General features: G+C 52.7%; 50 protein-coding genes and 2 tRNA genes (2 of these 52 running past the window's edge). 36 read left to right on the forward strand and 16 right to left on the reverse strand.

Annotated features, from left to right (window positions below):
- The 16 genes from secA to glmM form a co-directional block, all read left to right on the forward strand.
- On the forward strand, nucleotides 1-2428 hold the 3' portion of the coding sequence (secA, locus tag FCN51_RS19380; protein WP_160256630.1) for a preprotein translocase subunit SecA. 299 nt of this gene lie to the left of the window's left edge; the window shows 2428 of its 2727 coding nt (coding positions 300-2727); the start codon falls outside the window, past its left edge; its stop codon occupies nucleotides 2426-2428.
- Nucleotides 2429-2467: 39 nt separating this feature from the next.
- On the forward strand, nucleotides 2468-3217 hold the full coding sequence (locus FCN51_RS19385) for a YebC/PmpR family DNA-binding transcriptional regulator (protein ID WP_160256631.1): 750 nt from the start codon (nucleotides 2468-2470) through the stop codon (nucleotides 3215-3217).
- A gap of 6 nt (nucleotides 3218-3223) precedes the next feature.
- A complete protein-coding gene (ruvC, locus tag FCN51_RS19390) occupies nucleotides 3224-3730 on the forward strand; it encodes a crossover junction endodeoxyribonuclease RuvC (RefSeq protein WP_003623340.1) in 507 nt (168 codons plus the stop codon).
- Nucleotides 3727-4335: a Holliday junction branch migration protein RuvA gene (gene ruvA, locus FCN51_RS19395; protein WP_003623341.1), complete on the forward strand. Its 609-nt coding sequence runs from the start codon at nucleotides 3727-3729 to the stop codon at nucleotides 4333-4335. The genes ruvC and ruvA overlap by 4 nt, the downstream gene beginning before the upstream one ends.
- Nucleotides 4332-5408, forward strand: a complete 1077-nt coding sequence (gene ruvB / locus FCN51_RS19400; protein WP_014457605.1) for a Holliday junction branch migration DNA helicase RuvB — start codon at nucleotides 4332-4334, stop codon at nucleotides 5406-5408. The genes ruvA and ruvB overlap by 4 nt, the downstream gene beginning before the upstream one ends.
- A complete protein-coding gene (gene ybgC / locus FCN51_RS19405) occupies nucleotides 5405-5818 on the forward strand; it encodes a tol-pal system-associated acyl-CoA thioesterase (protein WP_003623343.1) in 414 nt (137 codons plus the stop codon). Before ruvB ends, ybgC begins: the two co-directional genes overlap by 4 nt.
- A 98-nt stretch (nucleotides 5819-5916) precedes the next feature.
- Complete coding sequence (tolQ, locus tag FCN51_RS19410) at nucleotides 5917-6657, forward strand: protein TolQ (protein ID WP_003623344.1); 741 nt, start codon at nucleotides 5917-5919, stop codon at nucleotides 6655-6657.
- Nucleotides 6658-6660: 3 nt separating this feature from the next.
- Nucleotides 6661-7092, forward strand: coding sequence for a protein TolR (gene tolR, locus FCN51_RS19415; RefSeq protein WP_006115643.1), 432 nt, complete (start codon nucleotides 6661-6663; stop codon nucleotides 7090-7092).
- Nucleotides 7093-7122: 30 nt separating this feature from the next.
- Nucleotides 7123-8130, forward strand: coding sequence for an energy transducer TonB (locus FCN51_RS19420; RefSeq protein WP_160256632.1), 1008 nt, complete (start codon nucleotides 7123-7125; stop codon nucleotides 8128-8130).
- 23 nt (nucleotides 8131-8153) lie between these two features.
- The gene (gene tolB / locus FCN51_RS19425; RefSeq protein WP_160256633.1) at nucleotides 8154-9518 is read left to right on the forward strand and encodes a Tol-Pal system beta propeller repeat protein TolB; all 1365 of its coding nucleotides are present in this window, start codon (nucleotides 8154-8156) and stop codon (nucleotides 9516-9518) included.
- 323 nt (nucleotides 9519-9841) lie between these two features.
- Entirely contained in the window at nucleotides 9842-10324 is a 483-nt protein-coding gene (pal, locus tag FCN51_RS19430) for a peptidoglycan-associated lipoprotein Pal (protein ID WP_014457603.1), read from the forward strand.
- Between the two features lie 117 nt (nucleotides 10325-10441).
- Nucleotides 10442-11206, forward strand: a complete 765-nt coding sequence (locus tag FCN51_RS19435) for a tol-pal system YbgF family protein (protein ID WP_003629655.1) — start codon at nucleotides 10442-10444, stop codon at nucleotides 11204-11206.
- Between the two features lie 8 nt (nucleotides 11207-11214).
- Nucleotides 11215-12522 carry a tRNA lysidine(34) synthetase TilS gene (gene tilS / locus FCN51_RS19440; RefSeq protein WP_160256634.1) on the forward strand — a complete coding sequence of 436 codons (1308 nt, stop codon included), beginning with the start codon at nucleotides 11215-11217 and terminating at the stop codon, nucleotides 12520-12522.
- A gap of 137 nt (nucleotides 12523-12659) precedes the next feature.
- Entirely contained in the window at nucleotides 12660-14597 is a 1938-nt protein-coding gene (gene ftsH, locus FCN51_RS19445) for an ATP-dependent zinc metalloprotease FtsH (protein WP_003623352.1), read from the forward strand.
- A gap of 74 nt (nucleotides 14598-14671) precedes the next feature.
- Nucleotides 14672-15706: a dihydropteroate synthase gene (gene folP, locus FCN51_RS19450; RefSeq protein WP_456304874.1), complete on the forward strand. Its 1035-nt coding sequence runs from the start codon at nucleotides 14672-14674 to the stop codon at nucleotides 15704-15706.
- Nucleotides 15707-15839: 133 nt separating this feature from the next.
- A complete protein-coding gene (glmM, locus tag FCN51_RS19455) occupies nucleotides 15840-17198 on the forward strand; it encodes a phosphoglucosamine mutase (RefSeq protein WP_160256636.1) in 1359 nt (452 codons plus the stop codon).
- 93 nt (nucleotides 17199-17291) lie between these two features.
- Here glmM and FCN51_RS19460 read toward each other — a convergent pair whose 3' ends face one another.
- Nucleotides 17292-18077, reverse strand: coding sequence for a response regulator transcription factor (locus tag FCN51_RS19460; RefSeq protein WP_014457597.1), 786 nt, complete (start codon nucleotides 18075-18077; stop codon nucleotides 17292-17294).
- 348 nt (nucleotides 18078-18425) lie between these two features.
- Between FCN51_RS19460 and tsaE the strand changes: the two genes are divergently transcribed.
- The 6 genes from tsaE to FCN51_RS19490 all read left to right on the forward strand — a co-directional run bounded on the left by tsaE (nucleotide 18426) and on the right by FCN51_RS19490 (nucleotide 28470).
- Nucleotides 18426-18926, forward strand: coding sequence for a tRNA (adenosine(37)-N6)-threonylcarbamoyltransferase complex ATPase subunit type 1 TsaE (tsaE, locus tag FCN51_RS19465; RefSeq protein ID WP_160256637.1), 501 nt, complete (start codon nucleotides 18426-18428; stop codon nucleotides 18924-18926).
- The gene (gene addB, locus FCN51_RS19470) at nucleotides 18923-22012 is read left to right on the forward strand and encodes a double-strand break repair protein AddB (RefSeq protein ID WP_160256638.1); all 3090 of its coding nucleotides are present in this window, start codon (nucleotides 18923-18925) and stop codon (nucleotides 22010-22012) included. Before tsaE ends, addB begins: the two co-directional genes overlap by 4 nt.
- The gene (gene addA, locus FCN51_RS19475; RefSeq protein WP_160256639.1) at nucleotides 22009-25581 is read left to right on the forward strand and encodes a double-strand break repair helicase AddA; all 3573 of its coding nucleotides are present in this window, start codon (nucleotides 22009-22011) and stop codon (nucleotides 25579-25581) included. The genes addB and addA overlap by 4 nt, the downstream gene beginning before the upstream one ends.
- Before the next feature lie 127 nt (nucleotides 25582-25708).
- Nucleotides 25709-26035: a thioredoxin TrxA gene (gene trxA, locus FCN51_RS19480; protein WP_003623364.1), complete on the forward strand. Its 327-nt coding sequence runs from the start codon at nucleotides 25709-25711 to the stop codon at nucleotides 26033-26035.
- A 184-nt stretch (nucleotides 26036-26219) separates the two neighbouring features.
- A complete protein-coding gene (accD, locus tag FCN51_RS19485; RefSeq protein WP_003623367.1) occupies nucleotides 26220-27125 on the forward strand; it encodes an acetyl-CoA carboxylase, carboxyltransferase subunit beta in 906 nt (301 codons plus the stop codon).
- Between the two features lie 7 nt (nucleotides 27126-27132).
- Complete coding sequence (locus FCN51_RS19490) at nucleotides 27133-28470, forward strand: bifunctional folylpolyglutamate synthase/dihydrofolate synthase (RefSeq protein ID WP_160256640.1); 1338 nt, start codon at nucleotides 27133-27135, stop codon at nucleotides 28468-28470.
- 45 nt (nucleotides 28471-28515) lie between these two features.
- Here the strand turns inward: FCN51_RS19490 and FCN51_RS19495 are convergent.
- A tRNA-Thr gene (locus FCN51_RS19495) sits at nucleotides 28516-28590 on the reverse strand.
- A gap of 72 nt (nucleotides 28591-28662) precedes the next feature.
- Between FCN51_RS19495 and cysS the strand changes: the two genes are divergently transcribed.
- Together cysS and FCN51_RS19505 are read left to right on the forward strand one after the other, a co-directional pair.
- The gene (gene cysS / locus FCN51_RS19500) at nucleotides 28663-30096 is read left to right on the forward strand and encodes a cysteine--tRNA ligase (RefSeq protein WP_160256641.1); all 1434 of its coding nucleotides are present in this window, start codon (nucleotides 28663-28665) and stop codon (nucleotides 30094-30096) included.
- Nucleotides 30093-30863 carry an RNA methyltransferase gene (locus FCN51_RS19505; protein WP_003623373.1) on the forward strand — a complete coding sequence of 257 codons (771 nt, stop codon included), beginning with the start codon at nucleotides 30093-30095 and terminating at the stop codon, nucleotides 30861-30863. The genes cysS and FCN51_RS19505 overlap by 4 nt, the downstream gene beginning before the upstream one ends.
- A 67-nt stretch (nucleotides 30864-30930) precedes the next feature.
- On the opposite strand, the gene FCN51_RS19510 is transcribed toward FCN51_RS19505, so the two are convergent.
- A complete protein-coding gene (locus tag FCN51_RS19510; protein WP_003623374.1) occupies nucleotides 30931-31596 on the reverse strand; it encodes an alpha/beta hydrolase in 666 nt (221 codons plus the stop codon).
- 447 nt (nucleotides 31597-32043) lie between these two features.
- Here FCN51_RS19510 and FCN51_RS19515 point away from each other — a divergent pair, with 447 nt between their 5' ends.
- From FCN51_RS19515 to FCN51_RS19540, 6 genes are all read left to right on the forward strand, one after another.
- The gene (locus FCN51_RS19515; protein WP_160256642.1) at nucleotides 32044-33228 is read left to right on the forward strand and encodes a cysteine desulfurase family protein; all 1185 of its coding nucleotides are present in this window, start codon (nucleotides 32044-32046) and stop codon (nucleotides 33226-33228) included.
- A gap of 8 nt (nucleotides 33229-33236) precedes the next feature.
- A complete protein-coding gene (locus FCN51_RS19520) occupies nucleotides 33237-34400 on the forward strand; it encodes a cysteine desulfurase family protein (RefSeq protein WP_160256643.1) in 1164 nt (387 codons plus the stop codon).
- 77 nt (nucleotides 34401-34477) lie between these two features.
- Nucleotides 34478-34792 (forward strand): ferredoxin family 2Fe-2S iron-sulfur cluster binding protein, encoded by a 315-nt coding sequence (locus FCN51_RS19525; RefSeq protein WP_006115619.1) that lies wholly within the window; start codon nucleotides 34478-34480, stop codon nucleotides 34790-34792.
- Between the two features lie 27 nt (nucleotides 34793-34819).
- Entirely contained in the window at nucleotides 34820-35902 is a 1083-nt protein-coding gene (mnmA, locus tag FCN51_RS19530) for a tRNA 2-thiouridine(34) synthase MnmA (protein ID WP_003623382.1), read from the forward strand.
- 24 nt (nucleotides 35903-35926) lie between these two features.
- Entirely contained in the window at nucleotides 35927-36598 is a 672-nt protein-coding gene (locus FCN51_RS19535) for a glutathione S-transferase (protein ID WP_201762624.1), read from the forward strand.
- A 58-nt stretch (nucleotides 36599-36656) separates the two neighbouring features.
- Nucleotides 36657-37748 carry a glycosyltransferase family 4 protein gene (locus FCN51_RS19540; RefSeq protein WP_160256645.1) on the forward strand — a complete coding sequence of 364 codons (1092 nt, stop codon included), beginning with the start codon at nucleotides 36657-36659 and terminating at the stop codon, nucleotides 37746-37748.
- An 11-nt stretch (nucleotides 37749-37759) separates the two neighbouring features.
- Here FCN51_RS19540 and FCN51_RS19545 read toward each other — a convergent pair whose 3' ends face one another.
- From FCN51_RS19545 to rfbB, 7 genes are all read right to left on the reverse strand, one after another.
- Nucleotides 37760-38380 (reverse strand): RluA family pseudouridine synthase, encoded by a 621-nt coding sequence (locus tag FCN51_RS19545; protein WP_201762625.1) that lies wholly within the window; start codon nucleotides 38378-38380, stop codon nucleotides 37760-37762.
- A 53-nt stretch (nucleotides 38381-38433) separates the two neighbouring features.
- Nucleotides 38434-41088 (reverse strand): FtsK/SpoIIIE family DNA translocase, encoded by a 2655-nt coding sequence (locus FCN51_RS19550; protein ID WP_201762549.1) that lies wholly within the window; start codon nucleotides 41086-41088, stop codon nucleotides 38434-38436.
- A 236-nt stretch (nucleotides 41089-41324) separates the two neighbouring features.
- Nucleotides 41325-42299: a glycosyltransferase family 2 protein gene (locus tag FCN51_RS19555; protein WP_185332900.1), complete on the reverse strand. Its 975-nt coding sequence runs from the start codon at nucleotides 42297-42299 to the stop codon at nucleotides 41325-41327.
- Between the two features lie 80 nt (nucleotides 42300-42379).
- Nucleotides 42380-43285 (reverse strand): dTDP-4-dehydrorhamnose reductase, encoded by a 906-nt coding sequence (gene rfbD / locus FCN51_RS19560; RefSeq protein WP_160256647.1) that lies wholly within the window; start codon nucleotides 43283-43285, stop codon nucleotides 42380-42382.
- Between the two features lie 2 nt (nucleotides 43286-43287).
- Entirely contained in the window at nucleotides 43288-43860 is a 573-nt protein-coding gene (gene rfbC / locus FCN51_RS19565; RefSeq protein WP_003623397.1) for a dTDP-4-dehydrorhamnose 3,5-epimerase, read from the reverse strand.
- Between the two features lie 48 nt (nucleotides 43861-43908).
- Nucleotides 43909-44820: a glucose-1-phosphate thymidylyltransferase RfbA gene (rfbA, locus tag FCN51_RS19570; protein ID WP_003623399.1), complete on the reverse strand. Its 912-nt coding sequence runs from the start codon at nucleotides 44818-44820 to the stop codon at nucleotides 43909-43911.
- On the reverse strand, nucleotides 44817-45875 hold the full coding sequence (gene rfbB / locus FCN51_RS19575; protein ID WP_124306660.1) for a dTDP-glucose 4,6-dehydratase: 1059 nt from the start codon (nucleotides 45873-45875) through the stop codon (nucleotides 44817-44819). Before rfbB ends, rfbA begins: the two co-directional genes overlap by 4 nt.
- A gap of 201 nt (nucleotides 45876-46076) precedes the next feature.
- Here rfbB and FCN51_RS19580 point away from each other — a divergent pair, with 201 nt between their 5' ends.
- From FCN51_RS19580 to FCN51_RS19605, 6 genes are all read left to right on the forward strand, one after another.
- Entirely contained in the window at nucleotides 46077-48224 is a 2148-nt protein-coding gene (locus tag FCN51_RS19580) for a GMP reductase (RefSeq protein ID WP_160256648.1), read from the forward strand.
- Between the two features lie 54 nt (nucleotides 48225-48278).
- Nucleotides 48279-48974, forward strand: coding sequence for a histidine phosphatase family protein (locus FCN51_RS19585; protein WP_160256649.1), 696 nt, complete (start codon nucleotides 48279-48281; stop codon nucleotides 48972-48974).
- Nucleotides 48975-49099: 125 nt separating this feature from the next.
- Entirely contained in the window at nucleotides 49100-50557 is a 1458-nt protein-coding gene (gene tldD / locus FCN51_RS19590; RefSeq protein WP_160256650.1) for a metalloprotease TldD, read from the forward strand.
- A gap of 119 nt (nucleotides 50558-50676) precedes the next feature.
- Nucleotides 50677-51945 carry a tyrosine--tRNA ligase gene (gene tyrS, locus FCN51_RS19595; RefSeq protein ID WP_160256651.1) on the forward strand — a complete coding sequence of 423 codons (1269 nt, stop codon included), beginning with the start codon at nucleotides 50677-50679 and terminating at the stop codon, nucleotides 51943-51945.
- A 21-nt stretch (nucleotides 51946-51966) separates the two neighbouring features.
- Nucleotides 51967-52347, forward strand: a complete 381-nt coding sequence (locus FCN51_RS19600) for a hypothetical protein (protein WP_160256652.1) — start codon at nucleotides 51967-51969, stop codon at nucleotides 52345-52347.
- A 125-nt stretch (nucleotides 52348-52472) separates the two neighbouring features.
- A complete protein-coding gene (locus tag FCN51_RS19605; RefSeq protein ID WP_201762550.1) occupies nucleotides 52473-53564 on the forward strand; it encodes a glycosyltransferase family 4 protein in 1092 nt (363 codons plus the stop codon).
- 109 nt (nucleotides 53565-53673) lie between these two features.
- Here FCN51_RS19605 and FCN51_RS19610 read toward each other — a convergent pair.
- From FCN51_RS19610 to FCN51_RS19635, 6 genes are all read right to left on the reverse strand, one after another.
- Nucleotides 53674-53748 (reverse strand) — tRNA-Thr (locus tag FCN51_RS19610).
- Nucleotides 53749-53819: 71 nt separating this feature from the next.
- A complete protein-coding gene (dksA, locus tag FCN51_RS19615; RefSeq protein WP_003626519.1) occupies nucleotides 53820-54233 on the reverse strand; it encodes an RNA polymerase-binding protein DksA in 414 nt (137 codons plus the stop codon).
- 215 nt (nucleotides 54234-54448) lie between these two features.
- Nucleotides 54449-55723: an O-antigen ligase family protein gene (locus tag FCN51_RS19620; protein ID WP_160256654.1), complete on the reverse strand. Its 1275-nt coding sequence runs from the start codon at nucleotides 55721-55723 to the stop codon at nucleotides 54449-54451.
- Nucleotides 55724-55784: 61 nt separating this feature from the next.
- Nucleotides 55785-56345, reverse strand: a complete 561-nt coding sequence (gene ssb / locus FCN51_RS19625) for a single-stranded DNA-binding protein (RefSeq protein ID WP_003626515.1) — start codon at nucleotides 56343-56345, stop codon at nucleotides 55785-55787.
- Nucleotides 56346-56424: 79 nt separating this feature from the next.
- Complete coding sequence (gene rsmD / locus FCN51_RS19630; protein ID WP_160256655.1) at nucleotides 56425-57009, reverse strand: 16S rRNA (guanine(966)-N(2))-methyltransferase RsmD; 585 nt, start codon at nucleotides 57007-57009, stop codon at nucleotides 56425-56427.
- Nucleotides 57009-57671, reverse strand: the 3' portion of a protein-coding gene (locus FCN51_RS19635; RefSeq protein ID WP_160256656.1) for a pseudouridine synthase. The gene runs 114 nt beyond the window's last position; the window shows 663 of its 777 coding nt (coding positions 115-777); its start codon lies off the right edge, out of view; its stop codon occupies nucleotides 57009-57011. The genes rsmD and FCN51_RS19635 overlap by 1 nt, the downstream gene beginning before the upstream one ends.

Below are 57671 nucleotides of genomic sequence, written 5' to 3' on the forward strand. Positions count from 1 at the left end.
AGAAATGCGCACCGGGGAAGGTAAAACCCTGGTGGCTACGCTGGCTGTGTATCTCAGCGCGTTGGCAGGCAAGGGCGTGCATGTTGTTACTGTGAATGACTATCTTGCAGCACGTGACGCTGCAGAGATGGGGCGGCTTTACAGTTTTCTGGGCCTGACAACGGGCGTGATTGTGCCCAACATGCCTGATGATGCGCGCCGTCAGGCTTATGCGTCTGATATTACGTACGGCACGAACAACGAATTCGGCTTCGATTATCTGCGTGATAATATGAAGTACCAGTTGGGCGAAATGGTGCAGCGCCCCTTCTACCACGCGATTGTGGATGAAGTGGATTCGATCCTGATTGACGAAGCTCGTACTCCACTGATTATCTCCGGCCCGGCAGAAGATAGCTCAGACCTGTACCGCGCAGTGGATGCCGTGGTTGCTCAGCTTGTGCAGGATCCGACAACCTTTGAAAAAGATGAAAAGTTCCGTACGGTTATTCTGACTGATGCCGGATCTGACCATGTAGAAAACCTGCTGCGTCAGGCAGGTGTGCTGGATGAGGGTGGTCTTTACGATCTGCAGCATGTGGCTGTGGTACACCACGTTCAGCAGTCCTTGCGTGCGCATACGCTGTTCTCGCGGGATGTGGATTACATCGTGCGTGATGGCAAAGTGGTGATTATTGACGAATTCACCGGGCGCATGATGGAAGGCCGCCGGTATTCCGATGGTCTGCATCAGGCGCTGGAAGCCAAAGAGCACGTGGAAGTTCAGCAGGAAAACCAGACGCTAGCTTCCATCACCTTCCAGAACTATTTCCGCCTTTATCCCAAGCTTTCCGGCATGACCGGCACCGCCATGACAGAGGCGGATGAGTTTGCAGAAATCTACAATCTGGATGTGGTGGCCATTCCTACCAACCGTCCGGTTGCCCGTAAGGATGAAGACGACGAGATCTATCTGACAGAGCAGGAAAAGTTTGCTGCTGTTGTCAAACTTATCCGGGATGTGCACGAACGCGGCCAGCCGATTCTGGTGGGCACCACGTCTATTGAAAAAAGTGAAGCGCTTTCAGATCTACTTAAGCGTGAAGCAATTCCACATAACGTGTTGAACGCGCGTTTCCATGAAATGGAAGCAAAGATTGTGGCGCAGGCGGGTGCACCGGGTGCCATCACTATTGCCACCAACATGGCTGGTCGAGGCACGGATATTAAGCTCGGCGGCAACGTGGAAATGCTGATCTCCCAGACCTTGGGGGATATGGAAGAGTCTCCAGAGCGTGACGCGGCAGAAAAAGAAATTCGTGATCGCGTTGCGCGGGATCATGACATCGTGCAGCAAGCAGGTGGCTTGTACGTTGTCGGCACGGAACGGCATGAAAGCCGCCGTATTGATAACCAGCTGCGTGGCCGTGCAGGCCGTCAGGGTGACCCCGGTAATTCCAAATTCTTTATCTCGCTTCAGGATGACCTGATGCGTATTTTCGGGTCAGACCGCATGAGCGGGATGTTCCAGAAAATGGGCATGAAAGAAGGCGAGGCCATTGTTCATCCATGGTTGAGCAAGGCGCTGGAACGGGCGCAGAGAAAAGTCGAAGCCCGCAACTTCGATATGCGCAAGAACACGCTCAAATATGATGACGTGATGAACGACCAGCGTAAGGAAGTGTATGCCCAGCGCCGTGAATTCATGGCGACTGAGGATGTCTCTTCCATTGTGATGGAAGCGCAGGAAGACGTCATTGATGCAATGGTTGCGCGCCGTATCCCGGAAAAATCCTTTGCGGAACAGTGGGATGTGGCCGGGCTGATGGAAGACGTGCAGAAAACTTTTGGCTTGGATCTGCCTATAGCAGCTTGGGCCAAGGAAGATGGTATGGATGCCGAGGCTGTGGCTGACCGGATCAGCCAGGCTGCCACGCAGGCGCAGGCTGCCCGAGCCGCCAATATTGGCCCGGATCTGATGCGCTTTATTGAAAAGCAGATTCTGCTGACAACATATGACGCCGTGTGGAAAGAGCATCTGCATGCGTTGGATCAGTTGCGGCAGGGCATTGGCCTACGTGCTTATGGCCAGAAAGATCCGCTGAACGAATATAAGCACGAAGCCTTCCAGCTCTTTACATTCATGTTGGAAGAAATGCGCCAGCGTGTGGTGGGGCTGATGGCACGGGTGGAAGTGACACCCCCGCCAGCAGCGGCTGATCCGTTTGCCGATACGGCAGAAATTCATGCTGACCCGGAAGTGCAGGGATATGCATCGGAACCGGGGCCGGGCCTTTCACCCGGTGCATCGCCGGAAATGGCCACGCCTATCGGTGGCAGTGCCATTATGCCGGATGATCCTTCAAGCTGGGGTGAAACACCTCGTAACGCGCCCTGCCCATGTGGCTCGGGCCAGAAATACAAGCATTGTCATGGGCGGCTTGTCTAAAGCCTGCCCGGCACTGTTGCAGACGACAAGGTAAGGAAGATGGCTGGTCATTCCCAGTTTAAGAACATTATGCACCGTAAGGGTGCACAGGATGCAAAACGCTCCAAGCAGTTCGGTAAGGTTATTCGTGAACTTACGGTAGCAACGCGTTCGGGCTTGCCTGATCCGGCAGCTAACCCACGCCTGCGTGCAGCCATTTCTGCCGCGCGTGAAGTGAACATGCCCAAAGACACCATTGAGCGCGCCATTAAAAAAGCATCTGGCGCAGCGGGTGGTGATGATTATGTGGAAGTGCGGTACGAGGGTTACGGCCCTGCCGGTGTAGCCGTTATTGTTGAAGGGCTGACCGATAACCGTAACCGTACTGCATCAGACGTGCGTGCAGCATTTTCCAAGCACGGGGGCTCTATGGGGGAAACCAATTCCGTTTCCTTCATGTTCCGCCGCTTGGGTGTGATTACATATCCGGCTTCTGTTGCTTCTGAAGATGAAATGCTGGAAGCCGCTATTAAAGCCGGTGCAGAAAACGTTGTCTCCACCGAAACATCACATGAAGTAACGTGTGAAGTGGAATCCTTTTTTGCAGTGAAGGATGCGCTGGAAGCACGCTTTGGTGAGCCGGAAAGTGCCAAGCTGGACTGGCGCCCCGAAAACACCGTAACGCTGGACGAAGACAAAGCACGCACCCTGTTCAAGCTGCTTGATACGCTTGAAGACCACGATGATGTGCAGAATGTGTACGCCAATTTTGACCTGCCGGATGATCTGGCCGAAAAACTTTCGGCATAAATCATAATGGTACGTCTGCTCGGCATTGATCCCGGCCTGCGATTTACAGGGTGGGGCGTGATTGATGTCGAGGGCAATCGGCTCCGGCATGTTGAAAATGGCGTTATTGCAACCAATAGCGCTGATAGCGTGCCAGACCGCTTAAAGGTGCTGCATGATAACCTGCTGATGCTGATAGACAGGTTGGCGCCACAAGAATCTGCTGTTGAAGAAACTTACGTAAACCGTAATGGTTCGGCCACTCTTAAGCTGGGTTATGCGCGAGGCGTGGCGTTGCTTGTGCCCGCATTGGCTGGGGTGAGTGTGGCGGAATACGGTGCGCTTTCTGTTAAAAAATCGGTTGTTGGCACCGGATCAGCAGATAAAAAACAGGTGGAAATGATGGTGCGGCGGCTTTTGCCCGGAGCAGAAATTATCCGTGCAGATGCGTCGGATGCGCTGGCGGTTGCTATTTGCCACGCGCATCATCGTGCCAGTGCACGCCATATTGCAGCCGGGGTAAGAATGGCATGATTGCGTTTTTATGCGGATTGGTCATTCAGGTTGATCTGGGAAGCTGCGTTATAGACGTAAACGGTGTGGGCTATCTTGTTGCAGCCTCTACACGCACTTTGGCGGCTTTGCCGAACCCACCAGAAAAAGCTCGGCTTCTGATAGAAACCGTTGTGCGCGAAGATGCCATTCTTCTGTACGGTTTTATGGAAAGTGCAGAGCGTGAATGGTTCCGGCTGCTAACAAGCGTGCAGGGGGTAGGGGCAAAGGTTGCTCTTGGTATCCTTTCCACTCTGTCACCGGGAGAATTGGTGGCCGCGCTGATGACATCAGACAAAGCCAGTCTCACACGTGCGCCGGGTGTAGGCGGTAGGTTGGCAGAACGGATTCTGACAGAGCTGCGTGATAAAGCCGGCAAAATGCCCGGTGGTGGTGGCGGTATTACCATTCCGGCCATGGCAACACCTGCTGGCAGTATAGAAGCAGATGCGCTTATGGCGCTGGCTGGTTTGGGTTTCCGCCGGGCAGAAGCAGCGCCTGTGGTGCGCAAAGTCATGGATGCACATGGGGCGGCTGCCACACTGGATTTGGTGATTCGTGACAGCCTGAAAGACCTTGCCCGATGAGTGCGGAGTTTACGCCTGATCGGGAAATTGATGCGGCACGGCGGGAGGAAGATGTTGGTGAATCCACACTTCGCCCGCAAACTCTGCATGATTTTACGGGCCAGAAGGCCAGCCGGGAAAACCTTTCCATCTTTATCAAGGCAGCCAAACAGCGTGGTGATGCCTTGGATCATGTTTTGCTGCATGGGCCACCGGGGTTGGGGAAAACAACCTTGGCCCAGATTGTTGCGCGCGAACTAGGTGTAGGTTTTCGGGCCACATCTGGCCCCGTTATCCAGCGTGCGGGTGATCTGGCAGCTATTCTTACCAATCTACAGCCGCGTGATGTGCTGTTTATTGATGAAATTCACCGCCTTCAGCCCGCCATTGAGGAAATTCTCTATCCTGCGATGGAAGATTTCCAACTTGATCTGATCATTGGTGAAGGTCCTGCTGCACGGTCTGTTCGCATAGATCTGCCGCCGTTTACGCTTGTGGCTGCCACCACGAGGGCAGGGCTTTTGGCCACACCGTTGCGGGACAGGTTTGGTATTCCCCTCCGGCTGGTTTTTTATACACCAGAAGAGCTGTGTAAAATTGTGGCCCGTGGTGCAGAAAAGCTGGATTTTGCCCTAACTCTAGGTGGCGCAATGGAAATTGCCCGCCGTTCCCGCGGCACACCCCGTATTGCCGGGCGGCTGTTGCGTCGGGTGCGGGATTTTGCATCTGTAACCGTGCCTGCCGGAGTGCCGGTAGAAGCAGAAGTGGCAGATGCTGCACTCAAGCGGCTAGAGGTGGATGCGCTTGGGCTGGATGCCATGGATAGGCGTTACCTGCGGCGGATTGCCGAATATCATCATGGCGGCCCGGTTGGGGTGGAAACGCTGGCGGCAGCTCTGGCCGAATCGCGCGATACATTGGAAGATGTGATTGAGCCTTACCTGATTCAGGAAGGTCTGGTTTTGCGTACCACGCGCGGTCGTGTTCTTGGTGAACGTGGCTGGCGGCATTTGGGGCTTACCCCTCCGGCTTCTGCTACCGGGGGCAACCAGCAGATGGATTTCCTTGCAGGCGAGGATGAGGGGGAAGAATGACCACCCACTCCATAGATTTTAGAATCTATTACGAAGATACAGATGCAGGCGGCATTGTGTACCACGCACGGTATCTGGCGTTTGCAGAACGTGCGCGTACCGAGGCGATTCGGAGCTTGGGTATGCCAGCATCAAGTTTGCAGGAAGAATATGGGCTTGTTTTTGTGGTGCGTGATGCCCGCCTTGCCTACAAAATGCCCCTGAAACTGGATGATATTGTAACGGTTACCACCCGTTTGATTGACCTGAGAGCAGCCAGTTGCCGCTTGGATCAGCTATGCACCCGCGGTGATGATATATGCGCTCAGGTTGAGGTTGGTCTGGCCTGCGTGAAAGTATCAGATGGGCGTCCTGCCCGATTTCCGCCGTTATGGCGTGATTTGTTGCAGAAATTGGCACCAAAGGGATGAAAGCGCCTCTTCTGCTTTTTTGAGTAACCAAGTAAGAAGCAGAAGCGTCGGGCAAAGCATGTGTCTCGACCGAGTCGGAGACAGATCGCCCGTAAGGGGTGCAGAGGCAGGAGGCATTATTGGATCGTGCGGTTGATGCGGCAAATCTCGGCGTAAGTGCGGCTGGGGATTTGTCAGTATGGGCGTTGTTCATGCACGCCTCGCTTGTTGTTAAAATTGTCATGCTGGGGCTGCTTATTTGCAGCGTAATGGTATGGGCAATTATTTTAGACAAGTTTGTCACGTTGCGTCGTATCAATCGTGAAGCCACAGGGTTTGAAGATCGCTTCTGGTCAGGTGGCAGCCTTGATGATCTGTATGAAAGCGATGGCGCCAAGCCAACCAACCCGATGTCTGCCGTATTTGGTGCGGCCATGGGGGAATGGCGGCGTTCAGCCCGTATTCCTGGTGTGGATCTGGTGCGTGGCGGCGTTAAGGAACGTGTTGACCGCGCTATTGGCATTACCATCACGCGGGAAATGGATCGCCTGCGCCGCTGGGTGATCTTTCTGGCCACTGTTGCACCTGTTGCACCCTTTGTCGGCCTGTTTGGTACGGTGTGGGGGATCATGCATTCCTTCAGCTCCATTGCTGCTGAACACAACACAAACCTCAGCGTTGTGGCCCCCGGTATTTCCGAAGCTTTGTTTGCAACGGCCATTGGCCTGCTAACGGCTATTCCGGCTTATGTGGCGTATAACGTCATCAGCAACAGCATGGACCTTTTCCAGGATCGTCTGGAAGGTTTTGGCACCGAGTTTGCTGCCATTCTTTCTCGCCAGTCCGAAGAGAGGACCTGAGATATGGCAATGCCGTCGGGAGGAAGCGGACGCCGCCGCAGGCGTCCGATGGCCGAAATTAACGTCACTCCCATGGTGGACGTGATGTTGGTGCTGCTGATCATCTTTATGGTGACATCTCCAATGATGACCAGCGGCGTAAATGTTGATCTGCCCAAAACAGATGCGCGCCCGGTTAATTCAGACAGCAAGCCCATTACCGTTTCCATCAAGTCTGATGGCACGCTGTATCTGGGGGATAACCCCGTTACAGCAGATCAGCTTGTGGCCCAACTGAAGGCTGCCTCCAACAATGATCCTTCCCACCGTATTTTTGTACGGGGTGATGCCCATATTGATTACGGGCAGGTCATGCAGGTTATGGGGCAGATTACGGAAGGCGGCTTTACGCATGTGGCTCTGCTGGCGCAGCAACCTGCCAGCAGTGGGCATTAAGCCATCCGATAGGGTGGAGAGGTACGAACAATGCCCATGGCAAGGCCACGCCGGTCTGATCAGATTATACTCCGGCGATCGCTTTATCTGTCAGGGGGCGCGCATGTCGCGCTTCTGCTGGCACTGCTGATCACTCTTCCGCCGCCCAAGCCGCCGGAAGAGCCCCCACAGCCTACGATTGAAATGCAGTTCGAGCAGTCGGACGCACAAGAGGGCGGTCCTGCCGCCAAGGCAGAAAAGGCTGCGGCTGAACCCAAGCCGCCAGCCCCGGAAGAAAAGGAAGCTCCGCCGACGCCAGAGCCTCCGAAGGATGTGCCGAATGAGGAGGCCCCGCCGCCACCTCCGCCGCCACAGCCTGTTCCGCCGCCACCTGTGCCAGAATCTGAAAAGCTGCCAGATGTGCCTCTGCCCCCCAAGGCGGAAGAGCCTTCTCCTGAGGTTGTGAAAACACCGCCGTCTCCACCATCTCCGGTGCAGCCGACAAATAGTGTTGCGCTGCCTTCACCCATTACGCAGCCCACGGATACGCTGCCGGATGCGGCAGTTCCGTCTCATATCACGCAGCCAAACAAGGCGAAGAAAAGCCAGGCAGAGTCTCATTCCCTGCTGGAAACGTTAGATACGTTCCGGGCGGATCAGAAGCAGACGCATGCTCCCAAGGCACGTGCCAATCCGGTTGCTGGTGGCGCGCCCAAGGGTGGTGGTTCACCCGTGGGCAGTAACATTACGGGCAGCCTGAGCGCTGGCCAGCAAAAAGCTATCGGGGCTGCGGTAAGGCGCTGCTACACAGAAGATACTGCCGCCAAGGATTATGCCAGTTTTGTGGCGCATTTGGTGGTTACGGTAGATGGAACCGGTGAAGCCCGCATTGTGCAGTTTGCGCCAGAAACACAGGCCCGCATGAATGCGGATTCTTCGTATCGAGCGCTGGCTGAAAGAGCACGGGCTGCTGTTCTAAGTCCAACATGTGCCAAGCTGCCAATTCCCAAGGAACTGCTGGGGCAGCCACGGCAACTGAAATTTGTATTCAGGCCTTGAGCAGGCCTTAGGGAGGAAAACACATGGTGATGAGTACCCGCCCCCTTATTTCCGATCAGGAAGCCGATGTGCTGGCTGGCACGCTGCGTCGGCGCAGCCTGCTGGGGGCCAGTGTGGCTGCTGGCGGTATTATGGCCATGCCTGTTGGTGCATTTGCGGCCGCCAGTGCCCCAGAAGCTGAAATTACGGTTGATCAGGCCCGCACGGCGCCTATTCCCATTATCATCCCCAATTTTGGTGGCGGCTTGGGCGAGAAAATTGCCGAAGTGCTGACGAACGACCTGAACAATACAGGCCTGTTCAAGGTTATGCCGGGCAGCACAACATCTGGCACGCCAGATTTTGCAACTTCCAAAAGCATGGGTGCGCACGCGCAGGTAACAGGTTCTGTTTCTGGCGGTGGGTCTTCTGTGCGCGTGGAAATGCGCCTGTGGGATGTGCTGAGCCATCAGCAGATTCAGGGTACGGCCTACACAACTTCAGCAGCAAACTGGCGGCGTATTGCCCATATTGTGGGCGACGTTATTTACGAGCGGATGCTGGGGGAAAAGGGGTATTTTGATACCCGCATTGCCTTTATCTCCCGTTCTGGCCCGCGTGGCCACCAGCGCACACGTCTGGCCGTTATGGATCAGGACGGTGCAAATGCCCGTATGCTGACAACAGGCAAGTGGCTGACCCTGACACCGCGCTTTAGCCCGGTGAAGGATCAGATTGCCTTCATGTCCTACGCCAACAACCGCCCACGCGTTTACCTGTTTGACCTGACCAGTGGCCGCCAGCAGATTTTGGGTGAGTTTGAAGGGATTTCCTTCGCACCGCGCTTCTCCCCAGATGGGCGTTCTGTTGTGCTGTCAGTTACCCGCAATGGTGGATCTGATCTGTATATTGTGGATCTGGCCTCTGGCTCTCGCCGTCAGATCACGTCTTCTGGTGCTATTGATACCAGCCCGTGCTTTAGCCCGGATGGATCTCAGATCGTCTTTAACTCGGATCGTGGTGGTAGCCCGCAAATTTACATCATGCCGGCTTCTGGTGGTGGTGCGCGTCGTATTTCGTACGGTCAGGGCACGTATGGGTCTCCAGTCTGGTCTCCCCGTGGGGATCTGATTGCGTTTACCCGTATCGCTGGCGGTATGTTCTCGCTTGGCGTTATGGCGCCGGACGGCACAGGTGAGCGAATCATGACACAGGGCTTTACGGTGGAAAGCCCGAGCTTCTGCCCTAATGGCCGCGTGTTGGCCTATTGTCGCCAGAGCCGTGCAGGTGCAGGTGGTGCAGGCTTTAACTCTACCATCGGAATGGTAGATATTACGGGCTTTAATGACCGCGTTCTACCCACGCCAGAAGCCGCATCAGACCCGGCATGGTCTCCCTTAAACGGCTAAAAATTGGCTGTTTATGAAGAAAACCCCACATCACAAAAATGTGATGTGGGGTTTTTGCTGTCCATAATTTGGCCGCAATAAAGGCGGATACAGGCAATAAGCAGAACTGTGTCTTTTTCGTCTCACTCAGTGTATGGCAGGTATGAGATACAGAGATGCAACTTGACCCACAGAATAAGCTATGGCTTAGGGCAAGTTGGTCTCCAAAATTCGTCGGCTCTTCGAAGGGTTCGGAGAGGAGCAGAAGAAGACGCGGGGATACAAGGTTAGAACTCTTTTCTCCCGAATAGTTCCGCAAGGAACCAATTCTCAGGATCCGACACATGAGACTAAAAGTAGTTGCCGCGCTTGGTATGGTTGCCCTGCTGTCAGCCTGCGCCCACGACAATGCAAACACTGGTGCCTCCAACAGCGCTGCTTCCACGCAGCCGACCATTAGCGGCCCCGTTCCCGGTAGTGAAGCTGATCTGGTTGCAAACGTGGGTGACCGCGTTTTCTACGACCTGAACAAAAGCGGCCTGCGCGATGATGCCAAAGACACCCTGCAGAAGCAGGCTGACTGGCTGGCAAAATACCCGCAGGTTAACGTTGAAGTTGCAGGTAACTGCGATGACCGCGGCACAGAAGAATACAACATTGCTCTGGGCCAGCGCCGTGCCAATGCAGCGCGTGATTACCTGGTTGCCAAGGGCGTAGCTTCTTCCCGCATTTCCACCATCTCCTACGGTAAGGACCGTCCGACCGCTCTGGGTGATGATGAAGATGCATGGGCTCAGAACCGTAACGCCATTACCTCTGTTAAATAAGATTTCAGATTTTTCTGAAAGCTGACAGAGCAGAAACAGGCCGGGTGTTAAAGCCCGGCCTGTTTTGTATTGTAAACACTTGTCTTTCAGTAAAAGTGGTATGATGTTGCTGCCTATATGTTGTGGAAGGGTAAGAACCTGATGAAAGTCTGCTTCAAAGCATCGCGGCATGTCCGCACAGGGCTTGCGGCGTTGGCAATGGCAACCGCAATAAGCAGTGTGTGCGTGCCAGTTGCATGGGCGCGGGATACTGCAAATTCAGGCACGAATGATCTGATTGCCCAGTTGCTGGACCGTGTGAGCACATTGGAGCAGCAGCAGCGTGATATGCGCGGTGAAATCGATCAGCTGACCAATGAACTGCAACAAAAAACAGCCGCTCTTTCCAAACAGATAGCAGATAACCAGTTTGCGGCTCAGGCAAACGCTGGTGCAGCCGGGGCTTCTACAGCCGCCGCTGCTTCAACAGACACAACGCCTAAGGAAGCAGCAAAACCCACAACACCAGATGGGATGCTTGCCAGCGGCAAAGCGGCTTTGCAGAAGAAAGATTATGCAGAAGCGCAGTCTGATGCGGAATCAGCGCTTAAAAACGCCAAAGGTGCTTTTAAGGTAGATGCACAGTTTCTGCTGGCGCAGTCTTTGGCTGGGCAAAAGCAGTATCGTCAGTCTGCTGTGGCCTATTATGATGCTTACCGTCAGGCTCCTAAAAGCGGGCGTGCGCCAGATGCGCTGTTGGGTGTTTCTGCTTCCCTGCTGGCATTGGGTGATAAAAAGGCATCATGTGAAGCACTTTCCAAGCTGAAAGCAGAATTTCCAACACCTTCCACCCGCGTTGCGCATGCGGCAGAAGTATATGCCAAACGGGGCAGCTGCGAATAACGGTTGGCGTGGTATCGGGAAAGGTGTCTGCTCCTGTATTATTTGGGCGTGATGTTTTTTCCGATCAGCCCGTTTCTCCAGCCTGTTTTGCACAATGTATGGCCCAGTTAGGGCCATTTTTTCCTGATCAATCAGATTATCCTCCTATTGCTATGGCTGTTTCTGGAGGCGGAGATAGCCTGTGCCTTGCGTGGCTGGCGTCTTTCTGGCGGAAAAACCTGCTGGCTTTGGTGGTAGATCACGGCTTGCGTCCAGAATCTGGGCAGGAAGCGCAGCAGACCATTGCGCGTTTGCGGGCAATGAATATTCCGGCGCAATTGCTGGTGCTTACAGACCTTAAAAAAGGTTCGGCCATGGCGCACAGAGCCAGAGAGGCCCGCTATGCACGCCTGATAGCCGCCTGTCAGGAATATGGATGCACGGACCTCTTGCTGGGCCATCAGGCGGATGATCTGGCTGAAACAGTCTGGATGCGCCAAAATTCCAGCAGCGGGTCAGAAGGGCTGGCAGGTATGGGCTGGATAACTGTGCGGCCCGATATCCGGCTTATTCGCCCTTTGCTTGGATTTTCTCGGGCTGCATTGCGGAACACTTTACGGCAAGCGCATCTTGAATGGGTGGATGATCCTTCCAATCAGGACCAGCGGGCGGAGCGTGTGCGTTTGCGTTTTCTGCTGCAAGAAAACGATCAACGTGCGCATTTCTGGAAATTGAGCATGCAATCCGGCCAGCTTCGGATGCGCAAGGAGCGCGAACGTGCCGTACAGCTTGCCCAGCATGTTGTAATGTGCCCGGAAGGTTGGGTAGCCCTTGGACCGGAATTGCCAGATGTTGATGTGCTTGCAGCCCTTATCCGCAGTATTGGTGGGGCTGAATATCCGCCTGCTCAATCTGCTGTGGTGCGCTTGAAAGATATGGCAACAGAAGCCACGTTAGCAGGCACACGGCTGATACGGCATGCACAGAAATGGGTGCTTATGCGCGAAGCAGCAGCAATGGCCCCCGCGCAGCAGGCAGAAAATGGCACCGTGTGGGATAACCGGTTTGTGTTATGCCTTCCTGCCTCGGTTTCAAAAGTAGGGCTGATGGTTGCTGCTGCCGGGTATGGGCTGGCGCGTAAAATTCGTAATGGGCAGCAGGCAAGGTTTTGTGCTGTGCTTCCTGCATTATGGCGCGCAGGTAAGCGTGTTGCTGTGCCGCACTTGGGCTGGGTGGCAGAAGATGAGCTCGATTTACTTGGGGCAGAGTTCATTTTTCGCCCGGCGGTTTCGGTTACCAGCAGCAGCGTGTATGGTGTAGTTGCACAAGATTCTTAAAATATGTGCAGCTCGCAGACTAGGAATACGCAGGTGGCCTCCCATTTAATAAAGGGAGAGGTTGCTTTTTTCTGCGGCAGCCGGTCAGATAAAGACTCTTCCGGCATTCTCGCACTAGGTATGGATATACGGGCAAGATGAACAATTTAGGCCGCAATCTGGCGCTGTGGGTCAGCATTATCCTGCTGCTGCTGTTGCTTGTGAACATGTTCCAGCCGGGGAGCACGCAGCACGCTGCACAGCAGCTGGCATATTCGGACTTTATTGCCGATGTGGATACAGGGCATGTTCGGTCTGTTGTGATGCAAAATCATAACATTTCCGGCACGCTGACTGATGGCACGGCATTTGAAACCTATGCGCCGCTTGATCCTTCCCTTGTCACCCGCATGGTGGGCAAAGGGGTAGAGGTTGTGGCCAAACCGCTGGAGCAGGAAGGCAGCCCGCTGCTGCGTTACTTCCTAAATTCCTTGCCCATTATTCTGCTGGTGGCCGCATGGCTGTTCATGATGCGGCAGATGCAGGGTGCTGGTGGCCGGGCTATGGGCTTTGGCAAATCCCGCGCCAAGATGCTGACAGAAAAGCATGGTCGCGTCACGTTTGATGATGTGGCGGGTATTGATGAAGCCAAAGGGGAACTGCAGGAAATCGTGGATTTTCTGAAGGACCCGCAGAAGTTCACGCGTTTGGGCGGCAAGATCCCCAAAGGCGTGCTGCTTGTTGGTCCTCCGGGCACAGGTAAAACTTTGCTGGCACGTGCCATTGCAGGTGAAGCCAACGTGCCGTTCTTCACCATTTCTGGTTCCGACTTTGTCGAAATGTTTGTAGGTGTTGGCGCATCCCGTGTGCGTGACATGTTCGAGCAGGGCAAAAAAGCAGCGCCTTGCATTATCTTTATTGACGAAATTGATGCCGTTGGTCGCCATCGTGGTGCTGGCATGGGTGGCGGCAATGATGAACGCGAGCAGACCCTGAACCAGATGCTGGTTGAGATGGACGGTTTTGAAAGCAATGAAGGCGTGATCCTGATTGCTGCTACTAACCGTCCAGATGTGCTTGACCCGGCATTGCTGCGCCCTGGTCGGTTTGACCGTCAGGTTGTGGTGCCAAACCCGGATGTGTCTGGCCGCGAAAAAATCCTGCGTGTGCATATGCGCAAGGTGCCGCTGGCATCTGATGTGGACCCACGCATTATTGCCCGTGGCACCCCCGGTTTCTCTGGTGCTGATCTTGCCAATTTGGTGAACGAAGCTGCACTGTCTGCCGCACGTCTGGGGCGCCGCACCGTTTCTATGCGTGAATTTGAAGACGCAAAAGATAAGGTGCTGATGGGTGTTGAACGTCGCTCCCTCATTATGAGCGATGATGAAAAACGGCGCACAGCTTATCATGAAGCAGGGCATGCTATTACCGCCGTTCTGGTTCCTGAAAGTGAACCTATCCATAAGGCAACCATTGTTCCGCGTGGTCGCGCATTGGGTATGGTGATGCGTCTGCCAGAAGATGATCGCCTGTCCATGAGCAAGAAAAACGCATTCGCGCATCTTGTGGTGGCTATGGGTGGCCGTGTTGCAGAAGAGGTTATCTACGGTAAGGATAACGTCTGTAACGGCGCCATGGGTGACATTAAAATGGCAACCCGCGTGGCCCGTAGCATGGTGACTGAATGGGGTATGAGCGACAAGCTGGGCATGATTGCCTACGCGGATGATGACCAGAATGGTGGTTTTTTTGCTGGGGCTTCTCGCAATTTCTCGGAAGAAACAGCGCGTGAGATCGATGAAGAAGTTCGCCGTCTTGTAGACGAAGCCTATGTGCAGGCCCGGAACTATCTGCATGATCACATCGATGAACTACGCCGTCTGGCAGAAGCTCTGCTGGAATACGAAACCCTGAGTGGTGAAGAAATCCGCCAGATCATGCGTGGCCAGCCAATTGAACGTAAGGAAGAGGAAGAAAGCGGCCCGGTTAACCGGCGTTCTTCTGTGCCTCAGGTTGGTGGGCCGGATGTTCAGGGTTCGGATAAACCGGAAAATGGAACCGGCGGACCAGCCCCAGTGCCTCAGCCAAGCTAACTTTCAAATAAAGATGTAAAGTGGAAAGAGGCGGCAGAAATGTCGCCTCTTTTCGTTTGGGAAGAGCTGATGAAATGACGTATGCGCGGCTGATTGAACCCTTGGGGCTTGTTTATGGCAGCATAGCGCAAGCAGCTATCAAGCAGGGTGATGCTTTACCTTTGTGTGGTGGTCCGGCGGCATTTACGTTTGTGCGTTTGATAGAAGGCTATCAAACAGCAGGTTTAATGCCTGTACAGAAAGTGCCGCAGGACTGGGCTCTGGAGCTTGAGCGGATAACGTGCTCTGCACCGCAAGTGGGTTTGCCTACAGGCGCCCAGATCATGGGTATCCTGAATATCACGCCAGATAGTTTTAGTGATGGTGGCGAACTGGCAAGTAGCGATCAGGCCCTTTTAAAAGCACACGAAATGGTGCGGGCTGGCGCAACCGTGCTGGATATTGGGGGAGAAAGCACACGCCCTGGTGCAGCCACAGTAACACCAGAAGAAGAATGGCAACGTGTTGGCCCGGTTCTTGCTGCCCTAAAGGCAGAACTGCCTAATGTGGCTATTTCTGTAGATACGCGAAACAGTTATGTCATGCAGCGTGCTTTGGCTGCTGGAGCGCATATTATCAACGATGTGACAGCCCTTGCGTATGATGCTGCGGCTTTGCCGCTTCTGGCTCCACAAGATTGCGGTGTTGTGCTCATGCATATGCGCGGCACACCCCAAACTATGGCGCAGCATGCTGTGTATGAAGATGTAAGTGTAGACGTGGTGCGTGAACTCGCACAACGGATTGAAGTTGCCGTAAAAGGTGGCATTGCAAGACATCGGATTATGGTTGATCCGGGATTTGGTTTTGCAAAAAACTTTGAGCAGAATAAGGAGCTATTGCGGCATATTCTGCTACTGGCCAACTTGGGCTGTCGGGTTGTATTTGGCGTTTCTCGCAAGCGGATGATTGGTAACCTTACCGGTGAAACCACACCGCATTTGCGGGATGCAGGAACGCAGGCGGCATCCTTTCCTGCTATGGCATTGGGTAACCCGGTTTTGCGCGTGCATAATGTTACGGGCATGATGCAGGCTGTAAACGTGTGGCGGGAAATATATCAGATCTAAAAAAGTAAGTTTCCGGGCTGAACAAGGTTTCTTCCAGCCTAAAACCGTTTTAGGAAATAAAAGAAAACCGCAAGAAGGCAGTTCCGTTCTTTGTGCAGGATGGGCTTTTTCTGTCTGAGGCGGACAGAATGGAATGAGCAGAATGAAGCGTTTTTTCGGAACAGACGGTATTCGTGGCACCGCTAACGTTGCCCCAATGACGGTGGAAGTGGCCCAAAAACTGGGGCAGGCTGCCGGGTTGCATTTTAAGCGGGGGGATCATCGGCATAGCGTTCTGTTAGGAAAAGATACGCGGCTTTCTGGATATATGATCGAAAGCGCTATGGTTTCGGGTTTTCTTTCTGCGGGTATGGATGTCACGTTGGTAGGCCCGTTGCCAACACCTGCCATTGCTATGCTGACACGTTCCCTCAGAGCAGATCTGGGCGTTATGATTTCTGCCTCTCACAACCCTTTTGGGGATAACGGCATCAAGCTGTTTGGCCCAGATGGTTTCAAGCTTTCTGATCAGGATGAAAGCGAAATTGAAGCTCTGATGGAGAAAGATCTTACGGCATATCTTGCAAAGCCAGAACATATCGGTCGGGCATCCCGGCTGAATGATGCTGCAGGTCGATATATAGAAAGTGCTAAAGCCTCATTCCCGCGCAAATTGCGGTTGGATGGCATGAAGATTGTTATAGATTGTGCCAATGGCTCTGCCTATCGGGTTGCACCCACAGCATTGTGGGAATTGGGTGCAGAAGTCATCCGAATAGGGTGCGAGCCTAACGGCGTAAATATTAATGAAAAATGTGGTTCAACACATCCCGAGGCTCTGTGCGCCACTGTTGTAAAACATAAGGCGGATTTGGGCATTGCTCTGGATGGCGATGCAGACCGTGTGTTGATTGCAGATGAAACCGGCCGCTTGATTGATGGTGATCAGATTCTTGCTCTTATTGCGCAGTCTTGGGTGCGTGAAGGGCGCCTGATGGGTAATTCCGTTGTGGCAACCGTTATGTCCAACATGGGATTGGAACGGTTTCTTGAAAATCTAGGCCTCAGCTTAGAACGTACGGCGGTGGGTGATCGCTATGTTGTAGAGCGCATGCTGGAACGGCAGGCTAACATTGGCGGTGAGCAATCCGGGCATATGGTGCTGACAGACTTTGCAACAACAGGGGATGGGCTGATTGCAGCTTTGCAGATCCTGGCAGTTTTGGTGCAGGATGGTCGTCCGGCTAGTGAAGTTTGCCAGCTATTTCAGCCGTTTCCCCAAAAGCTGAAAAATGTTCGATACAAGGGTGCATGTCCGCTTGATATGGCTGAAGTAAAAAGCCGCCAAGCTGAGGTAGAGCGCAAGCTTGCAGGGCGTGGTCGTTTGGTGCTGCGCAAAAGCGGTACAGAACCTTTGGTGCGCGTTATGGCGGAAGCAGAAGACGCAAATCTGGTTGATGAAGTTGTTGACCAGATGTGCGATGTGCTTGAGCAGGTAAAGGTTCCTGCGTAAAACAAATTCTAGGGAAAGGAATTTTTGAAATTCTTTTCCCTAGAATTCTCATTATGAGTTTTAGAGAATGTTAAAATAATCACACTTTATTTTTCAGAGTAAAGATAAAGGATCCTCGTGCTTGCGAGAGGGATGCCTGTTTGAGGTTGATTGCGATTTTTCAAGAGGTTTACTCAGAGCGGACATGGACTCGTATGCTTGAGATGCCTGAGGATCATTTAGAATGTAACCTCTGCCCCATACGGTAGAAATAAGATTTCCTGCCCCTGCAGCCTGAAGTTTTTTACGAAGTTTACAGATAAAAACATCTATAATTTTTATATCCGGTTCATCCCGCCCTCCATAAAGATGGTTGAGGAAGGTTTCCTTGGTTTGAGCAATGCCTTTGCGCAATACAAGGAGTTCAAGAATGGCAAATTCTTTTCCGGTCAGGTGCACAGGCTGGTTATTTACTGTTACGGTATGACTGTTGAAGTTAACTGTAAGATCGCCAATCTGTGCAACAGGGTGGGCATAGCCGTGCACCCGCCGTAAAATAGCTTGTATGCGGGCTGTAAGTTCAGTCGCATCAAATGGATCCAATATATAATCGTCAGCACCCGCGGCAAAAGCTTTGGTTTTTACTTCTGGATTGTTAACGGGTGAGATAACAATAACTGGTGTTGCAAGTTTTAAAGATCGTAATGTGCTAAGAATCTCGTAGCCATGAATATCAGGCTGCTGCAAGTGTAGAATGGCAAGGCCATAATCATAGTTTCTGAGTAATTCTATAGCTTCCTGATCACACTGAGCTATATCCACCGAAAAAGAAGCTTTTGTTAATGCTGAAAATATGGTCCGACTAGAAGTGAAATTATTCTCTAAAAGTAAAATACGCATGGTGGAACCTCATTATGGTTCAGAGAATCAGAAATGCATCCTGTGGTTGCATTTTGTTGATACTTCTAAACCTATACGTGTTTTAAAAAGAAACAAACCATATTTCGTTCAGGGCTTCTCTTTAGCGCGCACCAAGCATGCGTTTTATGCATATCGAAAGAAATATAATAATGAGGAAAGATTAAGAAAATTATAAAAAATGTTAGGTTTTTATTGGTGGGGTTTTGAGAAAGTTATTTATAAATAATGGGATATATGGAATATTTGTTTGTTATGCCTGTAATACACATTTTTGTGATATCGGAGCGGGCGCAACAAAAAATCTCTCATGATTGTGATTTATAATACATGGTTGGGCAATGCATGGAGAAGGCTAAAATGGCCAGAGATATGATTCTGCAAGATGAAGACGCCACAATAAAACTGGCCACAAAACTGGCAGAATATGCGCGAGCAGGCGATGCCATTTTACTTTCTGGGCCGCTTGGGGCTGGGAAGAGCCTTTTTGCACGTGCTTTTTTGCGCGCATTTTGCCATGCGCCCAGTTTGGAGGTGCCAAGCCCTACCTACACCTTAGTGCAATCCTACGAAGCTCCTTCATGCATCGTATCTCATTTTGACTTATGGCGGTTGGGTGGTCCCGATGAACTGGAAGAGCTTGGATGGGATGAAGCCCGAGAGGGCGTGGTGCTTGTTGAATGGCCTCAAAAACTGGAAGATCTGTTGCCAGAAGATGCTTTGAATCTCGAAATACATGTTCTGGCAGATGGGCAGCGCCAAGCCAGGTTATCGGGGTGGGGTGAAAGATTGAAAGGGGCAGATTTGGCAGGCTACGGGGCTGGCATATGAAACTTGCAACAATTCCCGCGCATCTTCCTTTTCTGGACCAGCTTGCCTTACGTTGGATTGAAGCTGCACATCATAATGTAGAAGCTATAGGTGAGGGCATTATTGTATTGCCCGGTAGGCGTGCCGCACGTGCATTAACAGAAGCCTTTTTGCGCCATATGGATGGGCAGAGTGTATTGCTGCCCCGTATTGTACCTATTGGTGCGTTGGATGAAGCGGAACTTGGGTTGTCTGCTGGCATAGGTGGTGAACTGGCATTGGATCTGCCTCCTGCTGTCGCTGGAATGACAAGGCTTGCTGTGTTGGCCCGGCTGGTTTTGCAGGCAGATAAAGCATTTGGCACGCGGCCAACGTTAGATCAGGCATGGCCACTGGCAAAAGCTCTGGCAGATTTAATGGATGAGGCAGAATGGTCTGGCGTTAATCTGGCAGAACGTTTGCCAGAAGCTGTGCAGGAAAATTTTGCTGAACATTGGCAAATTATTTTAAGATTTCTCGAAATTGTAACACAAGCATGGCCTGAATGGCTCAAGGAAAATGGGGTGATGAACCCTGTGGCCAGACAGGTGGCATTGCTTGAGGCACAGGCCGATTTATGGCGTAAACTTGCGCAACAGGGTGAGATTACACCTATATGGGCTGCAGGGTTTACGCACGTTATGCAGCCTACAGTAAAAGTGTTGCAAGCTGTTCTGGAGTGTCCCGCAGGTAAGATTATATTGCCTGGCTTAGATATGATGATGGCAGAAGAAACTTTTCTTTCTTTGCCAGACAGTCACCCTCAGGCTGGACTGAGTTCTTTACTAAAAAATTTAGAAATCACACGATATAAAGTTGAAGTTTGGGAAGGTGAAGGTGCGGGATCTGAGCGTGCAGCTACTCTTGCACGTGTTCTTCTTCCGGCCGAAGCTTTGGGCGATTGGTCTCATTCAGGTGGGGCTGAATTAGAAAATGTTTACAGACTAGATGCCGCTGATCAGCAGGAAGAAGCTGTTGCAATCAGTATGATCATGCGTGAGGCTATTGAAAAACCTGCGCATCGTGTGGCTCTTGTAACACCCGATCGTGTGTTGGCTGCACGTGTCGCCACAGAGCTGGCGAGATGGGGGGTGCTGGCGGATGATAGTGCAGGTTCATCCTTGGTAGATACACCAGCGGCTGTTCTGTTGCGCCTTGTTGCGCAAATGGTAGATAGCAAGTTTTCGCCAGTATCTCTTTTAAGTGTTTTAAAACATCCTTTGGTTGCATCTGGTTTTGCAGCAGGTGTCTGCCGCGCAACAGCGCGCCTTTTGGAACGTGCTATATTACGGGGTCCAGCCCCTCCTCCTGGTTTTGCCGCTTTATGTCAGGTTGTGAAAAGTGCTTTAGAAAACCCGAATGAAAGGGCAAAAGCCAAGTTAGAAGGGGGCGTTACGGCTGATCGCCCTTTTGGTCCAGTTGCATTGTCTGTTTTCATGGAGCGTCTGGAATTTTGTCTGGAGCCGGTTCTTGGATGGGAACTGGATGCGGCAGAAGCAGGTATGCAGATAGCGCAAGATTTAGAACAGCATTGTGCCCCTGTACCAGATTTGCTGGCAGCATTAATCGCCACAGTAGAGCGCTTGGTTGCTACTGATGAAGAAAGTGCATCAGAACGTTTGTGGCGTGGTGAGGAAGGCAATCTGCTTGCCAGCCAATTAACAGAATTAATGTTGGCATCAGAGGTTTTGCCGCCTCAACCTCCTGTTGTTTTAGATGGTTTGTTAACAGCAGTTCTGGCTCCTGAACGCGTTGCTATGCGCCGAGGTGGAGATCCAAAATCTTTACATCCACGTGTTCTTATCTGGGGTTTGTTTGAATCGCGCCTGCAAACGGCAGAAACAGTTATTTTGGGTGGCCTTTCCGAAGGTGTATGGCCGCCCGTAGTGGATGCTGGCCCGTGGATGAGCCGCCCTATGCGACAAAGAATGGGGCTTCCATCTCCAGAGCAAGCTGTCGGACAGGCGGCCCATGATTTTTTTGCAAGCGCAGCTGCCGCAGGTACAGTTATTCTTTCCAGCGCACGACGCAGAGAAGGAGCGCCTGTTGTGCCGGCCAGATGGCTTACACGGCTGGATGCTTTCTTGGCTGGCCGTAAGGGGCATATTCCTAATCATCCAGCTTTGCTTTGGTTGAATAAGTTGGATCAGCCAGTGGGGCCAGCAATACCTGTTGCACCGCCGCAGCCTATGCCACCCGTTGCACTGCGGCCTCGTCGTTTAAGTGTGACAGAAATAGAAACCTGGATAAGAGATCCATACGCTATTTACGCAAAACACATTTTACGCCTTGAAGTTTTGCCTGAGTTGGAAGAAGCCGCAGATGCATCCGATTACGGGATGATTGTGCATAAAGCGTTAGAGCGTTGGGTGAAAGCGTATGGTGTGACATGGCCTGATAATGCAGAAAAGAAATTATGCGATTTATTTTCTGAAAGTTTACAGGAACATGTTTTGCGTCCAGCACTGCGTGCATGGTGGGCCCCTAGGTTAACGCGTATTGCCCAGTGGGTTGTGCAGGCTGAAGAAAAGCGGCGGAACGAACACGGTGTGCCACGCGCTATTCTTACAGAAATTCGTGGGCGTGTAAGCATTATGGATGCCCCGGGCGGTAAGTTTGACATTGTTGGTAGAGCAGACCGTATAGAATTAAATGCTGATGGGCACGTGATTGTGCAGGATTACAAAACTGGCACGTTACCATCTGCCAAAGATGTTTTGGCCGGTTGGAGCCCGCAGCTACCGCTTGAGGCTGCTATGATTATTCGGGGTGGTTTTAAGGAAGTTCCTGAGCATTCAAGAGAAATATCAGATCTTATTTATTGGCGTCTAACTGGTGGTGCAGAGCCGGGAGAAGAGGTTGTTGTCAAAACCCGTGAAGCACTCAGCCTTACAGACCTGGCCGAACAAACTTGGGAAAATTTGCTATTGCGGATAGCAGCATACGATCAACCAGATCAGCCTTACCTTTCTCATCCTCATCCGGGTAGAGAACCACGCTTTGCCGATTATGCACGTCTGGCACGTGTGCCCGAGTGGAATTCGGCCCGCAAGGAGGATGAGGAATGAGCATATCTGCACAGAAGGCTTTACAAAAAGCTATTTCTCAGGCCAATGCGCAACAGGCCCTGGCATCGGATCCTTCAGCATCAGTTTTTGTTTCTGCTTCTGCGGGAAGCGGTAAAACCAAACTGCTTATTGATCGCCTCTTGCGCCTGATGTTGCCGCGTTTGGCAGAAGATGGTTCTATCCTGCCCGGAAGTTCTCCTGCCCGTATTTTGTGTCTGACTTTTACCAAGGCGGCCGCAGCAGAAATGTCTATTCGTCTGCAAAAGCGCCTTGGCCGTTGGGTAACATTATCAGATGAAGAATTAGATAAAGAACTAGCCGAGTTGTACGTTCCCTGCACAGAGGAAACACGGCGGCGTGCACGGGCATTATTTGCAGAAGTGCTTGATCTTCCAGGGGGTATGCGTATTGGAACAATCCATGCATTTTGCCAATCTCTGTTGCGGCGTTTTCCTCTTGAAGCTTCCATGAATCCGCACTTTACGGTTATGGAAGAAACAGATGCCTCCTTGGCTTTGCAGGCGTGTGTAGAAGCTATTTTAGGTCAGCAGAAAGAAGGTGTTATCTCTTCCTTGGCTGGTCAGATATCTTTGGGAGATTTTATTTTTATTTCAGCTGTTTTGAGAAAAGATGAGAGATCATCTTCCTTGTTGAAACTTGTTGTGGAAGATTTTGATAAGGCTGAGGCTGTATTATGCCAGATACTAGGATTGTCGCCCGATATACTACATGGAAGCACTTCTGAATTTCTTGAAAAATCATGCACGAACTTTCCAGAAGAACAAAATTTAAGAGAGGGGTTTCAGATTCTTTCTGAGGAGGGATCCGAAGCAATAAAAAGGAATGCTTTTTCTCTTTTGGATTGGTTGGCCCTGCCTGCATCAGAACGTGCAGCACAATGGTCTGTGTGGCGCAATGGTTTTCTTACAAAAGAGGGAAAACTACGCTCTGTTGGTTTGATTTCTAAAAAACTTTCTGAAAAATACTCTGATATTTCATTATATATTCAAAAAGAATCTGAACGTATTTCCAAGGTGGAGGAACAGCAGCGCGCTCGAAAACTGGCCGAAATGGGAAGCGCATTGCTTAAGATGGCAGCGGCTGTTTCTGGCCTCTATACAACGCAAAAAGCACGTCATGGTCAAATTGAGTATGATGATCTTATTCAACGTGCATTAGGGCTTTTGCGAGAACCCGGTGCTGCATGGGTGATGTATAAGCTGGATGGCGGCATAGACCATTTGTTGCTGGATGAGGTGCAGGATACCTCTCCTGAACAATGGCGTATTGCAGGCGATCTGACAGAAGAATTTTTTGCAGGCCTTGGTGGGCGGAGTGAAGATGAACCGCCTCGGACTATTTTTGCCGTAGGGGATTATAAGCAATCCATTTACGGATTTCAGGGGGCAGATCCTGATTCTTTTCGGGAATGGCGTCAGAAGTTCAAAAAGCGTGTTCAGGATGCACATTTATTATGGCGTGAGCCTGAACTCACGGTTTCTTTCAGATCAACCGCACCAGTTCTTAAACTTGTTGATGCTGTTTTTGCAGATCCAGAGGCAGCTAAAGGGGTTGTGGAAGAACCCGGTCAAATTATGGAACATATTACTGCGCGTCCCGGAGAAGGAGGGCGTGTAGAATTATGGCCGTTGGTTGAGGCCGAAAAGGAAGAAGACGTTATTAGCCCGTGGGAGCCAGCGCAGGGAAATGCAACGCGGCAGAGCCCACGCCAGAAATTGGCAGATGCTGTAGCGGGGTATATTTTCAGGCAGTTAAATCAAAAACCCGTATCTGGACAAAAGTCATTAACACCGGGTGATGTTTTGGTTCTTGTGCCACGTCGTTCACCATTTGTCGGGATGCTCGTGCGTGCCCTGAAAGGCCATAACATTCCTGTAGTTACGCTTGTGCGTACAGGGTTGGCTGAGCATCTGGCTGTGCAGGACATGCTTTCTTTGTGCGCAGCACTCCTGTTGCCACAAGATGATTTAACATTAGCTTGTGTGCTTACTTCTCCGCTAGGTGGTGTGTCGGACAACAGCTTGATGGCTTTGGCCGCTGGGCGTGAAAAAGGAGAACCGTTGTGGTCAGCGCTTCGAGAGCGTCATGCAGAGCAGTCAGATTGGAAACAGGCTTGGAATTTTCTGAATGGTTTGTTCAGGCAGGTAGATTATTTAACGCCCTATGAGTTTCTTTCTGCTGCATTGGGGCCGGGGGGTGCGCGTGCACGGCTTCTTGCCCGATTGGGGCCAGAAGCAGCGGAACCAATTGATGAACTACTTTCTGCAGCAATAAGGTATCAGGATCAGCATCCACCTTCTTTGCAGGGTTTTCTGCATTGGATGCGTCATTCTGAGGAAACCGTGAAGCGGGAAGCTGAAGCTGGCGGAGATTCTGTAAGAATCATGACAGCTCATGGTTCTAAAGGGTTACAGGCCCGTCTGGTCATTTTGCCAGATACAGTTGGTCTCCCACGTTTTGAGGAAAGATTGTTTTGGGCGCATGATAAAAAACAAAATATAGATGTGCCTTTGTATGTGCCGCGCAATGCTTTGTCTGTTGGCTTAACCCGTAGCCTAAAAGACGTGATGCGTAGCAGTGTGGTAGAGGAATATAATCGCCTGTTGTACGTAGCGCTTACACGTGCGGCAGATCGGCTGGTTGTTTGTGGCTGGAAGCCGGGACGCAATGTGCCAGCAGAAAGTTGGTACGAAAGATGCCGAATTGGTTTTGAAAAAGCAGGTGCGGTAGAAATAGACTTTCAGGAAGGTGGATGGTCTGGCTCCATGCTGCTTCTGGAAGAAACGCCACAGGAAGAAGCCAACCCCAAAAAATCTGTCCCGACTTCTGTTGAGAAGAGCGAAGATACAGCCTTGCTACCGCAATGGATGGGAACTGCTCCGTTGTGGAAACCTACTTTGCCAGAAGCTGAAAGCCCACTGGCGCGCCCGTTGGCACCAAGTAAACCAGATGATGCCATGTTGGGGCCGTTACCCCCTGTACGTTCGCCGTTGGACATTGCTGCCGTAACGCCAGCTAAAGCGCGAGAGGCAGCTTTTCGGCGTGGTAATCTGGTACATTCTTTGTTGCAGTTTTTGCCTGCCTGTCCGGCAGAGCAGCAACCTGCCATGGCGCATCAGTGGTTGGCGCGGCCAGCAAGTGGTTTGTCATCACATGAAGCTGCCGAACTTGCACAACAGGTTATTGCAGTTTTGCGTCTGCCTGAACTGGTAGATCTGTTTGATCCGTCTGCACGGGCGGAACAGCGTTTGGCCGGTGTGGCGGGCGGGCAGGTTATTGTGGGGCAGGTTGACCGTTTACGTGTGCTGCCCAACAAAGTGTTGGTGTGTGATTTTAAAACCGGCCGCCATGCCCCCCGTAGGGTAGAGGATACACCTGTTCTATATCTCCGGCAGATGGCAGCTTATCGTGCCCTTCTGCAAGGCATATGGCCCGATCGGCCCGTAGTCTGTGTTTTGGTCTGGACAGAAATGCCACGTGCAGATGTTCTGCCAGATGCGTTGCTGGATAAGTATGCGCCCGGCATTTTGCCTGCGGCTGTATCTTGACCGCAGCAAGCGCAACCTTAAGTGTTAGGAAGAGTTGGGTAGAAAGCCGTTTCAGCTTGTTGCCCTGTATTGGTAAAGGCAGTTCACGGCATGCAGGCGCGTGCCGGAGAGTTTAAGGAACCAGAAAATGAGTGAACACACGCTTGCTGTCAGCGATTCCAGCTTTGATAAAGATGTTCTCAAGGCGTCTGGCCTTGTGCTGGTAGATTTCTGGGCAGAATGGTGCGGCCCCTGCAAGATGATTGGCCCAGCACTGGAAGAAATTGGCAAGGAATTTGCCGGTAAGGTAACCGTTGCCAAAGTGAATATTGATGACAACCCAGAAACTCCCAATGCGTATCAGGTCCGCAGCATTCCTACGCTTATGCTGGTGCGTGATGGCAAGGTTGTAGATAAAAAAGTGGGCGCCCTGCCCAAAAGCCAGTTGAAGGCATGGGTTGAAGGCGCTCTGTAATCAGGGCTTCGATATGGCCTGAAGCTTAAAGGTAAACTGCAAGCTTCAGGCTTATTTTTCGCAGGGGCATCTGGCCTGTAGGTTTTCATAAAACTTGGCAGATAGGCTCAGCCAGCGTAATGCAACGCGTGCTGGGCCATATATTTGTCCCTGCAATTTGTATTGTGCAGTCACAGGGTTCAAAATGAGCTGGATCACCGAATATGTTCGTCCCAAAATTCGCGGCCTGCTGCGTCGGGATGTGCCGGATAATCTGTGGACGACCTGTGACTCATGCAGCCAGATGATTCTGACCAAAGAGCTGCACAAGGCATTGAATGTGTGCCCCCATTGTGGGCACCACATGCGTGCACCAGTTATGGACCGTCTGAAATGGACGTTTGATAACGGAGACTTCACCCGTATTGAGCTGCCTTCTGCTCCGGTTGATCCGCTAGGGTTCCGCGATCAGAAAAAATATACAGATCGCCTTAAGGATGCGCGCGCAAAAAGCCATCTGGACGAATCGCTGATTGTGGCCCACGGCACCATTGGCGGCCATCAGGCTGTTGTTGGCGTAATGGCGTTTGAATTCATGGCAGGCACCATGGGGGCTGCGTTTGGTGAGCGCTTTGTGGCCGCGGCACGTCTGGCTATTCTTCAAAAGGCTCCCTTGGTTATCTTCACCGCTTCTGGTGGCGCGCGTATGCAGGAAGGCGTTATCAGCCTGATGCAGATGCCTCGTACTACTGTAGCTGTTGAGATGCTTAAAGAAGCCGGGCTGCCTTATATTGTGGTGCTGACCAACCCGACCACAGGTGGGGTTACGGCCTCCTTTGCCATGTTGGGTGATGTGCAGATGGCCGAACCCAATGCGCTGATCGGTTTTGCTGGCCCGCGCGTTATCCAGGACACGGTGCGCGAAAAGCTGCCTGAAGGCTTCCAGCGGTCCGAATACCTGCTGGATCACGGTATGCTGGATATGGTGGTGCAGCGTAAGGATGTGCCCGCAACATTGGCCCGTGTGATCGGGCTGCTGATGCATGCACCAGCAGATGTAAAAGCCCCGCCGCCGCGCCCGCAGGCACCGGCTCCCGCCGCCGCAGAGTGATCCTTCCATGACAAAAGCAGCAGCTTCCGGCCCCACAGCAGAATTTACGGGCCGGACAGGCGCGGTGCTGGAACGGCTGAATAACCTGTATCCAGCACTGATTGATCTTTCCTTGGGGCGGCTGGAAGCACTGCTGGCAAAGCTGGGGCACCCGGAAGAAAAGCTGCCCCCAGTTATCCATGTTGCAGGCACAAACGGGAAGGGCAGCACGTGCGCGACTTTACGCGCTATTGGTGAGGCCGCGGGCTGGCGTGTGCATGTGATGACATCCCCGCATCTGGTAGATGTGACGGAGCGGTTCCGTATCGCCGGCAAGCTGGTGAGCGAATCGGAACTGGTTGCCACGCTGGAAGAGATCGAGCGGGTGAATGATGGCGCGCCCATTACCGTCTTTGAAGTTCTGACAGCTGCTGGCTTTCTGCTTTTTTCCCGCCACCCGGCAGATCTGGCGATTATTGAAGTAGGGCTGGGTGGTCGGTGTGATGCCACCAATGTGCTGCGTAAACCTGCTGCGTGTATTGTCACCTCTGTCTCGCGTGATCATGAGGCGTTTCTGGGTGACACGCTGGAAGCTATTGCCGGAGAAAAAGCCGGTATTTTCAAGCCCGGCGTGCCTGCCGTAACAGGCAATCAGCCAGAAGCGGTTATGAAGGTTTTGCAAGCACAGGCTGATAAGATGGGTGCGCCACTTTATCGGCGTGGTGCTGAATGGTCGATTTCTCCGCAGAATGATGCGGAGTCGGGCACGGCTGAGCTGAGATTTGCAGATAAGGCCGGAGAGCTCACATTACCGCAGCCAGCATTGGTTGGGGCGTGGCAGGTTGAAAATGTAGGCCTTGCTGTAGAAGCCTTGCGTGTTTCCGGCCTGCATGTGCCGGAACAGGCATGGCAGGGCATTGGCCGCGTGAACTGGCCTGCACGTATGCAGCAACTCCACGGCAAGTTGGCTTCTCATTTGCCGGAGGGCTGGGAACTTTGGTTGGATGGTGGCCATAACCCCGGGGCAGGCAATGCACTGGCGCAGGAACTGGCACACTGGAAAGATCAGCCCCTGCACGTGCTGGTAGGGATGAAGCAGACCAAGGATGCCACAGGTTTTTTAAATCCGGTGCTGCCATTTGCATCTAGCGTTTGGGCTATTTGCGAGCCTCAGCAGCATTTGGCATTGCCGGTGGAAGCAATTGTGGAAGCTTCTGGCGGAAAGGCTCAGATAGGGCCAACGCTGGTTGATGCGCTGGATGCGCTGGTGGCCCAAAACCCTCAACAGCATGCAAGAGTGCTGATTTGTGGCAGCTTGTATCTGGCTGGTGTTGCGCTCAAGCAGGATGGATGGGTGGCCGCGTAAAACCGGCTACCTGCCATTTATAGCCAAATTTTTAATGGGAAAAAGTGGTGCCCCCAGTAGGATTTGAACCCACGACCTACCGCTTACAAGGCGGTTGCTCTACCACTGAGCTATAAGGGCACTGATGCGTATTTCGCAGGGGCAGAATTAAGCTGAAACCACCCCCACTCGTCAAGACCTGTTTTTGTGTTGATGAAAGGTTTTTTGGGCTCGCAGGATATTGCATCCAAACCGCTGCTGGCGCATCTAGGCTGCATGCCGCACTCTCATCTTCCTCCTCACCCAGTTCTATCCCTGCACGATAGCCAAAGTCGTGCCACGGTGCCGTTTACGCCAATCGATCCGGCACACGTAAAAGTCTATTACTGTGGACCAACAGTGTATGACTTGGCGCATATTGGCAATTTGCGGGCCATGCTTACGGCAGATGTGCTGGTGCGCCTGCTGCGGCATGTTTATCCGCGCGTGACATTTGTGCGGAACATCACGGATGTTGATGACAAAATTACCGCACGAGCCCGCGCGAATGGGGAGGATATTGGCTCTCTAACCCAGCGCACTACGGAAGAGTTCCATCAGGATCTGGCATCCATGAATGTGCTGCCGCCGGATATAGAGCCGCGCGCCACGCATAATATTGGTGAAATGCAGGCCATGATCGCGCGGCTGATTGAAAACGGCCACGCGTATGAGGCCGAGGGGCACGTGCTGTTTTCGGTTGGTTCGTTTCCGTCCTATGGCGCACTTTCTGGCCGCAACCCGGAAGAGCTGGAAGCTGGTGCACGTGTAGAGGTTGCTCCCTACAAAAAAGCGCCGGGTGATTTTGTGCTGTGGAAACCATCGGACGCAGATCAGCCAGGGTGGGATAGTCCTTGGGGCCGTGGCCGACCGGGCTGGCATATTGAATGTTCTGCTATGTCTCATCGTTATCTGGGAGATAGCTTTGATATTCATGGTGGTGGATCAGACCTTCTGTTCCCGCATCATGAAAACGAACGTGCCCAGAGCCTGTGCTGCTTTCCTCATGGCAAGTTTGCCAATTACTGGGTGCATAATGCCATGCTGCTGGTTGAAGGTGAGAAAATGTCCAAGTCTTTGGGCAATTTCCTCACTATTCGGGATGTGCTGGCACAGGCTCCGGCAGAAGCTCTGCGGCTGTTGCTGTTGGGAGCACATTATCGCTCCACCCTGAATTATACGCAGGCTGGTTTGCAGGAAGCACGTAAAACGCTGGATCGGTTCTACCGTGCCCTTGCTGCAGGTCCTGTGCCCGAAATGGATGTGCCGGAGGGCGTGATGCAAGCTCTGGCAGATGATCTGAACACACCTAAAGCTATTGCAGAACTGCACGCTCTTGCAGCGCAGGCTCTGGCAGGAGACAGGCAGGCCGCAGGTGCTCTTAAAGCGGGTGCAGGCATGCTGGGGCTTTTGCAGGGTGACCCGGAACAGTGGTTCAAAGGTGATGCCTCTGATGAAGATGCGGCCATTGAAGCCCTGATTAACGAACGTCTGGCTGCCCGCAAAGCGCGCGATTTTGCAAAAGCAGATGCGCTGCGTGATCAGCTTCAGGCTCAGGGCATTGTGCTGGAAGATACCAAAGATGGCACAAGCTGGAGGCGGGCATGACCGGTCGGGATGGGGGAGCCCCTCTGGAGCCAATAGGTAATACGCCTGTTGTTATTCTGGTACGCCCGCAAATGGCGGAAAATATTGGCACCACGGCGCGCGCCATGGCCAATGGCGGCCTTTTTCATTTGCGGCTTGTCAGCCCGCGGGATGGATGGCCGCAAGAGCGTGCATGGCGTACCTCTTCCGGGGCAGATCGGATTCTGGAAGCTGCAACAGTGCATGAAAGTGTAGATGATGCCGTGGCAGACTTGCACCATGTCTATGCAACATGCCCGCGCCCTCGGCATATCATCAAGCCAGTTTTAACGGCCCGCGGTGGTGCAGCAGAGTTACGTGCGGCAACAGGGCGTGGGTTAAAGGTAGGCCTGATGTTTGGCCCCGAACGTGCTGGCCTGGATAATGAAGATATGGCGCGGGCAGATGCGCTTATTCGTTATCCACTTAACCCGGCTTTCATGTCGCTCAATCTGGCGCAGGCCGTCATGATCATGGCGTATGAATGGTGGATGGCAGAGGATCAGACGCCCCCGCGTGAACTCATGACGAATGAGACTCATGTGGCGACCAAAGGGGAGCTGGAGAATTTTCTGCAACATCTGGAGCGTGAGCTGGATGACTGCGGTTTTCTGCGAAATGAGCAGAAGCGCCCCGGTATGGTGCGGAACCTCCGCCACTTTTTCACACGCGGCGAAGTCACTGAGCAGGAACTGCGCACGCTACATGGCGTTGTGCGGGAACTGGCACATCCACGCCGGAAAGATTGATATTTTTTAAAGGCAAGGTATCTGCTGCCAGCCCATAAGAAACGGCTGGCAGCAGTAAAGCGGCTTTTTAGTCTGCCGCCAAAGGCATGTTGTGGTGTGCCATGGCTTTGGTTACGTGGTCTTCCACCGCGTTGGTGATCTTATCTACCTGCTTGGCAAAGATATGATCCGCTTCGGGGAAAACCCGGTAATCAACCGTTACACCCTTTTGGGTATTCAGCTTATCTACCAGTTTATGAATGGCAGGCTCCGGAGCCATATCATCCTTGCCGCCAGCAATCATCAGGCCACCGCAGGGGCATGGTGCCAGAAAGCCGAAATCATAATGCGCGGCAGGTGGTGCAATACTGATCCAGCCGGTAATTTCCGGGCGGCGCATCAGCAACTGCATGCCAACAAAAGCGCCAAAAGAATAACCGGCAATCCACAGCCCGCTGGCATTGGGGTTAACCATCTGCATCCAGTCTAGCGCTGCGGCGGCATCTGAAATTTCGCCAATACCGCCATCAAACCGCCCCTGAGAACGGCCGACCCCGCGCGAATTGTAACGCATGACGGAAAAGCCCATCTTTTCGAATGTGCGATACAGCGCATAGGTAATGCGGTTGTTCATGGTGCCGCCGTGCAGCGGGTGAGGGTGCAGCACGAGGGCAAGCGGGGCGTTGGGCTCGTTTGAATGGTGATAGCGCCCTTCAAGACGACCATCAGGGCCGGCAAACATAACCTCTGGCATTCGGGTTCCGCTTGATCATGGAAAACGTCCGTGGGCATGACGTTTCCGGGTTCTGTAAACAGGTCTGGTTAAAAACGATGCCGCGTTTCCAATCAGGCCATGCGGGGCAGAGGCCACGCAGTTAAATGTTCAACACTCCTTTGTTTTCCGTTTGTGGGGAGAAAACGGAAAACAAAGGTTCTTCAGGTATATGGTGTCTCTGGTGTGTAGAGAAAATAGCAGAAGATGTTTTCTGCCGTTGACCTTGGGGAAGACACAGGCATAATCATGCACCAAGATTCCGTGGAGATCGTAATGCGTGGGGGAAGTCTTTTCTCCCAGCGTGATGGGGCATGCTGCACCTCGTGGTGTTGACCATGCGGCTTTCTATAGCGGCTGTGCGGCCAAGATTTCCACATAAATCGTTATAATGGCTGTTTTTAGCCCTTTTGGGTATGGCATGTCTGTGTGGCAGGCGATCTGATTCGGGGCATCATGACAAGCAGAACAGAAAGAAACAGCAGTGGTTCAGGTATGGTTTATCTGGACGCCAATGCAACAGAGCCGTTGCGCCCCCAAGCGCGGGAAGCCTTGCTGGAAACTGCTGATTTAACAGGAAATCCATCATCCGTGCATCGGGCTGGTCGTAAGGCCCGCGCTTTGTTGGAACAAGCCCGTAATACAGTTGCACGTTATCTGGATGTAGCCCCGTTAAACTGTATTTTCACATCAGGTGGCACAGAAGCCAATGTGCTGGCGATGAGGGGACTCGGCCAAGGACGCCGATTCCTGATCGGCCGTACAGAGCATGATGCTGTGCGCAAAGGTGCACCAGAAGGTGCGCAAGTGGTATGGTTGGATGTGGATGCCAACGGTCAGGTGCAACTGGACAAGCTGGAACAGGCACTGGCGCAGGACGAAACATCTGCCTTTGTGTGCTTAATGCTGGCCAATAATGAAACTGGCGTGCTGCACCCGATTGATGATGTGGTTTTGCTGTGCCGGAAGTATGGCGCGCATTTGCACGTCGATGCAGTGCAGGCAGCAGGGCGTCTACCACTTTCTGTGGAACAAAGCGGAATCGATAGCCTTGCGTGCTCAGGCCACAAAATGGGTGGGCCAAAAGGGGCTGGGGCTTTGTTGTTGCGTGGCCCAGCACCTGCACGTGTGCTGCCAATATTCGAAGGTGGCGGGCAGGAACAGGGCCGCCGTGGCGGCACACCTCCGCTACCTGCCATTGCAGGATTGGCCGCAGCCTTGGGCGCAGCGCTGGAACAACCGCGAGACTTGGCCCCGTTGCGAAATAGTATTGAGCAGGTAGCTGTGGCCGCAGGTGCAAAAGTGTTTGGGGCAGATGTACCGCGTTTAAATAATACCACCTCTCTGGCATTGCCGGGCAAGCGCGCTCAGGCACAGCTCATGCGGCTGGATCTGGACGGTATTTGTGTTTCGGCTGGCTCTGCTTGTTCTTCCGGCAAAGTAGCGTTTTCACACGTGTTGGAAGCTATGGGTGCAGGCGACTTGGCTGGGCAAGCTTTGCGCGTTTCCTTGCCTTGGAATGTGACAGAGCAGGATGTTGCCCGCTTTATAGAATCTTACACTCGTATGGCGCAAAGCCCGGCAGCTATTGGGCTTGTGGATTCTGTGGTGTAATTTCGATCATGGCTTCTTCCATTTATTTTGATCATGCAGCCACCACACCGTGCGACCCGCGTGTACGTGCAGTGTTGCTGGATGTTCTGGACCATGAAAATGGTAATCCGCACAGCACAACGCACGAAGCGGGTATGCGCGCAGCAGACAGAGTAGCACATGCGCGTAACCAGGTGGCCAGCCTGATAGGGGCAGATGCGAAGGAAGTTATTTTCACATCAGGTGCTACAGAAGCCAACAACCTAGCCATTAAAGGGGCTGTGCGCCACTTGGCTGCACAGGGTAGCCCACGCAAACGCGTTATAACTGTAGCAACAGAGCACAAATGTGTTTTGGAAAGCGTGCGGGATCTGGCGCAGGAAGGGTTTGAACCTGTTGTGCTGCCAGTGGATGTTAACGGCCTGCTTCATCCATCTGTGCTGCAAGAGGCGTTAAAAGTGCCCACAGCCCTTGTTTCCATTATGGCAGCTAATAATGAAACAGGCGTGCTGCAAGACATGCCTGTTTTGAGCCGCTTGGTGAATGAGGCAGGCGCTTTACTGCATGCCGATCTGGCGCAGACCGCAGGAAAAATTCCTGTAGATGTGCACACTTGGGGCTTGGCGCTGGCTTCTGTTTCCAGCCACAAGCTGTATGGCCCCAAAGGTGCAGGGGCATTGTTTGTGCGGCGTCGGCCTAGGGTACGTTTGGCGCCGCTGTTTTCTGGCGGAGGGCAGGAACGTGGTGTGCGTTCTGGCACCGTCCCCGGTTTTCTGGTGGCTGCTTTTGGGGAGGCCTGCCAGATTGCAAAGCAGGAGCTGGATATCGGCTTTGAGCATTTATCTATGTTGCAGCGCGTTTTTCTAAACAGGCTGGATGCCGCGTTGCCGGGGTGTGAGGTTAACGCAGCAGCGGCACCACGTTTGCCGGGTATTTTTAATCTGCGTTTGCCCGTAGGCGTTTCTGCGCTGGATATTGTAGCGGTTATGCCTGATCTTGCTGTTTCTTTGGGTTCAGCCTGTTCTTCGGCAGAACTGGCTCCATCTTATGTGCTGGAAGCAATGGGATTGAGTAGAGAAGAAGCGGGAAGAAGCTTGCGTCTGTCTCCCGGACGTTTTACCTCAGCCGCCGAAGCAGAACGCGCGGCAGACAATTTGGCGCAGGCTGTCTTGCGGGTGCGCAGTGTAACGTAAGTTACCAGGTTGCAGCCCAACAGAACGCCATACCCCCACATGCCGCAATGAAACAGCCTTTGGCAGGATGGAAACCAATGCCCCAGATGACATTTGTTGAACAGGACGGAACAGAACACAAAGTGGATGCGCCGGTTGGCCTTTCCGTGCTGGAAATTGCCCATAAGCACGGCATTGACCTTGAAGGCGCATGTGAAGGTTCTTTGGCCTGCGCAACATGCCATGTGATTGTAGACCCAACTTGGGCACCCAAGCTGGCAGCCCCTACGGATGATGAAGAAGATATGCTGGATCTGGCTTTCGGGCTGGAAAAGACATCTCGCTTGGGTTGTCAGATCGTTATGACAGATGCGCTGGATGGCTTGGTTGTACGCCTGCCCAGCAAGGCCTGAAGCCGTTTTTAAAAGGATATAGCGCTCATGCGTATACTTGTTGCCATGTCTGGTGGGGTGGATAGCTCTGTTGTAGCTGCCCGCCTTCTGGAGGAAGGGCATGAAGTTGTGGGTGCTACCTTGCAGCTTTACGATTCGCGCGGGGCTGCAAAAAAAGGTGCGTGCTGTGCAGGGCAGGATATTCGTGATGCCCGCGCAGTGGCGGACCTTCTGGGCTTTCCGCATTACGTTATTGATGCGGAGCGCCGCTTTAAGGATAGCGTCATAGAGCGTTTTGCAGATGCCTATGCATCGGGTGAAACGCCAGTGCCCTGTGTGGCGTGTAATCAGGGCGTGAAGTTTACAGATCTGCTGGGCCTTGCGCGTGAAATTGGCGCAGATGCCATGGCAACAGGCCATTACGTTCGCCGTGTGGAAGGGCCAGATGGTGCTGAACTGCACCGCCCGTGTGATGAAGACCGGGATCAGAGCTGGTTCTTGTTTGCTACCACGCGGGATCAGCTAGAGTTTTTGCGTTTTCCACTAGGTGATATGCCAGATAAGGCTGCTGTCAGAAAAGAAGCCGAGCGCTTTGGTCTGGTGGTTGCAGGCAAGCCGGACAGTCAGGACCTATGCTTTGTAAGCGATGGCTCCTACGTGGATCTGGTGGAAAAGATGCATCCTGAAATGGCTGGCCCCGGTGAAATTGTGGATCAGCAGGGGCAGATTGTAGGCCAGCACGAAGGCGTTATGCGTTTTACCGTGGGGCAAAGCAAAAGGCTGGGGAATGCTGCGCGCTTAAATGGTGAACGCCAGATGGTGGTTGGTGTAGAACCGGGCCGCAGGCGTGTTATTATCGGCCCGCGGGAAAAATCTTTTGTTACGGCACTTTCTGTGCGGGATGTGAACTGGCTGGTAGATGCGCCACCAGAAGGCTTGGTCTGCCGTGTGCAGATGCGTGCGCGTGAGGAGCCTCGGGCTGCCCGCGTGGTACCCACACCAGATGGCGCCATGGTGTATCTGGAAGAACCCGCCATGCCCGCACCTGGGCAGGCCTGTGTGTTCTATCAGGGCACGCGTATTCTGGGTGGTGGGTTTATCCGCCGTATGGAAGAAACTGTTCCAGCATAAGTTTTTAAGTAAAGGGCACGAATGATGGCTGATGGTCGGCTTGTTATTGGTACACAGCGATATTCTTCGTGGTCTTTGCGGGGCTGGCTGATGGTAAAGCTTGCACAGCTAAACGTGGATATAGACGTTGTGCCATTGGCCGGTGGTGGCAAAACCACGGTGCTTAAAACGCTGTCTCCCAACGGGTGTGTGCCGTATCTGGAGCACGAAGGCGCGGTGGTGTGGGATTCGCTTTCAATCGCGGAATACTGCGCAGAATATCAGCCTGCTCTTTGGCCATCCGAACGGTGTGAACGTGCAATAGCGCGCTCCATATCAGCAGAAATGCATTCCGGTTTCCGGGGGGTGCGTTCTGCTCTACCTATGAATCTTGGCCGAGATGCCCGCCCATTGGTTGAGCATCTGGCAGAAGATGTGCTGAAGGATATCTCCCGGATTGATGCGATTTGGACAGATGCCAGAACCCGTTATGGGGCAGATGGCCCCTATCTGTTTGGGGTATCTTTTGGGAATGCAGATGCCATGTTTGCCCCGATTGTCTGCCGCTTTCTATCCTATGGTGTTACTGGGCTGTCTGATGTTTCTCGCGCATATATGGATGCCGTACGCCAGCATCCGCTGATGCAGGAATGGTATAAAGAGGCATTGGATGAACCAGCAGAGTGGCAGCTGGATATGTATGAATCTATCCCCTGATACGGTGTGACGTTCTGCAGTGTGCATTACAGAGCGTATGATACCGAAGGGGTAAAATATGTGTGCTTTACGGGTTCTAACAGTTTTACCCCCCCGGGAAAGATTTGCACCGCAACAGGCTGGGGCCATTGCGTTGCTAGTGCATCGCGCGGCGTTAGAAGGTGAAACCGTTGTAGGGTCATCTCTGTCTGTTCCAAGTTTTCAGGGTGTTGCGTTTCAGCCTGTGCCTTCCGTTTTGTACCCATTAGGGCGGATAGGCCGATATATCGCTGGGGTGGCTAGAATAATTCGGCAGCTTCAACCGGAACTTGTTGAGGTTCATAACCGGCCAGATATTGCATTGGGGCTGGGCAAGCGTTTCCCAAATCTTCCCGTTTCTTTGGTGCTGCATAATGATCCATGCGGCATGAAAAAGGCGTGCACAGCAGCAGAACGAGAAACACTGGTCTGCAAGGTGGCGGTGGTTGCTGTATCTGAATGGGTGCGAAAGCGCTTTAGCAGTTCAGCAGCAGAAAATGTATATGTGCTGCCCAATTGTCTGGATTTTTCGGCACTGCCAGAGGTTCCTATAACGCGTGAGAACCTGTTGCTGTTTGCAGGCCGTGTTGTAGCGGATAAAGGTGTGGATTCCTTTGTGGCTGCGTGTGCTGATGTTTTGCCTTCTCACCCCACATGGCGTGCTGAAATTATTGGTGCAGACAGATTTGGCCCGGATTCTCCGCAAACACCTTTTTTAAAGCAGTTGCGCGTGCAAGCGCAGGCAGCCCACGTAGCAATGGCTGGGTATCAGCCTCATCATAAAGTACTGGAAGCTATGGGGCAGGCCGCCATTGTTGTGATACCCAGCCGTTGGCCGGAACCTTTTGGTATGGTGGCGTTGGAGGCCATGGGTATGGGGGCTGCGGTCGTTGCTTCCCCCCGTGGTGGTTTGCCAGAGGTTGTTGGAACTGCCGGGGTGTATGCTAACCCGGATGATGTTCCTGCTCTGGCAAATATCTTGCGGGATCTCATGAATGATCCGCAAAAACGCAGTCAAATGTCTGTTGCAGGGTCCCAGCAAGCCCGCAAATTTGATGCGGAAATCATCCGTAACAAACGGCAGCTTTTACATGAGAAAATTGTAAAAGCATGGCCGCAAAAAAGAAAATAAACGCCATACTTTTAAAGTTTGGTTTCCTTTTCAGGTGTCCACCCGCAAGCTTGCAAAGTTGCTTTCATGCCAATCCTTGGTGGTGCAATTGCTGTGATGGGTGGAGAAAAAGGTAGGGTTAAACTTCTGGCTAGCAGGTGCAATCCCTGAGTGTGCGGCGTGCCGTAAAGAGGGTCACCTAGAATAGGCCAGTTCATGGCAGCACAATGCACACGGGCCTGATGTGTGCGCCCGGTTTCAAGAGTAAGCTCCAGCCAGCATAAATCCTTATTGCGGCCAAGAACCTTCCAGCGCGTAGCTGCTGCTGCGCCAGAAGGAGATGCCACCATGCGCCAGCCTTTTTTAGAGGACTGTTTTTCAAGTGGTAGGTCTATGCGGCCAGTGTCTTCTTGCGGCCCTGTTTGCACAACAGCCCAGTAGGTTTTCTGTGCTGTTTTGGTGGCAAACGCCTGCTGCAAAGCCAGAAGAGGTTGTTTGCGTAAGGCAATGGCCAAGCAGCCAGATGTATCTGTATCCAACCTGTGGGCCAGCCATGGCCCATCCTTGCGGCGTGAAAGCAGGGGAAACCAGTCTTCTACACTCGGGCCACCTGTTGGGCCTGCATGAACAGGCAGACCCGCAGGTTTGTTCAGGATAACCAGATGATGATCCTGATACAGGATAGGGGGTAACGGGGAGGAAATGTTTAGTCCTCCCTATTGGCGCCAACCAATACCTTGCGGCGGCCAACATGGTCTGCCCGGCTGATAATGCCTTCTTTTTCCATCTGCTCAATCAGCTTTGCGGCACGGTTATAGCCAATGGAAAGTTTGCGCTGAATGAAAGAGGTGGAAGCTTTGCCTTCAGTGGTCACAATAGAAACGGCTTCATCATACATTTCAGACTCGCCGTTATCACCGCCTCCAGAACGGCCAGAACCACTGTTGGAGGATGCTGTTTCATCCACAGGTTCTGCCAGCACATCGTCATCGTAAACAGGTTCTCCCTGTTCTTTCAGGAAGTTAACAACCTGTTCCACTTCGCTATCCGCCACAAACGGGCCGTGTACGCGGGTAATGCGACCGCCACCTTGCATGAACAGCATATCACCTTGGCCCAAAAGCTGTTCAGCACCCTGTTCGCCCAAAATGGTGCGGCTATCAAATTTACTGATAACCTGGAAGGAAATGCGGGTGGGAAAGTTGGCTTTAATGGTGCCGGTAATCACATCCACAGAAGGGCGCTGTGTGGCCATAATAACGTGAATACCAGCTGCACGGGCTTTTTGGGCCAAACGCTGCACGCAGGCATCAATTTCTTTCCCGGCTGTCATCATCAGGTCAGCCATTTCGTCAATAATCACGACGATATAGGGCATGGGGTCTAGCGTAACAGATTGTTCCTCAAAAACCGGGTTACCGGTTTCGGGGTCAAAGCCTGTCTGCACACGGCGTACAACCACTTCACCATCGGCACGGGCTTCTGCTGCACGGGCGTTATAGCCTGCAATGTTACGCACCTGCATATGCGCCATGGTGCGGTAACGGCGGTCCATTTCGCGCACCACCCATTTAAGGGCATTTACGGCTTTTGGTGGTTCTGTCACCACCGGTGTGAGCAGATGCGGAATGCCATCATAGATGGAAAGTTCCAGCACCTTGGGGTCAATCATGATCAGGCGGCATTCATCGGGGGAAAGCCGATAAAGCAGCGAAAGAATCATGGCATTAACACCAACGGATTTACCCGAACCCGTGGTGCCGGCTACCAGCAGGTGCGGCATACGCGCCAGATCACTAAACACCGGTTCACCAGAAATATCTTTACCCAAAGCCAAAGGAAGCTGGCCTGGCTCATCCCGCCATGTGGGCTGATTGAGGAGTTCGGAAAGATAAACCGTCTCACGTGTTTGGTTGGGCACTTCAATGCCCATCACGTTGCGGCCGGGCACGGTGGCAATACGCACACTCAGCACGGAAAGAGAGCGTGCCACGTCGTCTGAAAGGCCAATAATTCGGGCAGAACGAATACCCGGTGCTGGCTCCAGTTCATAGAGTGTCACAACAGGGCCTGCGCTCATGCCCACAATTTTGCCCTGCACACCGTAATCAGCCAGCACCTGTTCTAGAAGGCGTGCAGTTGCATGCAGTGCTTCTGGGGAAGGGCCCGTGCGTGTATTGGCCGGAGCCGGTTTAAGAAGGCTGAGAGAAGGCAGTTCCCACCCTCCTTTCCGTACAGTGGCACCCGCACGCACCGTAGGGCCGGTGTTGTTTTCCTGATTTGCGCTTCCAGAAAACAGACGCCCCAGAATACCCGATTTGGCTGGTTTTTCTGGTGTTGGTGGCGGCGGAGGGGAAGCTTGTGTAACAACAGGAGCTGGCGTGGCAGCGGGCGCTGGATCCGGCGTATGATGTGCCAGCTCCATGGAAGAAGAAGTCGCAGGTTTTTTGATGTCTTCCTCATCACGGAGCATCAAAGCGGTGCCTGATGATGCAGGCGCAGATATTGGTGCCGCGTGGGGGATGTCCTCTACCTCTGGTTCATCATGGGAAAAGAGGGACTGTGCGGATGCCTGGGGCCGGTTTTTATAAGGATCAGCCGTTGCGGTAGTGGTGTAGGTATCTGTCTGGGGTTTGCGGCTGGCATAGTAGCGTACAAAGCGCACCCCGAGTTTGCCCGGCAAGCGGAGCAACATAAGTGTTACGCGCCAGATGGCAAACCATTCCTCCCGCCGTAGGCCCGTGGCCAAAGCCATAAGCAGAAAAGCCAGTAGCAGCCCAAGCAGCCACAGCACCATGCCACCGGCTGGGCCAATGGCCGCCATGCCAGCTGCAATGGATGTTTGAGCGATGGAATGGCCAATGCCCCCGCCAATACCAGCTTGGGTTGGCCAGTTAATGGTAGGCAAAGCTGTAAAGAGCAGAGGAATAGCGGCCAATAGCGCGCCAGAAACGGGCAACAGGCACAAAATGGCTACAACACGCATGGCAAATACAGGCCATGATTCGTGGCCCAGCAGCCGGTGGCTCATAAACCGCCAGCCCCATGCGATCAGAATAAGCGCGGGTAGAATGGCCGCCAGCCCCACGCCCTGTAACAGCGTATCGGCAAAAAAGGCGCCGCTCATACCTAACAGGTTGGTTGGCGGTTGCCCCGTTGCTGTGTTGAAAGACGGATCATTGGGATTATAGCTGACAAGTGCAGCTAATAAAGCGCAGGCCAAAACGCATAGCGCGAGCCCACCACCTTCCTCTAGGCGCAAACGCAACGTGCTTTTGTGTGAGGATGGGGGATACTGATCGGATTGCGTAGGGCTTATGCGCGCCAAGGGTGTTGATCCTGACTCCAGAAGCCGAAACACATTTCCAGCATGCTGGAAAAATGTTTGCGGGTGATTGATGAGAATGATTCGGTTTTAACAGTAGCGGTAATCTATCGTGAACAGCTTTATAGCAGAAGCACTGGAAAGTGGTTTTGTTAAGGAATATGCAGAGAAAATCCAGCTCTTGAGCACATAATCTTGCTCATGATGTTTCATTTTCACACTGTGGATGACAGAGAAGAGCAAAACCTGCTGATCAAAGTACCAGATATTATTCAGCCTAACAGAAACCATAGCCTGAAAATAATTTGTTCCGGCCAAGTATATCTACGCAGTTTGGAAGAGCGCTGTAGCATCTGCCATCTGTGCCATCTTCCTATCAAACCTGATTGTGACAGCACTTTACGTAATGCAGCTACGAAATGGCGGTTATCTGCTGAAAGGTAGGTTTGTTGAGCAAGATAGGCCAGATTGCCCCGAAAAATGGACATAAATTGCCACGGGCCACGCCGGAGAGCAGCTAATGCCCGTTGCGTGAATAAGGCAGGGGCCCCCACAGCGTTATTATCATGCTGACGGTAAAATAATGTGGGCTGATTGTCCGTAATAATGGTGCCATCTGCGCCAGTAACAACCAGATAAGCCCACCAATCATGCAAAATATGTTTGGGCGGGGGGAAACTGCTTTGTAAGAGAGAGACCCCCGCTGGGGAAAGCATAATGGTGCAGCCCGTAGCAATATTCTGCGTTAAGGCCATTTGAAAGCACGGGTGTGGCGGTAACTGCGGCGAAATACTAATGGGGCGTAGCCTGGTGTCTGTTAAGCGTTGGCGTGAGCAATAAAGCGCGGGCTTTTGGGTGACTGTAAGCGCTTTAAGCCCACGTTCCAGTTTATCTGGAAACCAGACATCATCCTGATCACAGAAGGCAATAAAATAACCTTCTGGCACATCCTTTAGAAGTGTTGCGTAAGAAAGTACAACCCCCATATGCGCGAGGGATGACGTAATTTGTCTGCAACGTTGAGTGCCAACATCCAACGCAAACTGATGCATGTAATCTATACTGGCATCAGTAGAACCATCGTCCCGCCATAGCAGAACCCAATTTGTATGTGTTTGCTGTTTAAGGGATGTTAGCAGGTCATTTAAAAATGCAGCGCCATTGTAAACAGAAAGTAAAACGGCAACAGGAGCAGTTTCCTGATGTTGGGGAAGATCCATCCCGTGTTGCACGTTTAGTGTTTGCACCTAACTGTTCACTTCTGCATTCTATCAGGCGGTATTGATTGAGATAACCTTCTGGGGCCGCCTGTTCCCCCAGAGAGGTGTCAGGAAGGTGCTGTGAAGATGTGGTGTACCACCTTGTTCACGCTTTCCTGCCATTGCGGCATCTGAACGCCAAATACGCGCGCAAGTTTACTGTTATCCATGCGAGAATCAGCCGGACGTTTGGCAGGTGTGGGCCAATCTTCTGTGCGTATGGCCGTAATGGTGGGTTTAGCTTGGCCGTATTCAGACGCTTTTTGAAGCGCAGCTTCGGCCAGACCATGCCATGTTGTCTCACCAGTGCCGCAGGCGTGATAAATGCCTGCGTATTCATCTTTCCAGCCGGTTTTTTCAATAGTGGCCAGAATGGAAAGAATCGCCCGCGCCAGATCATCGGAGCAGGTGGGGTTACCACGCTGATCGCCTACTACCTTCAGTGCTGGGTTTTTGGCGCCAGCATTGAGCATGGTGCGTACAAAGTTTTTTCCGTGCGCTGAATAAACCCAAGAGGTGCGAAGGATAATGCTGCGTGGGTCAGCTGCCAGAATGCATTGTTCACCTTCAGCTTTGGTGCTGCCATAAACAGTCTGGGGGGAAACAGGATCTGTTTCCACATAAGGTGCACCTTTGTCTCCGGCAAATACGTAATCTGTGGAAACATGGACAAAGGGGATGCCGCGTTCTGCACACAGGCGTGCCAGAAGTTCTGGCCCTGTGGTGTTGGCACGGGCTGCGGCTTCGGGTTCACTTTCTGCCAGATCAACAGCCGTCCATGCTGCAGCATTTACCACAGCAACAGGCTTGATAGCGTCTAGCGTTGTCTTAAGTGTTTCGGGGCGGTCAAAGTCAAAATCCGGGCGGCCAACACAACGGATGCGTGGTCCACCAAGATTAACCAAAGATGTTGCAAGCTGGCCTTTTCCGCCAGTTACCAGAACAGGGCCGCCAGTTTCAGACAGAATGCTCATGCTCAGCCTTCTTTCCCTGCATACTGGAACCACCCTTTGGCAGCTGAAAATTCCGGTGCCAGCAAGTCTTTTTCAGACAATACGGCGTCCTCGGCCTTAACGGGCCAATCTATGCCGAGTTCCGCACTGTTCCAGATAACGGCGCGTTCAGATGCTTTGCTGTAAAGAGCCGTGCATTTGTATTGCACTTCTGCATTCTCAGTCAGGGTGCAGAAGCCGTGCAGGAAGCCCGGCGGAATCCAGAGCTGAGACCAATTTTCTTCGGACAGTTCGGCCGCAACCCACTTTCCATAAGTAGGGGAGCCTGTGCGGGCATCTACGGCAACATCCCAGATAGCCCCACGTGTGCAGCGCACTAATTTGCCCTGTGCAAACGGATCAAGCTGACAATGCAGGCCGCGGATAACACCTTTCTGGCGGGAAAGACTCTGGTTATCCTGCACGAAAGGTTCCGTAATGCCAGCTTCGCGCATGCGTTCGATATTGTAGGTTTCTGAAAAGAACCCACGATTGTCACCAAAGCGTGGTGGCGTAATCAGAATAACATCGGGAATGGCAAGGCGTTCGGATTTCATGCGCGGAAAACTCCTGCGTTGCTATGGGGGAAAAAGAAAAAGCAGGCCTTAGTGGCCTGCACCTTCAGATGAAGCCAGGTTAAACAGCACCCGCCCCAGTTCTGTTTTGCCCATGCGCTTGGCATGTTCTTTAAGGTGATCAGCAGAAATATACCCCATACGGAAGGCCACTTCTGCCGGGGAACCTACAAGCATTCCCTGCCGTGCCTGAATGGTATGTACAAACTGGCTGGCTTCTAGCAGGCTATCGGGAATACCCGCATCCAACCATGCACAACCACGGCCCAGACGCTCAACCTGCAGGTTACCTTCTTCTAGGTAAAAACGGTTCAGATCTGTAATTTCCAGTTCACCACGGGCAGAAGGTTTCACCTTTTTGGCAAAATCCAGCACACGGTTATCATAGAAATACAGGCCAGTTACGGCCCAGTTTGAAGGTGGGTTGGTAGGTTTTTCCACAATGTCAAGGGCACGGTCTGTTTCATCAAAGGAAACAACCCCATAACGTTCTGGGTCACGCACCTGATAAGCAAAAACAGTAGCGCCTTGAGGGCGTGCAGCTGCTTTCTGCAGAGAAGCGCTGAGGTGATCAGCAAAAATCAGGTTATCACCCAGAGCCAATGCGCACGGTGAATCCTGTAGCCAGTCTTCAGCAATCAGAAAAGCCTGCGGGATACCATCGGGCGAAGGCTGAACACGGTATTCAAAGTTCACACCAAACTGCGAACCATCACCCAGCAGACGTTTGAACTGCGGCAGATCCAGTGGTGTGCTGATGATCATAATATCCTTGATACCTGCCAGCATCAGCGTGGAAAGCGGATAATAAACCATCGGTTTGTCATAAACTGGCAGCAACTGTTTGCTGGCTGCCAGTGTCATGGGGTAAAGCCGCGTGCCAGATCCGCCAGCCAGCAGAATGCCCTTCATGGGGGTAGGAGTAGCAGGTTTGTGAATCATGGAGCAGTGGTTCCCAATCTCTGGCCAGTATAGCGGCGGGCGCGAATGCTTTCCCACCATGTGCGGTTGTCCAGATACCACTGGACAGTGCGGCGGATGCCGGTTTCAAAATTATGCTTGGCTTTCCAGTCCAACGCCTGCTCGGCGTGAGAAGGATCAATTTCGTAACGGAAATCATGGCCGGGGCGATCTGTTACATAACGGATCAGCCGTTCACGCGGGCCTGCTGCATCGGGGCAAAGCTCATCCAGAATGCTGCAGATTGTCTGCACAACTTCCAGATTGGTGCGCGGTTGGCGTGCACCAATAGCGTAGGTTTCGCCCGGTTTGCCTTTTTCAACGGCTTTCACCAGAGCTTCTGCGTGGTCTTCTACAAACAACCAGTCTCGCACGTTGTCACCCTTGCCATATACGGGCAGTTCCTTGCCCTCAATGGCGTTGATGGTGATCAGCGGGATCAGTTTTTCAGGGAAATGCCAGATACCGTAGTTATTTGTCGTGTTGGTGACAAAGGTAGGCAGCCCAAAAGTGTGATACCAAGCCCGAACCAGATGGTCGGAAGAGGCTTTGCTGGCAGAATATGGGCTGCGTGGGTCATACGGTGTTGTTTCGGTAAACGGCGGATCGTTGGGGCCGAGTGCGCCAAAAACTTCATCCGTAGAGATATGGTGAAAGCGGAAGGCTTGCTGCGCTTCCTTATCTAACCCCATCCAATATTTGCGGGCAGCTTCCAGCATGGAGTATGTGCCCACCACATTTGTCTGGATAAAGACGCCCGGCCCATCAATGGAGCGATCAACATGGCTTTCCGCCGCCAGATGCATAACTGCATCTGGTTTAAAGCTGTTGAACAGCTTTTCCAGTGCAGGTGTATCTGTGATGTTGGTCTGGGAGAACGTATAGCGTTCGCTCTCCGGAGCATCTTCAACTGTCTCAGGTGAGGCTGCATAGGTCATGCAGTCAACATTCAAGACAGAATGTGAGGTATTGTGTATGATGTGGCGAATAACGGCAGATCCGATAAACCCACAACCACCAGTTAATAAGATGCGCATGCTATGTCGTTCTTCAAGACCAGAATGATATAATTGCCTGATAACAGCTTATCAGTCATATGGGAGAAGAAAGCAATTCTCCAGCATTCTTACGTTTTTTCTATGCAAATCTGGAAAGAGAAGGATATCTCACCCGTTAGACAAAAATATACACAGTCTAATTGAGGTAGAACTTCTATAAATGAGGGTGTTTTTAATTCAATGACAGGAACCCGCCAAACAGATCCAATGCAGTGGGTGCATATGGTTCCGGAACTGGCATTTCTGGCTAATTCCTCTCCTGTTATTGGAAAACCAGAGCAATCAAATCCATTTGTTTGTGAGCAGCACAATGGAATATGGACGCCTGTGTTTGGGAAACCGTTTCTGGAAAATGAAGAGACGGTTTCTTTTTATGGGCGCATGGCGCTGGAAATGGCTTTTCTTCTGAATGGCCTGCCTGCGCATGATGTGAAGAAATATTTAAATCGTATTTGGGTCGCGTGTGCACGCAGCGCTGCGCGTTGGTGGAAGGCTTCTGGCGGAGCTATCGAGAAGTGCCCTGAAACATGGGTTGAAATGCTGGCAGCAGATAGGCTGCCTGATATGGAATGGTTGCAGAGGGTATGCCAACAACACCTCTCTTCTGCATTGTCATCAGTAAACGATCAGCAGGGGTTTGCTGGTCAAACAGAAAATGATGATGATTTTTGCCAGTGGGTGCAGCGTGTATGGCCCTATCTCGGATCTTCCGATGTGCTGATGGCAGAAGGTGGCGATGAAAGACTCGGTCTTGACCCTCAAACCCATCAGAATCGTTACGGGTGCACGTATCGTCCTTCTGTAACAGGCGGGCAGTATTCTTCTTCCACGGCATCATCCCCATCTTTGCATGCATTTAATGCTGTCGAGCAATGTAGGTTGGAGCTGGTGCGGGACATGCTGGCGCAGCCCCCGGAAAAGCCGTTGCTTGCGCTGGAAGCGGATATCAAGGCTTTTTTGGCGCAATACTACGGCGTTGAAAAAGCCGATAACTGTATTTTAGCACCCTCAGGCACAGATTCCGTACTGGCCGCGTTAGCTCTTTCTTTGGCCGTTAACCCAGCAGTCGGTGTGGTTTTGGCTGGAGTGGAAGAAACAGGCAGCGGTGTGCCACTGGCAACGCAGGGACGACATTTTGCCAGCACAACTGCGCTGGGGTTCCGTGTTCGTAAAAGCGAAAAAATAGCTGGGTTTCCTGCAGGTACGCAGCTGGTAACAGCCCCATTGCGCACCGAAAATGGGGAGCTGAATTCCAGGCAAAATATTTTTCATATCTGCCAGCAGCAGATTCACAGCGCGGTTCAGGCCGGCCAACGTGTGCTGCTCTATTTGCTGGACACTTCAAAAACCGGCCAGCTTGTTCCCGATATGCAGGTGGTGCAGGCCCTATGCCATACATATCCGGGCCAGATTGATGTTGTGGTGGATGCTTGTCAGGCGCGCCTGATGCCTGAACGTATAAAAGCCTATTTGCAGCAAGACTGGGCTGTTATGGTTACGGGGTCCAAATTTTATACGGGCCCAGCGTTTTGTGGGGCGCTTTTATTGCCAGAAACATGGCGGCAACGGTTGGACCATGCGGTGTTGCCTTCGGGTTTGGCGGCCTATTTCAATCAGGCAGAGTGGCCGGCCTGTAAGGCAACCACTTCTTTAAACAATGGGTTTAATTTGGGGCTCTTGCTGCGCTGGGTTGGCGCTTGTGCGGAAATCGAGCGTTTTTCTCATGTGCCTGCTTCAGAAAAAACTGTCCGTTTAGAGCAGTTTCTGGGTGGAATACGCCATATTCTGGAACAGGATGAAACAATAGAACTGTTGCCAGATACCTTGGTAAAGCGGGATGCTTTGCCCCATGCGTGGGATCAGCAGCAAACCATTTTTTCTTTTCTCGTAAATGGTGGAGGCAACACTGGCATCACCTCCGTTTTAAATCTTGCGGAATGCCGGCAGCTGCATGTGTGGTTAAAACAGGATCTTTCGGGCGATCTGCCGTTTGGTTGCCCAGATACCGCGTACCAGATTATGGCCAGAGGTTATCAGCTTGGGCAGCCTGTTGCCGTGCCCTATGCGCGGGTAAAGGGGCAAATGGCGGGCGCTTTAAGAATTTCTGTGAGCGCACGCCATATTTCTGGCTCAGACATGCCTCAAGGCATGACGTATCAAACGTATCTGGAGCAAGAGATACAAAATGTGCAGGATGCACTGCAAAAGGTTTCCCTGATCCTGCGTTATTGGCCGTTTTTGCAGAAAGCGGAGGACAAGGCAGCGTCTGCTCAGCCAGAAAATATAGTGAATGTTGAGGCAGAAGCATTGCTTCCTGTTGCATTGTAGGGGCAGCGATTTCGGCCCTTGCGTCGTCGGTTAGCTCGCCGCACAACACACTCTATGAATGAAATAAGAGACCTTCCCAAAGTTTTACCCTCATCTCAGGATCATTTTCTGGATGGCCCCAAATTGGCGCCGGGTATTACGCGCTTCTGGCTGATCCGCCACGCATTGGTGGAAGAAAATGCTCGTATGTGCATGTACGGCGCAATGGATGTGCCTTTGTGCCCGGATAGCCTTATTGCGCAACGTCCAATGTATCGGGCACTGGCAGAACGATTGCCCAAGCCTGCGCATTGGCTTGTAAGCCCGTTATCTCGCACACAACGCACAGCACAGGCCGTGCAGGAAGCGGGGTATGGCCCTGCCAAGCTGACAGTGGAGCCAGATCTGATCGAGCAGAATCTGGGCTCATGGCAGGGGCTACCTTATGAGGAACTGCCCCAGTATCTTAATCTTGCACCGCATCCGTTCTGGGCTGTGGGGACAACGGAATGCCCGCCCGAAGGCGAAAGCATGATTGATGTTTGCGCTCGTGTGGGCCGCTTGCTGGATAGGCTAGCAGACCAATATGCACAGCAAGATATTATAGCAGTAACACATGGTGGCGTGGTGCGTGCGGCTTTGGCCCATGCCTTGCGGATTCATGCGGAAACAGCACTTCATTTTTCCGTGCAGAATCTGGCGCTGACCATTCTGGAACGTTTGGACGTGGGTTGGCGCGTTGTAACGGTTAATGAATTGCCCGGCGTATAAGCCGGGCCCAGCCAAATTTACTACGCAAAAGCCCACCATGCCGGGTTTACGTGGCGGTTTAACTTCCTATGTTTTGTGTATGAGCCATTACGGTATGGCCATTTCTTCCTGAAGGGTTGTCGTGCATGTCTTCTTCCTCTCAGCATCCGGGTGCTCTCGCCGTTACGGACCAGCTGTTTTTTCATCGTCCAGATGCGCAACTGCATAAAGATGATGCGGAAAAGCTGACAAAAACGGCATTGGCCGGAATGGAGGATGGTGAGCTTTTTCTGGAATACAGAGAAAGCGAAGGCATTGCTCTGGATGATGGTGTTATCCGTTCGGCATCCTTTAATACCAGCAGTGGGTTTGGCCTGCGTGCTGTATTGGGGGAAGAAACGGGTTTTGCGCATTCGGATGAACTCAGCCGTTCTTCCTTGCTACGCGCCGTAGATGCCGTAAGTGCTGTGCGTGCAGGGCGCTCTGGCCAGATGGCCGCACCACCACGCGCCACCAACCAGCGGCTTTACACAGATGCCAATCCACTGGGTGATAGTGATTTTGCAACGCGCTCTGGCCTGCTTTCAAAAATAGATGCCTATGCACGTGGCAAAGATAGCCGCGTGGTGCAGGTTATGGCCTCCCTTTCGGGGGAATGGCAGGCGGTGCAGATCATGCGGGCCGATGGCACGCGGGCGGCAGATTTGCGCCCACTGGTGCGGCTGAATGTATCTGTTGTGGTGGAACATGATGGCAAGCGTGAAAGCGGTAGTTACGGGCTGGGTGGCCGGTATGAGATCAACCGTCTGCTGAATGAAGAAACATGGCAGGGCGCTGTGGATGAAGCTTTGCGGCAGGCGTTGGTTGCGCTGGAAGCCCAGCCTGCGCCAGCCGGTGCCATGGAAGTTGTGCTGGGCGCTGGTTGGCCCGGCATCTTGCTGCATGAAGCCGTTGGTCACGGGCTGGAGGGTGATTTCAACCGCAAAGGCACCTCTGTATTTGCCGGGCGTATTGGCAAGCGTGTGGCGTCTCCCGGCGTTACGGTGGTGGATGATGGGTCTCTGCCCGATCGGCGTGGGAGCCTGACCATTGATGACGAAGGCACACCCACGGGACGCACCGTGTTGATTGAAGATGGTATTTTGCAGGGATATCTGCAGGATAGGCTGAATGCTCGCCTTATGGGTATGGCGCCTACAGGCAATGGTCGCCGCCAGTCTTACGCACATATGCCCTTGCCGCGCATGACCAACACAATCATGCAGCCGGGGTCTTCTACCACAGAGGAAATGATTTCTTCTGTAAAGCGCGGCCTGTATGCGGTGCACTTTGGTGGTGGGCAGGTGGATATTACCTCGGGTAAGTTCGTGTTTGCGGCATCCGAAGCCTATCTGATCGAAAATGGCCGCGTAACGGCCCCCGTAAAAGGTGCAACCCTGATTGGAAGCGGGGCAGAGGCCATGACGCAGGTTTCCATGATTGGTGGTAATCTGGAACTAGACCCCGGTATTGGCACTTGCGGTAAAGCAGGGCAGGGCGTGCCGGTTGGGGTGGGGCAGCCTGCCCTTAAAATGACCGGACTGACCGTGGGCGGTACAGCTTAAGGCTTTTTTCTGCCAAATGCTGTTGGGCTGAGTGTTTCTGTTCTTTGCTCTCTCATGTTAGAGCGTCTGTCTGCTGGTTCTGCCCTGCAGACAGGGGCCGGAGAGAAGGGACAGGATAAATGGTCGAGAACGGGTTTAAGAGTTCTTTCATGCGGGAGGCCGCTGCACGCGGCTTTATTTTCCAGTGCACGGATGCCGATGCGCTGGATGCTCTGATGGCAGAAAAATCCGTGGCGGCCTATATTGGGTTTGATCCTACGGCAGATAGCCTGCACGTAGGCAGCCTTATCCAGATTATGATGTTGCGGTTGTTGCAAAAACACGGCCACCGGCCCATAGCGCTGGTGGGTGGTGGCACAGCCCGTATTGGTGATCCATCCTTCCGGGAAGAAGCCCGGCGGTTGATGACGGAAGATATCATTCAGACCAATCTGGCGGGTATTGAAGGCTGCCTACGCCAGTTCCTCACCTTTGGGGCTGGTGCATCTGAAGCCGCCCTTGTGAATAACGCAGATTGGCTGGACAAGCTGGCCTATATTGACCTGCTGCGTGATGTGGGCGTGCATTTTTCCATCAATCGCATGCTGGCGTTTGATTCCGTGAAAAATCGCCTAGAACGTGAGCAGGGGCTGACGTTTCTGGAATTCAACTATTCCATTCTCCAATCCTATGATTTCCGTGAACTAAACCGCCGTATGAATGTGGTGTTGCAGCTTGGTGGGTCAGACCAATGGGGCAACATTATTTCTGGCGTGGAGCTGGTGCGCCGCACGGATCAGAAAAGCGTTATGGGGCTTACAACACCTCTGCTCACAACATCATCTGGTGCCAAAATGGGCAAGACAGCCAATGGTGCTGTGTGGCTTTCTGAAAAACGCTTGCCGGTGTTTGATTACTGGCAGTTCTGGCGCAACACGGAAGATGCAGATGTTGGCCGTTTTCTGCGGCTGTTTACTGAACTTCCGCTGGAAGAATGTGCGCGTCTGGAAGCTTTACAGGGCGCGGAAATTAACGAAGCCAAAAAAGTGCTGGCAACAGAGGCCACAGCTCTGTGCCATGGGCGCAACGCAGCGCTGGCTGCGGCAGAAGCCGCCCGCCAGACGTTTGAAGAAGGCCGCGTAGCTGCGGCAGATCTGCCTGTGCATGAAGTGGCAGAGGCTGATATGGCTGCTGGTATTCCGGTTTTTCGCCTGTTTGCAGAAGCAGGACTGGTTAAAACAAATGGAGAAGCTCGGCGTTTGGTACGTGGTGGCGGGGCACGCCTTAATAATGATGTGATACAGGACGAAAATAAGCTGATCACACAGCAGGATATGGTTGATGGCGCCATTAAACTTTCTGCTGGCAAAAAACACCATGTTCTGGTGAAGGTTGGGGTTTCAGCCTGATAGACCGATAAGGAGGCTACCGTGAAAAAACTGGCGTTAAAACTGTCCGCTCTCGGGTTGCTGTGCAGCTTGAGCGCATGCGGTGGCCCCTATTATGGTGATGGTGGCCTGTATTATCCTTACGGATATTCAGGATACGGCCCCGTATATGATGATTACTATGGCTATGGCGTTTGGGGCGGCGGTGGCCGAGGCCCGCGCCCACGGCCTGGTGTTGGCCCTGGGGGGCGTCCCGGTGGTCATGGTGGCCCCGGTGGCTTTAGCCCCGGTCCACGCCCCGGCGGCGGAAGTGGTGGTCGTCCGCCTGGTGGTGGTCCTGGTGGCGGTGGTCATCCCGGAGGCGGTCCGGGAGGTCATGGAGGCCCTGGCGGTGGCGGCCCCGGTGGCGGTGGTCACCGATAATCTTGCCAAGGCGGCATTTTTCAAAGTTTGAAGGATGCTGCCTTTTTACCGGAAACGGTTTTTTGCTTACCTGATCAGTTCTGAACAGATGGGTTTTATTGTTTCTCTGCGCAGGGGCTGATGGCGTGCTGTACCCTAAAAAAATTGCATATGTTATTAACTCGCTAGAAGGCGGTGGCACGGGCGCCATGGTGCCCTCCATTACCGGTTTTTTTCGGGCGCGTGGGTGTGATGTTGGCGTATTTGTGCTGACCCCGCGGGATAGACGCGCAGAGCCTGCACTGCTGGCGGCAGGGTTGGACATACACATTAGAGAAGGTGGAGAAAGTGATCACCTTCAGGCCTATTTATGGCTGCGCCGTAAGCTGGCAGCGTGGCAGCCTACCCAGATTTGGACATCCTTAACCCGTTCTACTCTTATCGGGCAGCAGGTTGGGCGTGGTTTGAGGGTGCCGGTTATCAGTTGGCAGCACAACGCGTTTCTGAAGCCGGGGAATATCCGCCTTTTACGGGCCGCCAAATCTTTTTCAAAACTGTGGGTGTGTGATTCGGAGTGCGTGGCAGAGATTACGCGTGAACGTCTTAACCTTCCTGCAAATAAAGTTATGTCTTGGCCAGTTTTTCAGGCTTTGCCAGATATTCAGCCAGCAGAGCCTTGGAAGCCGGGAGAAGTGATTCGCGCAGGTTCACTTGGGCGGCTGCATATTGCCAAGGGATACGATATTTTATGCACAGCTCTTAAACGCCTTCAGGCCTACACATCCTTGCCAGCGTTTGAAGTGACGGTAGCAGGTGAGGGGCAAGAACGCGCCCACCTTGAGCAGATGGTAAAAGAATTAAAGCTGACGAATATTCGTTTTTCAGGTTTTGCGTCTTCATCTCAGGATTTTTTGCATACCCAGCATCTTTATCTTCAGCCATCTCGGCGGGAAGGATTCTGCATTGCTATGCATGAGGCCATGCAGGCAGGCTTACCTGTAATTGGTAGTGATGTGGGGGAGATGGATCGGTCTATTGTGGAAAACGTAACCGGTTGGAAAGTGCAACCCGAAGACCCAGTTATGCTGGCAGATACATTGGCAGCAGTTCTTGCCCAGCCAGAAAGGCTTTCTGGAGTTGGCCAGAATGCCAGACAATTTGTGTTGGAAAAGTTCAGCAAGGAAAAGTTTTTTGAAAATGGCGATGCCATCTTTCGGCATCTAGCAAGGCAGATTTAAAATGCCTCAAAGGCAGCAGGCAGAATCGACCACGTAAAGGGGCAAACATAGCGCTGCTTTGCACAACGCGGCCCGAAAAAGCGATTCTTGCAAAATGTAATGGAAAGACTGGTGCTGCTGGACAGGATTGAACTGTCGACCTCTCCCTTACCAAGGGAGTGCTCTACCACTGAGCTACAGCAGCATAGTCTGCGGGCGTTCTAGCTGTTCGCGCGGAACGCCGCAAGACCAGATGCGGTAAAAAAGACGAAAAAATTAATCGTCCCGGTGGGTTTTTTCCATGCGCTCGTGTTGTTCCTGCGCTTCAATGGAAAGTGTGGCAATCGGGCGTGCTTCCAGCCGTTTCAGGCCAATGGGCTCACCCGTTTCTTCACAGTAACCATATGTGCCGTTTTCAACCCGCTGCAACGCAAGGTTGATCTTGCCAATCAGCTTGCGGGCACGGTCTCGCGTGCGCAGTTCCAGTGCACGGTCTGTTTCTACGCTGGCACGGTCAGTAATGTCAGCTTCATGAATGCCGCCTTCGGAAAGGCTGGCAAGCGTATCTCCTGCTTCTTTAAGAAGGTCGGCGCGCCATTTAAGCAATTTCTGCCGGAAGTACTCCGTCTGAAGGGGATTCATGAACTCTTCATCTTCAGAGGGGCGATAATCTGGCGGTAAGGTAATCATGTCTGTCGTCAGCCTTTGCAATGACAGGCAGCCTGCCTTGAAAGAATGACGCGGCTTATAGCGGCATCCCGCTCACCCGCCAACAATTTTATGGGGCAAAAACGCAGAAAAGAGACAAAGGATAAAGTAAGAGTAAGAAAAGACTACATTTAAAATGAGTAATGAAAAAATATTTTAAGAAAGTTCCCTGCTGTATAAACACTTTCTTAACACAATTATGCACGTTTTTGTGAGTTGGATGCTGCGATAAGCCACCCAACGAACATAAAAATCCATCCCGCTGTGGGGAAAGAAAAAACAGCACTGGTGGAAGTAATGGGCCACAACAGAATGCAACAGGCCACAAATAGCATGGCCTGTTGTGGGTGATGCTCTACATCTAGTGCCTTCCACCCAGTGCGCAACCATTGAAAAGCCAGACCTAGAAATACCATAAGGCCCGGTAAACCGGCTGTTGTGGCAATTTGCAGGTAATAGTTGTGGGGATGAATATTACAGCCCCGATCCGTATCATTTGTAAGGGTTTCTATGCCTAGGAAAGAGAGGGCATGGGTTTGAATAGGAACGTGGCAGAAATTCCTAAAGGCATCCATGCCCAGCCCCATCCAGGGATGTTGGGCAACCATCGTGATAGCGGAGCGGAAGAGCTTGCCGTAATCGCTTTGTGCGAAATGATGCAGTTGGTCTGAAAATTTCAGAACAAGTTTGGCGTAAACGGGCGGAGAGATCACAGGCAGGCTGGCAATCAACCCACCCGCACAAGCAAGAATGAGGCCAAAGGGCAGGCGAAAACGGGGGAAAATAAACGCTGTAAGAGACAGGCCAAAAAAGAGCAGCACGCAGCTCATGCGTTGGCCAATCAGCACCATGGTTGTGACGCCTAACAGCAGGAGTGCACAGCCAAGCCCCCAAGATTTCAGCTTGTTGTGGCGTAACAGGCGCAAAACGCTCGGCATGATGCCGGGAAAGAACAACATCAGCAGCGTAAAGCCTGCACGCGGCTTGGTGAATGGGCCTGTGAGGCTGCCATCACCCCAGCGCGGCATACCCATCAGATTCGTGCCTGTCAGATACTGTTGCCAGCATTGGCTTATCAACCACAAGGCCGCCAGTAAGCAGATTCGCTCCAGCCACAAGCGCCGTTCCTCAGTGGCAAGAAGCCAGCATTGCAGCGCCGCACAAAACAGGAAAAGCCGGGGCAGGCATAGCGCTTGCACCCATGCCCCCGTAATACCAACATGCACAGAGGAAAGCAGGCATAGCCCACAAAATAGTGCAGCAAGTTTAAGCCAAGGCTGTTTAACCCATTGCCAGTGCCTCAACAGGCAACAGCGCAGAAGAAACAACCCGCCAATAACAGAAGCAAAGGTGTCTGAAAGAGCGCGGCTATAGAATAGAAAAAATGGAAAGATGCTTAGACACACCAAGCCTGCTGCTGTCAGATATCCAGCCAGTTTGACACGGAGTGGGGAGGAAACAGCAGGAGGCATGTCTGGAATGGATAAGGCTGGCCACCCGATATTGCAGCCAGCCTCCAATCAGTTTGAGTGATTAGAACGGAATTTCGTCATCAAGATCTCCGTTGCCGCCAGATGCATCCCAGCCGCCGGAGTTATTGCCACCGCTGCGCTGTGCTGGTTGCTGGCGTGGTGCGGATGATGGGGCGCCATAACCACCGCCGCCACCACTGTTATAGCCGCCGTAGCTGCTGCCGCTTCCGCCACCAAAGCCGCCGCCTTCACCTTCGCCTTCGCTACTATTGCGGCTATCCAGCAGCACCAGTTCACCACGGAAACGGTCGATAATCACTTCCGTCGTGTAGCGTTCCTGCCCACCCTGATCTGTCCATTTTCTGGTCTGCAGGGAGCCTTCCAGATAAACCTTGCGGCCTTTGCGCAAGAAGCGTTCGGCCACATCTGCCAGACGTTCGTTGAAAATAACCACGCGATGCCATTCTGTGCGTTCACGTCGTTCACCAGATGCGCGGTCATTCCATGTGTCGCTGGTGGCCAGAGAGAAGGAAACAATCTTTGCACCGCTCTGGCTGGAACGCACTTCGGGGTCCTTGCCCAGATTGCCGACCAGAATAACCTTGTTAACGCTGCCAGCCATAAATGCCGTTACCTTCTATTTGCGTAAAATCCGTTTTCGTTCTGCCTATGTAGCGCACCAGCAAGAACGTGTAAAAAGCTTAAAGTCGCCAGATGGAGAATCGGGCTGCACCATGTTGGCGTTCTGCCAGAAAAGCAGGTGTGTTTGCTGGTTCTAGTGCTTCTTCCGTGTTGGAAAAAGGCAATGCTTCTTCACGCCCGGTTTCAATAACCGCAATGGCATTTGGAGCAATCCAGCCTTTTCTTTGCAGGGCTTTAAGTGCGCGTTCAGGCAGATTCTGATGATATGGCGGGTCCAGAAACACCAACCCAGCCGGGGAAGTGCCAGCGGGTGGTGATGTCACATCCCGCGCAATTACGGTGCAGCTCTTTTCCCATTTGCAGGCCTGAATGTTGGCCCGGAGCGCGGCTAGGGCAGGGCGGTTCGTTTCGAAGAAAGTTGCATGCTTTGCCCCGCGAGAAAGAGCTTCCAGCCCTAGTGCGCCGGTACCAGCAAAAGCGTCCAGCACATGCGCTTCAGAAATAAGCGCATGTCCACCCCACGGTGCATGTAGCAGCATATCAAACAAGGCTTGTCGCACCCGGTCTGCCGTGGGGCGTGTGGCCTGTCCCGCTGGGGCTGTTAGCAACCGCCCCTTGCGGCTGCCAGCAATAATCCGAACCATTAGTCTGCCTGTTTTGCGGGTGCACGCCGGACTGGGGGAGCCTTTTCTGTTGCCTTGGGCAACTGATCACGCAACACGCGGGGAGAAACTTCTTCCAGTTCGCGGCGCTGCAGGGTACCAAGCTGGAAAGGCCCGTAGCTGGTGCGTATCAGGCGGCTGACATGCAGGTTCATGCCCGCCATCACTTTACGAATTTCACGGTTTTTCCCTTCCTTGAGGGAAACTGTCAGCCACGCATTGTCACCTTTGCGCGAATCCAGAACCGCATGAATGGGACCGTAACGCACACCATCAAACACGCTGCCCTGAGCCAGACTTGCCAAACGTTCTTCATCCACTACGCCAAATACGCGCACACGGTAGCGGCGTAGCCAGCCGTTGGAGGGGAGTTCCAGCCTACGGGCCAGTTCACCATCATTGGTGAGCAGCAGTAGCCCTTCACTGTTCAGATCAAGCCGCCCAACGCTGATAACGCGTGGCATGCCTTCTGGCAGGGAAGCAAAAACCGTTGGCCGGCCTTCCGGGTCTTTATGCGTTGTCACCAAGCCATCTGGCTTATGGTAGCGCCACAAGCGTGTGCGCTCCGGGGCAGAAACGGGTTCCCCATCAACCTGCACAATATCGCCATTTGTTACAAAGGTGGCAGGGTGTGTTACCGGTTG

The organism is Acetobacter pasteurianus (assembly GCF_009914215.2).
GTDB lineage: Bacteria > Pseudomonadota > Alphaproteobacteria > Acetobacterales > Acetobacteraceae > Acetobacter > Acetobacter pasteurianus.

Excerpts from the sequence above, each read along its gene's own strand:
- FCN51_RS19525 (WP_006115619.1), top strand. The coding sequence starts at position 34,478 with ATGCCCCAGATGACATTTGTTGAACAGGACGGAACAGAACACAAAGTG.
- FCN51_RS19620 (WP_160256654.1), bottom strand. The coding sequence starts at position 55,723 with ATGCCTCCTGCTGTTTCCTCCCCACTCCGTGTCAAACTGGCTGGATAT.
- ruvA (WP_003623341.1), top strand. The coding sequence starts at position 3,727 with ATGATTGCGTTTTTATGCGGATTGGTCATTCAGGTTGATCTGGGAAGC.
- FCN51_RS19505 (WP_003623373.1), top strand. The coding sequence starts at position 30,093 with ATGACCGGTCGGGATGGGGGAGCCCCTCTGGAGCCAATAGGTAATACG.
- FCN51_RS19580 (WP_160256648.1), top strand. The coding sequence starts at position 46,077 with ATGACAGGAACCCGCCAAACAGATCCAATGCAGTGGGTGCATATGGTT.
- FCN51_RS19510 (WP_003623374.1), bottom strand. The coding sequence starts at position 31,596 with ATGCCAGAGGTTATGTTTGCCGGCCCTGATGGTCGTCTTGAAGGGCGC.
- FCN51_RS19535 (WP_201762624.1), top strand. The coding sequence starts at position 35,927 with ATGGCTGATGGTCGGCTTGTTATTGGTACACAGCGATATTCTTCGTGG.
- rfbC (WP_003623397.1), bottom strand. The coding sequence starts at position 43,860 with ATGAAATCCGAACGCCTTGCCATTCCCGATGTTATTCTGATTACGCCA.
- dksA (WP_003626519.1), bottom strand. The coding sequence starts at position 54,233 with ATGATTACCTTACCGCCAGATTATCGCCCCTCTGAAGATGAAGAGTTC.
- tldD (WP_160256650.1), top strand. The coding sequence starts at position 49,100 with ATGTCTTCTTCCTCTCAGCATCCGGGTGCTCTCGCCGTTACGGACCAG.
- FCN51_RS19540 (WP_160256645.1), top strand. The coding sequence starts at position 36,657 with ATGTGTGCTTTACGGGTTCTAACAGTTTTACCCCCCCGGGAAAGATTT.
- tsaE (WP_160256637.1), top strand. The coding sequence starts at position 18,426 with ATGGTTGGGCAATGCATGGAGAAGGCTAAAATGGCCAGAGATATGATT.
- rsmD (WP_160256655.1), bottom strand. The coding sequence starts at position 57,009 with ATGGTTCGGATTATTGCTGGCAGCCGCAAGGGGCGGTTGCTAACAGCC.
- ruvB (WP_014457605.1), top strand. The coding sequence starts at position 4,332 with ATGAGTGCGGAGTTTACGCCTGATCGGGAAATTGATGCGGCACGGCGG.
- ybgC (WP_003623343.1), top strand. The coding sequence starts at position 5,405 with ATGACCACCCACTCCATAGATTTTAGAATCTATTACGAAGATACAGAT.
- FCN51_RS19490 (WP_160256640.1), top strand. The coding sequence starts at position 27,133 with ATGACAAAAGCAGCAGCTTCCGGCCCCACAGCAGAATTTACGGGCCGG.
- tolB (WP_160256633.1), top strand. The coding sequence starts at position 8,154 with ATGGTGATGAGTACCCGCCCCCTTATTTCCGATCAGGAAGCCGATGTG.
- FCN51_RS19435 (WP_003629655.1), top strand. The coding sequence starts at position 10,442 with ATGTTGTGGAAGGGTAAGAACCTGATGAAAGTCTGCTTCAAAGCATCG.
- rfbA (WP_003623399.1), bottom strand. The coding sequence starts at position 44,820 with ATGATTCACAAACCTGCTACTCCTACCCCCATGAAGGGCATTCTGCTG.
- FCN51_RS19585 (WP_160256649.1), top strand. The coding sequence starts at position 48,279 with ATGAATGAAATAAGAGACCTTCCCAAAGTTTTACCCTCATCTCAGGAT.
- ftsH (WP_003623352.1), top strand. The coding sequence starts at position 12,660 with ATGAACAATTTAGGCCGCAATCTGGCGCTGTGGGTCAGCATTATCCTG.
- FCN51_RS19420 (WP_160256632.1), top strand. The coding sequence starts at position 7,123 with ATGCCCATGGCAAGGCCACGCCGGTCTGATCAGATTATACTCCGGCGA.
- trxA (WP_003623364.1), top strand. The coding sequence starts at position 25,709 with ATGAGTGAACACACGCTTGCTGTCAGCGATTCCAGCTTTGATAAAGAT.
- FCN51_RS19385 (WP_160256631.1), top strand. The coding sequence starts at position 2,468 with ATGGCTGGTCATTCCCAGTTTAAGAACATTATGCACCGTAAGGGTGCA.
- tolR (WP_006115643.1), top strand. The coding sequence starts at position 6,661 with ATGGCAATGCCGTCGGGAGGAAGCGGACGCCGCCGCAGGCGTCCGATG.
- folP (WP_456304874.1), top strand. The coding sequence starts at position 14,672 with ATGACGTATGCGCGGCTGATTGAACCCTTGGGGCTTGTTTATGGCAGC.
- mnmA (WP_003623382.1), top strand. The coding sequence starts at position 34,820 with ATGCGTATACTTGTTGCCATGTCTGGTGGGGTGGATAGCTCTGTTGTA.
- accD (WP_003623367.1), top strand. The coding sequence starts at position 26,220 with ATGAGCTGGATCACCGAATATGTTCGTCCCAAAATTCGCGGCCTGCTG.
- tyrS (WP_160256651.1), top strand. The coding sequence starts at position 50,677 with ATGGTCGAGAACGGGTTTAAGAGTTCTTTCATGCGGGAGGCCGCTGCA.
- addA (WP_160256639.1), top strand. The coding sequence starts at position 22,009 with ATGAGCATATCTGCACAGAAGGCTTTACAAAAAGCTATTTCTCAGGCC.
- pal (WP_014457603.1), top strand. The coding sequence starts at position 9,842 with ATGAGACTAAAAGTAGTTGCCGCGCTTGGTATGGTTGCCCTGCTGTCA.
- cysS (WP_160256641.1), top strand. The coding sequence starts at position 28,663 with ATGAAAGGTTTTTTGGGCTCGCAGGATATTGCATCCAAACCGCTGCTG.
- ruvC (WP_003623340.1), top strand. The coding sequence starts at position 3,224 with ATGGTACGTCTGCTCGGCATTGATCCCGGCCTGCGATTTACAGGGTGG.
- rfbB (WP_124306660.1), bottom strand. The coding sequence starts at position 45,875 with ATGCGCATCTTATTAACTGGTGGTTGTGGGTTTATCGGATCTGCCGTT.
- rfbD (WP_160256647.1), bottom strand. The coding sequence starts at position 43,285 with ATGAGCATTCTGTCTGAAACTGGCGGCCCTGTTCTGGTAACTGGCGGA.
- FCN51_RS19460 (WP_014457597.1), bottom strand. The coding sequence starts at position 18,077 with ATGCGTATTTTACTTTTAGAGAATAATTTCACTTCTAGTCGGACCATA.
- glmM (WP_160256636.1), top strand. The coding sequence starts at position 15,840 with ATGAGCAGAATGAAGCGTTTTTTCGGAACAGACGGTATTCGTGGCACC.
- FCN51_RS19520 (WP_160256643.1), top strand. The coding sequence starts at position 33,237 with ATGGCTTCTTCCATTTATTTTGATCATGCAGCCACCACACCGTGCGAC.
- addB (WP_160256638.1), top strand. The coding sequence starts at position 18,923 with ATGAAACTTGCAACAATTCCCGCGCATCTTCCTTTTCTGGACCAGCTT.
- ssb (WP_003626515.1), bottom strand. The coding sequence starts at position 56,345 with ATGGCTGGCAGCGTTAACAAGGTTATTCTGGTCGGCAATCTGGGCAAG.